The following is a 57,057-nucleotide window of genomic DNA, read 5'->3' as shown; positions in this document are numbered from 1 at the left end:
CCGAGCAGTTGAAGCAGGCTCCGATCACCAACAAGGGTGCCCGGGACTACCTGCGGATGCTGTTCGCCGGTGCCTCCAACGAGGTGCCGGACAAGCAGGGCCGGGTCACCATCCCGCCGATGCTGCGCGATTACGCAGGGCTTGATCGCGACTGTGTCGTCATCGGGGCGATGAACAGGGTGGAGATCTGGAACACGGAGAACTGGAACACGTACTCCGCGGCGCAGGAGCAGGCATTCGCCGACCTGTCCGAGGAGGTACTGCCCGGCATCTTCTGAGTTGTCCCGAGGTGGCACCGGTCGTCCGGTGAGATCACGGGTCCGACTTCCGACCTGGGTGTTGGCGCCACTTCCCCGGCGCCAAGGCGACAGGTACTTCCCCGGAAGGCGTACCCGCGATCTGACCGGACGAAAGTGGCTCTTCTCCCCGACGGAGGAGCGCCACGGTCAGCCGTCCCGGCAGATCCACTCCACCCGACGCCACCGCCCCGGCACACACAGCAGGACAGCAGTTCACAGAGAACCCGCGGGGGCAGGGTCGCTCCCGCGGCTATGGAAGGGTCGAGATGGACGACGGTGCAGAGCGTGGAGCGGAGGGACGTCATGTCCCGGTGATGCTCGATCGCGTCGTCGCGCTGCTCGCGCCGGCCCTCCAGCACCCCGGTGCCGTCCTCGTCGACGCCACCCTGGGACTCGGTGGACACTCCGAAGCCTTCCTGCAGCGGTTCCCCGGGATCCGCCTGGTCGGGCTCGACCGGGACCCCGAAGCGCTGCGGCTGACCGGCGAGCGGCTGGCACCGTACGCCGACCGCGCCACCCTGGTGCACGCCGTGTACGACGAACTGCCGCAGGTGCTGCACGACCTGGGCATCCCGGCGATCGACGGCATCCTGTTCGACCTGGGCGTCTCCTCGATGCAGCTGGACGAGACCGGCCGTGGCTTCGCCTACTCGCAGGACGCGCCGCTGGACATGCGGATGGACAGCACCGCGCCGACGACGGCCGCCGACATCCTGAACACCTACAGCTCGGCCGACCTGGCCCGGATCCTGTTCCAGTACGGCGAGGAGAAGTTCTCCCGCCGGATCGCGGACCGGATCGTCAAGGCCCGCGAGACCGAGCCGTTCAGCACCAGCGCCCGGCTGTCGGAGCTGGTGCGGGACGCGATCCCGCAGGCGGCCCGCCGGACCGGGGGACACCCGGCCAAGCGGACCTTCCAGGCGCTGCGGATCGAGGTGAACGGCGAGCTCGAGGTACTGCGCCGCGCCCTGCCCGCCGCGGTCGGATCGCTCGCGCGGCACGGCCGGATCGTGGTGATGAGCTACCAGTCGCTCGAGGACCGGATCGCCAAGCAGACGCTGGCGGCCGGCGCCAGGAGCGACGTACCGGACGACCTGCCGGTGATCCCGGCGGGGCACGAACCATTTCTCAAGCTGCTGACCCGCGGCGCCGAGAAGCCGACCGACGAAGAGGTCGCACAGAACCCACGGGCCGCCTCGGCCCGGGTGCGTGCGGCCGAGCGCGTACGCGAGAAGGGGTTGGTGGCCTGATGAGCACTGTGTTCAGCCCGTCGAAGGCACGGGTCACTCCCGCGCAGCCGGTGAAGAAAGCCGAACCGAAGCTCCGGGTCGTCTACGGAGCGCCGTTCCGCCCGCCGCGGATGCCGTTCGTCATCTTCGTGGTGTCGCTGCTCGCGGCCGGCCTGGTGGGCCTGTTGCTGCTCAACACGGAGCTGCAGCGCGGCACGTTCCAGGTGACCAGCCTCAGCTCGCAGGCCGACCAGCTGCGCGACCAGCAGGAGCTGCTGGAGCGGCAGGTCCGCACGCTGGAGTCGCCGCAGAACCTGGCGGACCGGGCCGTACGGATGGGCATGGTGCCGAACCCGAACCCGGTGTTCCTGCGGCTGTCCGACGGCCAGGTGCTCGGCCAGCCGGCCGAGGGCAAGGCGGGCACCGCGGCGACGATGTTCGGACCGGCACTGCCCGGTGCGACGCCCGTCGTACCGAAGCCGCCCGTCGCCACCAAGAAGCCGCCGGTGACGGCCAACAAGCCACCGGCCACTACGAACAAGCCGCCGGTGACCACCAAGAAGCCGCCGGTGACTGGGGCCAACACGACGACCGGGGGATGATCGGATGACGGAGCGACGGGGCAGCGAACCGCCACGCAAGCGTGGCGGCGACTCCGGCCGGGACGCCCCGCGCCGAACCAACCCGCCGCGCCGTCCGTCCGCTACGGACAGCACTCGCTCCGGTACTCCGCGCTCCGACGGCGACCCTCCCCGCAAGCGGCCCGCCGCTGAGAGCCGGCGAGCGGGACCGGGCGCCGATGGCCGCCGGGCAGCGCCCGGCGAGCAGCGTAAAACGGCTGGTGGACCGCGCAAGGCAACGGGAGAGCCTCGCAAGTCCGCAAGCCGTTCCGGGGAACCACGCAAGGCCACCGGCCGCAGTGGTGAGCCCCGCAAGACAGTCGGCCGTGATGGCGAGCCGGGCAAGCCCGTCAGGCGTAGCGGTGAGCCTCGCAAGGCTGTCAGCCGCACTAGTGATCCGGGCAAGCCCGCCGGCCGTAGTGGTGAGCCCCGCGAGGCCACTAGTCGCAGTGGTGCGCCGCGGAAGGCCGCTGGCCGCAGTGACGGCGCCCGCAAGGCTCCCGCTCGCAGTGGTGAGCCGCGGAAGGCCGCGAGCCGTAGTGGTGAAACACGCAAGGCGATCGGCGGCGCAGCTCGCAAAGCGGGGCTGCGGCGGCCGGCTGTTGCTGACCCGCGCGGGAGCGACGCGCCCCGGCGTACGGCGAAGAAGGCGGCTGCCGCCCGGCCGGTGAAGGCTGCCAGTGAGGCCCCACGCCGTAGTGGCGAGCCGCCGCGCAAGCGGCCTGCCGGCAGCGCGCCCCGCAAGCGGCCGCCGCAGAATCGGCGCCCTCCTCGCAAGCCGAGGGAGAAGAAGCCGCCGAAGACGCTGAAGCTCGGTCGTCCGGCGCTGCGGCTGAAACTGACCTTCGGGGTGATGGCCTTCGTGCTGTCGCTGTTCGCCGGCCGGCTGATCCTGCTGCAGGGCGTCGACCCGGACTCCTACGCGCTCGCCGCGACCAAGGAGAACAGCAGGCCGTTCGTGCTGCACGCGAGTCGCGGCGCGATCCTGGACCGCAACGGCGTACCGCTGTCGGTGTCGGAGGAGGCGCTGCTGATCACCGCCGACCCGACCCAGACCGCCCCGGTCGCGGCCCAGCTGGCCACCGTGCTGGCCACGCACATCCCGACCACGCCGTACGCGAAGTTCTACGCCGACCTGACCCTGAAGAAGCGCTACGTGAAACTGGCCCACCAGGTCAGCCCACAGGCCTGGAACGCCATCGAGGCCGAGATCAAGCTGAAGAACAAGGCGATCTCGGCGGCGAACAAGGGCAAGCCCAAGGACGCCCAGGCGCCGCGGCTGATCGGCCTGTTCACCGAGTCCGACCCGATCCGCAACCACCCGCTCGGCACCGTCGCCGCCAACGTGGTCGGCGTGATCGGCAAGGAGGGCAAGGGCCTGGCCGGGCTGGAGTACGCGCTGAACGACAAGCTGTCCGGTACGGACGGCAAGGCGATGTACGAGGTCGATGCCAAGGGCAACAAGATCCCGAACGCGGACCACACCGTCGAGGAGCCCAAGCCCGGGCTCGGCGTGCAGCTCACGCTGGACTCCGACCTGCAGTGGTTCGCCGAGCGGCGGATCGAGAAGGCGGTCAAGGAGTGGGAGGCCGAGTCCGGCTCGGTGGTCACTGTGGACGTCGAGACCAACGAGATCCTGGCGATGGCCAACTACCCGACCTACGACCCGAACAAGCCGCTGCCCAAGGGCGCGCTGGAGAACGGTCTGCTGAAGAACAACGCGCTGGAGGCGTCCTACGAGCCGGGCAGCGTGCAGAAGGTGGTCACGATGGCGGCGCTGGCCGACGCCGGGCTGATCTCGCTGGACACCAAGCTCAAGGTGCCCGGCAGCATCGAGGTCGACCGCCGGACCATCAAGGACGCCACCCCGCACGGGACGCTCCAGCTGACGATGGCCGGCGTGATCGCCAAGTCGTCCAACGTCGGCACCATCATGGCCGCGCAGCAGATGCGGATCCCGCAGTTCGTGAAGTACCTGCACGACTTCGGGTTCAGCGCGCCGACCGGCCTGAACTTCCCCGGGGAGACCCGGGGCCGGATGCCGGCCGGTGACGAGTGGCCCGAGCTGAGCCGCTCGAACGTCGCCTTCGGCCAGGGCATCGCCGTCAACGCCGTCCAGATGACCGCAGCGGTCAACGCGGTCGCCAACGGCGGCATCTACCTGCCGCCCAAGCTGGTCAAGAACTACATCGACGGCAACGGCAACAAGGTGCCCAGCGAGACCGCGCCGCCCCGCCGGGTGGTCAGCGAGAACGCCGCGAAGCAGGTCTCCACGATGATGGAGGCGGTCACCTCCGAGGGCGGTACGGCCCTGCAGGCGGCGATCCCGGGGTACCGGATCGCCGGCAAGACCGGGACCGCGCAGGAGGTCGACCCGGTCTGCAAGTGCTACGGCAAGCGCTGGGCGACCTCCTTCGCCGGCTTCGCTCCCGCGGAGAACCCGCGCTTCGTGACCTACGTCGTCCTGCAGGACCCGAAGAACGGGCGGGGTGGCGGTATGCAGGGCGGTCCGGTGTTCCGGGACGTGATGAGCTACGCGCTGCAGAAGTACGTCGTACCGCCGGCCGGCGGCAAGGCGCCCGTCGTCCCGATCAAGTGGTGACGGCCGGACCGTCGGCCGGGCTGCGATAGCGTGGGGCAAATGCGTTACTTTGCCCAGTTCCGGGCGGGACTGGCCGAACTGGTGCTCGATTCGCTGCGCCGCGATCTGACCAAGGTCACCGTGGTCAGCTCCGACGACAGCAGCCTGCTGTTCGACACCGGCAGCAGTCCGTCGAAGGTCGGGCAGCTCGGCTATCTGAAGAACGCGTTCAGCGTCCTCGGAACGGTGCCGCGGTCCTCGCTGCAGCGGGCGGCCGAGCAGTTCGCCGACCAGATCCTCTCCACCGCGGTGCTCCGTGGCCTCGGCCGGATGTCCGCCTTCCGCACGATGGTCAGCGTCGACGGGAAGCTGGTCGGGCTGCCGCGGCCGGTCAAGGACCGGTTCGAGTCGGCGATCGCCAGGGCGACCGGCGCGCGGGTGAGCCCGCGCGGGGGCGGTGCGGAGTTCTGGCTGATCGGCCGGCGCGACCTCAAGTCGATGTTGCTGTGTCAGCGGCTGACCGCGGGAGTGAAGGCGGGCGCCGCGGGCAGCCTCGGCGCAGACCTGGCCACCTTGCTGGTGAAGGCTTCCGCGCCACGGGCCGACGACGTCTTCCTCGACCCGTTCGCCGGCAGTGGTTCCATCGTCCGGGCCCGGATCGCGCTGCCGTTCGCGCGGGCGATCTACTCCGACCTCGACGTGGGAGAGCCGAATCTGCAGGTTCCGCCGGAGATCCGCCGCGACAAGCGGGTGAAGGTGCTGGCCGAGGACGCGCTGGTGCTGCCCTCCGTCCCGACCGGCTCGGTGAGCTCGATCGTCACCGACCCACCCTGGGGCGAGTACGACGAACTGGACACCGACTTCGCCACCTTCGCCGAACGCATGCTGGCCGGCTTCGACCGCGTGCTCGATCCACGCCGCGGCCGCGTCGTACTGCTGCTGTCGCGACGGGCGGCCGCGGTGACGGCCGGCCTGTGGCCCGGCGCGAACCTGCGGCTGACGCGATCCCACGACCTGCTGGTGAACGGCCACCCGGCCAGCGCCCAGATCGGCGGCCGCCCCGAGAGAGCGGGGTGACCGGCTCGTGTGCGCGGTAGCGGTCGAGCCGATGCGGTCAGACGCGCCCGAACAGGTAACCTCTGGGCCCGTGACCTTCCCAACTCCTGCGGGTGGTGCCGTTGCGGCGATCCGCCCTCAGCGAACCTCCCCGGTGGCTCTCGCCGACGTCGCCCGGACGGCCGGTGCCCCCCTGACAGACCTTCCCGGTACGACGGTGACGGGGATCTCGCTCGACTCCCGGTCGATCCACCCCGGTGACCTGTACGCCGCCCTGCCGGGCGCGCTGACCCACGGTGCTGCTTTCGCCGCGAACGCGCAGACGGCCGGCGCCGTCGCGGTACTGACCGACGCGGCAGGCGAGGAGCGGGCCCGCGCCACCGGCCTGCCGGTGCTCGTGGTCGACAAGCCGCGCGACGTGCTGGGCGCCGTCGCCAGCCGCATCTACGGCGAACCGACCAACGGCCTGCGCCTGCTGGGAATCACCGGCACCAACGGCAAGACGACGACGAGCTTCCTGCTGGACGCCGTCCTGCGTGAGCTCGGCCAGGCAGCACTGATCGGCACCATCGAGACCCGGATCGGCACCGAGGCGGTCAAGAGCGCCCGGACCACCCCGGAGGCGACCGACCTGCAGGCGTTGTTCGCGGTGATGCGCGAGCAGGGCGTCGACTGGTGCGCGATGGAGGTTTCCAGCCACGCGCTGGCGATGGGCCGGGTGGACGGCGCGCGGTTCGCGGTGGCCGGCTTCACCAACCTGACCCAGGACCACCTGGACTTCCACAAGACCTTCGAGGAGTACTTCGCCGCGAAGGCGTCGCTGTTCACCCCTGAGCGCTGCGACCTGGCCGTGGTGAACATCGACGACGAGTACGGCCGTCGTCTCGCCGCGCAGACCGTCGTACCGCTGGTCACCGTCTCGACCACCCGCGACGCCGACTGGACCGTCGGTGGGACGCACCAGTCGGAGCACGGCACCACGGTGATCGACATCCTGGGACCGGACGAGACCCTGACCGTCGAGATCGGGTTGCCCGGCGACTTCAACGTCGCCAACGCGCTGCTGGCGACCGTGATGCTGCGGCAGATCGGCGTACCGGCCGAGGCGATCGCGGCCGGCCTGCAGCACGCCGCGGTCCCCGGCCGGATGGAGACCTTCACCCGGGCCGACGGCCTGAGCGTGATCGTGGACTACGCGCACACGCCCGACGCGGTCGAGCTGGCCCTGCGCGCCGCGCGGACCGCCACGAAAGGCCGCCTGTACGCCGTCGTCGGCTGCGGCGGCGACCGCGATCCGGGCAAGCGGCCCGCGATGGGCGCCGCGGCGGCCCGGGCTGCCGACGTCGTGATCGTCACCGACGACAACCCGCGCAGCGAGGACCCGGCGGCGATCCGCGCCGCGGCGGTCGAGGGCGCGCGCGCCGCAGTACCGGCTGTTGATCTGCAGGAGGTCGGCGACCGTCGTCAGGCGATCGCCACCGCGATCGAGCTGGCCGGACCCGGCGACACCGTGGTGGTGCTGGGCAAGGGCCATGAGACCGGCCAGGACGTCGGCGGTGTGATCCACCCGTTCGACGACCGGCAGACCGTCCGCGAACTGATCGCGGCGACCCGAGAGGCAACCCTTTGATCCCCGTCAGTTGTGCTCAGCTCGCCGAAGCCGTCGGTGGTGAGCTGGCCGGTGCGGATCCGGCCGCGCTGGTCGAGGCCGGCGTCGAGATCGACTCCCGCAAGGTCGCCGCGGGCGGGCTGTTCGTCGCCTTCGCCGGTGAGAACGTGGACGGGCACGAGTACGTCCCGGCGGTGACCGCGGCCGGTGCGACGGTCTCGATCACCACCCGGCCGATCGACGGCTGCCCGTGCATCGTGGTCCCCGACGTCCAGGTCGCGATCGGTGAGCTGGCCCGGTACGTCGTCTCGCGGCTGCCGGACCTGACCGTGATCGGGCTGACCGGATCGCAGGGCAAGACCAGTACGAAGGACCTGATCGCCCAGCTGCTGGCGCCGTACGGGCCGACGGTCGCGCCGGTCGGCTCGTTCAACAACGAGATCGGTCACCCGCTGACGGCCCTGAAGGCCGATCTGACCACCCGCTTCCTGGTCGCCGAGATGGGCGCCCGGCACGTCGGCGACATCACCTACCTGTGCCGGATCACCCCGCCGAAGATCGGGCTGGTACTGAACGTCGGCCACTCGCACATCGGCGAGTTCGGCAGCCAGGACGCGATCGCCGTCGCCAAGGGCGAGCTGATCGAGGCCGTCCTGCCGGGCGGCACCGCCGTCCTGAACGCCGGGGACCAGCGGGTCGCCGCGATGGCGAGCCGGACCGAGCAGACCGTGGTCACCTGGGGCGAGACCTCCGACGTGGACGTCCGGGCGACCGGCGTCGAGCTCGACTCCCTCGGGCGGCCGGGCTTCACCCTGCACCTGGACGGCGAGGAGCACGTCGTACAGCTCCAGCTGGTCGGGGAGCACCAGGTGTCGAACGCGCTCGCCGCCGCGGCCGCCGTCCAGGCCGCCGGACTCACGCCGGCGCAGATCGCCGACGGCCTCAACACCGCGACGGCCGTCTCCAAGTGGCGGATGGAGGTGACCGAGCGCGCCGACGGCGTGACGGTCATCAACGACGCCTACAACGCCAACCCCGACTCGGTCCGGGCCGCCCTGAAGGCGCTGGTCGCGATCGGCCGCACCCGCGGTGCCCGGACCTGGGCGGTGCTGGGGGAGATGCGGGAGCTCGGCGACACCAGCACGGAGGAGCACGACGGGGTCGGGCGGCTGGTGGTCCGGCTGGACGTGCACCGGCTGATCGCGGTCGGCGAACCGGCCCGGCCGATCCACCTCGGCGCCTCGCTGGAAGGATCGTGGGGCAACGAGTCGGCGTACGTCGACGACATCGACGGAGCGCTGGAGCTGCTCCGCAAGGAACTGCGGCCCGGTGACGTGGTGCTGGTCAAGGCATCCCGCGCGGCCGGTCTGGAAAGACTGGCAGCGGCGCTGCTCGAGGAGGCTTCGCAGTGATCTCGATCCTGCTCGCGGGCGCCGTGTCGATGGCGCTCACGCTGCTCGGCACCCGGCTGGCGATCAACCTGCTGTCCAAGCGGGGCTACGGCCAGGAGATCCGCGACGACGGCCCGACCTCGCACCACACCAAGCGCGGTACGCCGACGATGGGCGGCACCGTCTTCATCATCGCCACCATCGTCGGGTACTTCGTGGCGAAGTTGTTCACCGGCAAGGCGCCGAGCCTGTCGGCGCTGCTGGTGCTGTTCCTGTTCGCCGGGATGGGCGCGGTCGGCTTCCTGGACGACTTCATCAAGATCTTCCGGCAGCGCAGTCTCGGCCTGCGCAGCAAGGCCAAGCTGGCCGGGCAGACGGTCGTCGCGGTCGCCTTCGCGATCCTGGCGCTGCAGTTCCCCGACGTCCGCGGCCAGACCCCGGCCTCACCGTTCATCTCCTTCATCCGGGACATCTCCTGGCTGCAGCTGGCGCCGGTGCTGGTGGTGATCTGGATCCTGCTGCTGATCGCGGGGATGTCGAACGGCGTCAACCTCGCCGACGGCCTGGACGGTCTGGCCACCGGCGCGTCGATGATGGTCTTCGGCGCCTACACGCTGATCTGCATCTGGCAGTCCAACCAGAGCTGCCTGACCGCGCCGGGGATCAAGTGTTACGAGGTCCGCGACCCGCTCGACCTGGCGGTGGTCGCGGCCGCGCTGACCGGTGCGCTGTTCGGCTTCCTGTGGTGGAACGCCTCGCCGGCCAAGATCTTCATGGGCGACACCGGCTCGCTGTCGCTCGGCGGCGCGGTGGCCGGCTTCGCGGTGATGACCCGGACCGAGCTGCTGGTACTGCTGCTCGGCGGCCTGTTCGTGATCATCACCGCCTCGGTCATCCTGCAGGTCGGCTGGTTCAAGATCACCAAGCGGACCGGCGGCGTCGGCAAGCGGATGTTCCGGATGGCGCCGCTGCAGCACCACTTCGAGATGCTCGGCTGGGAACAGGTGAACGTGGTGATCCGGTTCTGGATCATCTCCGGCCTCTGCGTCGCCACCGGGCTCGGCTTGTTCTACGCGGAATGGGTGGCACAGTGAGCCTCACGACACGGACCGACGACGGCTGGGCGACGACGCGGTTCGTCGTCCTGGGCTTCGGTACGGCTGGGTACGCCTGCGCCGACTCGCTGATCCAGGCCGGTGCCGACCACGTCACCGTGCTCGACGACCGCGACAGCGAGGCGCTGCGCGACAAGGCGCAGATCCTCGAGACGCTGGGCGCCACCATCAGGCTCGGCGCGGGCAGTACCGCGGAGTTGCCGGCCGAGGTCGAGGTGGTCGTCACGTCGCCGGGTATTCCGCCGCACGCGCCGCTGCTCGCGGCCGCCGTCGAGCGTGGCATCCCGGTCTGGAGTGAGATCGAGCTGGCCTGGCGGCTGCGCGATCCCGCCACGGCGGCGCCCTGGTTGTGCGTCACCGGTACCAACGGCAAGACCACCACGGTGCAGATGCTGACCTCGATCCTGACCGCTGCCGGGCACCGCGCGGTGGCGGCCGGCAACGTCGGCCTGCCGTTGCTGGAGGCCGTGATGGACCCCGAGCCGTACGACGTGATCGCGGTCGAGCTGTCCAGCTACCAACTGCACTTCACCGACTCGATGTCGGCGCACTCGGCCGCGGTCCTGAACCTCGCGCCCGACCACGTCGACTGGCACGGCTCGATGGACGCCTACGCCCTGGCGAAGGGCAAGATCTTCGAGAACTGCCAGATCGCCTGCGTCTACAACGTCGCCGACCCGGCCACCGAGCAACTGGTGGCCGACGCCGACGTGATCGAGGGCTGCCGGGCGATCGGCTTCACCCTCGGGATGCCGGCCATCTCGATGGTCGGGCTGGTCGACGAGCTGATCGTCGATCGCGCGTTCGTCGAGCAGCGGGCCGACTCCGCGCTGGAGATCGCGACGATCGCCGACGTCACGCCGCCGGCTCCGCACAACGTGGCCAACGCGCTCGCCGCCGCGGCGCTGGCCCGGGCGTTCGGCGTACCGGCGAGGGCGGTCCGGGACGGTCTGCGGGTCTTCCGGCCGGACGCGCACCGGATCGCGACCGTCGGTGAGGTCGCCGGAGTCAACTATGTCGACGACTCCAAGGCCACCAACCCGCACGCCGCCCAGGCCTCGCTGCTGGCCTACGAGCACGTCGTCTGGATCGCCGGCGGCCAGGCCAAGGGAGCGACCTTCGACGAGCTGGTCGAGGCGGCCAGGGACCGGCTGCGCGGTGTCGTGCTGCTCGGCCAGGACCGAGCCGTGATCGCCGAAGCACTTGCCCGACACGCGCCGGATGTCCCGGTGATCGTCGTGGAGGCAACGGACACTGGTGCCATGAAGACCGTGGTGGGGGAGGCGACGAAGCTGGCCCAGGTGGGGGACACCGTGCTGCTCGCGCCCGGCTGCGCTTCCTGGGACATGTTCGCCAACTATGGAGCCCGCGGAGACGCCTTCGCCGAAGCCGTACTGCGGCTGGGCGACAGCTGATCCGGAGGTGATCGCATGACGACGATCACGGATCAGCCCGCCGGGCAGCCTCAGGGCAAGCCCGGCAAGTCCAGCGGCGGCGCCAAGGCACCGGCTCCGGCCGAACGGCCGTGGCTGGCCGCGATCCGGGACGTCCTGGACCGGCCGCTGACGTCGTACCATCTGCTGCTCGGCGCGACCGGCCTGCTGCTCGTACTCGGGCTGCTGATGGTGCTGTCGGCGTCCAGCGTGCTGTCGCTGCGGGCGAACGGCAACAGCTTCACGATCTTCTACCGCCAGCTGATCTGGGTCGCGGTCGGTCTGCCGATGGCGTACGTCGCCTCCCGGATGACCCCGCGGCACTTCCGGATGCTGGCCTACATCGCGCTGCTGGGATCGGTCTTCCTGCTCGTCCTCACCTACGTGCCGGGACTCGGCGTCGGCGTGAAGGGCAACACGAACTGGCTGAAGCTCGGCGGCCCGCTGCAGATCCAGCCGAGCGAGTTCGCCAAGCTCGCGCTGGTGATGTGGTGCGCGGATCTCTACGCCCGCAAGCAGAAACTGCTGACCCAGTGGAAGCACCTGCTGATCCCGATGGTGCCGGTCTGCGGCCTGGTGATCGCGCTCGTCGTCGGGCAGCGCGACCTCGGGACGGCGCTGGTGCTGATGTCGGTGATGATCGGGATGATCTGGGTGGTCGGCGCGCCGACCCGGCTGTTCGCCGCCACGATCGTCACGGTCGGCGCGATCGCGGCGTACTTCGTCAGCACCGCGCAGCACCGGATGGACCGGCTGCTGAACTTCACCAACCCGCTGGCCGACCCCGACGGCGTCGGCTGGCAGGCCTATCACTCGTTCTACGCGCTCTCCACGGGTGGCTGGTGGGGCGTCGGGATCGGCAACAGCCGGCAGAAGTGGGGCAACCTGCCCGAGGCGCACACCGACTTCATCTTCTCGGTGATCGGTGAGGAGCTCGGCCTGATCGGGTCGCTCACCGTGCTGGCGCTGTTCCTGATGCTGGCCTACGTCGGGGTCCGGATCGCGACCCGCAACACCGACCCGTTCGTCCGCTACGCGTCGGCCGGAATCACCGTCTGGCTGATGGCCCAGACGATGGTCAACCTCGGTGCCGTGATCGGACTGCTACCCATCGTGGGTATCCCGCTCCCGCTTTTGTCGTACGGTGGGTCCGCACTGCTGCCGACGCTGATCGCGATCGGCATGCTGCTGTCCTTCGCGAAGGCCGAACCCGGCGCGCAGGCCGCCCTCAAGGAACTGCGGCGGCCCCGGTTCGGGTGGATGTCTTCGTGGCGCACACCTGGCCGTAGTGGCCGTGAGAACACGCGGGAGCGTTGAAAGCTGTGCCGAGCATCGTCCTGGCCGGTGGTGGTACCGCCGGCCATACTTCCCCCCTGATCGCTACCGCCGACGCCTTACGCCGGATCGACCCGACGATCGAGATCGTCGCCCTCGGAACGGAGCGCGGCCTCGAGGTCCGCGTCGTTCCGGAGGCCGGGTACCGGCTCGAACTGATCCCGCCGGTGCCGTTGCCGCGCAAGCCCACGCCGGCGCTGTTCGCCGTACCGGGCAAGATGCTCGGCTCGGTGAACGCCGCCCGCAAGGTGCTCGACGAGGTCAAGGCCGACGTCCTGGTCGGCTTCGGCGGCTACGTGTCGACCCCGGCGTACGTCGCCGCCTGGCGGCGCAAGACGCCGATCGTCGTGCACGAGGGCAACGCCGTACCGGGGATCGCGAACAAGTTCGCGGCCCGCTACTGCACCGAGCACGTGATCACCTCCTTCCCCGGCACCGAACTGCCGCACGGCCAGTACGTCGGGCTGCCGATCCGGCAGGCGATCTCGACCCTCGACCGGGCCGCGCTGCGGGCGGAGGCCCGCGAGTTCTTCGGGCTCGACCCGAACGCGCCGACGGTGTTCGTCACCGGTGGCTCGCAGGGCGCCCAGCAACTGAACGACGCGTTCGCCGGTGCCGCGGCGGACCTGCTCGCGGCCGGGGTCCAGGTGATCCACGCGATCGGCTCGAAGAACACCCTCGACGTCGCGCAGAGCGGGCCCTACCCGTACCGGGTGCTCAACTACATCGACCGGATGGACTACGCGTACGCCGCCGCCGACCTGGTCGTCTGCCGTTCGGGCGCGAACGCGGTCACCGAGGCGTCCGGAGTGGGCCTGCCTGCCGTCTACGTTCCGTTGCCGCACGGCAACGGTGAGCAGCGCCAGAACGCCAAGGCCGTCGTCGAGGCGGGCGGCGGTCTGCTGGTCGACAACGCCGAGGTGACTCCGGACTGGGTGCGCGCGACCGTGCCCCAACTTCTGCACGACCGTGAGCGTCTGACTGCCATGTCGATCGCGGCGCAAGGCCTGATCAAGCTCGACGCCGACGACCGGTTGGCGCGGATCGTCCTCGATGTGGTGAGGTCTTCCTCGTGATCGTCACCTCACCTGACAGCCATCTCCCCGCCGAGAAGCTCGGCCGGGTGCACTTCGTCGGTATCGGCGGCGCCGGGATGTCCGGTATCGCCCGGATCATGGCGGCCCGCGGGATCGAGGTCTCCGGTTCGGACGGCAAGGACGGCAAGGTGCTCGCCGCGCTGCGGGCCCTCGGCGCGACCTGCTGGGTCGGCCACGCCGCCGAGCACGTCGCCGAGGCCGACACCGTGGTGGTCTCCACCGCGATCCGGGAGAACAACCCCGAGGTCGTCGCCGCCCGGGCGGCCGGCATCCCGATCCTGCCGCGGGCCGCCGCGCTGGCCTCCGTCATGGTCGGCCGCCGCGGGATCGCCGTGGCCGGCACGCACGGCAAGACGACCACCACCTCGATGCTGACCGTCGCGCTGCAGCACTGCGGCGCCGATCCGTCGTACGCGATCGGTGGCAACCTGAACGAGTCCGGCTCGAACGCGCACGACGGCTCCGGTGAGCTGTTCGTCGCGGAGGCCGACGAGTCCGACAAGTCCTTCCTGACCTACAGCCCCGAGGTGTCGATCGTCACCTCGGTCGAGCCCGACCACCTGGACAACTACGGCGACGAGGCCAGCTACCGGCTCGCCTTCGAGCAGTTCTGCGACCGGGTCGTTCCGGGCGGCTTCATGGTCGTCTGTCACGACGACGCGGGCGCCCGCAAGCTGGTCGAGTTCGCGCGTGGACGCGGCATCGACGTCCGGACGTACGGCGAGTCGCCGGACGCCGACACCCAGGTCACCGAGATCGTCGCCGACGGCGCGAACCAGTCGTTCGTACCGGTCTTCCGTGGCCGCAAGCTGCCGATGGTGAAGCTGCAGCAGGCCGGCAAGCACAACGCGCTGAACGCGTCGGCGGCACTCACCGTGGGGCTCGGGCTGGGCTTCTCCGCGTCCGACCTGGCCGAAGGACTCGGGTCCTTCACCGGGACCGGCCGGCGGTTCGAGTTCAAGGGGCAGCAGGACGGCGTCCGGGTCTTCGACTCGTACGCGCACCACCCGACCGAGATCACCGTCGACCTGACCGCGGCCCGCACGGTGGCCGGCCAGGGCCGGGTGATCGCCTGTTTCCAGCCGCACCTGTTCAGCCGGACCCGGATCTTCGCGGCCGAGTTCTCCGAAGCGCTCGCGCTGGCCGACGAGGTCGTGGTGATGGACGTGTTCGCGGCCCGCGAGGACCCCGAGCCCGGCGTCACCGGCGCGCTGATCGCCAACCATGTGCCGCTGAAGCCCGACCAGGTCAGGTTCGAGCCGTCCTGGTCCGCCGTACCGCAGGTGCTCGCCGACCTGGCCCGGCCGGGTGACCTGGTGGTCACCGCCGGTGCCGGTGACGTGACGCTGATCGGGCCTGAAGTGCTCGGCCTGCTGGCCGAGCGGTCAGCGTTCGCGGCGGCGGCCGCGGAGTGAACCGGAGCGATCCGGTGGTGAGCGGGGGATGAGCCAGAGCACCGACCTCGCCCGGGCACAGGAGCGGTTCGCGCGCCGGCAGCGGTTGGTGCGCTGGCGCGGCTGGCTGCCCTGGGCGGTCGGCGGCCTGATCGTCCTGCTCGGCGGCTTCATCGCCTGGCTGTTCTACTCCTCGTCCGTGCTCGCGGTCTCCGGTGTACAGGTGGCCGGTGCCGATACGGTGCCTACGGCAACGATCACCCAGGTGGCGGCCGCGCCGCTCGGGACGCCGCTGGCCAAGGTGGACCTGGCCGCGATCGCCGAACGGGTACGGACCATCCAGTCCGTCGCGGACGCCCAGGTGACCAGGGAGTGGCCCGACCAGCTGAGGATCGTGGTGACCGAGCGGGTGCCGGTGGTGCTGGTCACCGACGGCAGCAACTTCGAGCTGGTCGACGCGACCGGAGTGGCCTTCAAGACCGTGCCGGCCAAGCCGGACGATCTGCCCGAGGCACTGGTGGTCGGACCCCGGCGAGACGTCACGATCCGGTCGGTGGTGACGGTTTCGGCAGCACTGCCGGCCAACCTGCGGTCCCAGGTCGAGTCGATCTCGGCGGCCTCGCCGGACTCGATCACCCTCAACCTGGGGTCGAAGGTGAAGGTGGTCTGGGGCAGCGACGATGACAGTGAGCGGAAGGCCGCGGTACTCAGCGTGCTGATGAAACGCGATGCCCAGGTGTACGACGTCTCGGCGCCCGATCTCCCTGTCACCAAAGGGGAAAAGAAGTGATCGTGGCCACAGTGCGCCTCGCCGGGGCACACATCCGCCGACCGGCGGCGAGGCGCGTGGACATTGCCGGATCGACTCCCGTAGCGTTCGAGGGAATCTAGGCTTGACAAATCTCTAACCATCTACTTGAAGTTCAGGCTATTCGGCAACACGGACCGGCGCCGGACAACGGGGATCGGTGTACGGAACGGTCCGAGGCAGCGCAGCTCGGACGGCCAACTGGCCATAACGGGAACAGAACGAGGCGAGAGGCGCGGACGTGGCGGCACCGCAGAACTATTTGGCACTCATCAAGGTCGTCGGTATCGGCGGAGGCGGCGTCAACGCCGTCAACCGGATGATCGAGCACGGTCTGAAGGGCGTTGAGTTCATCGCCATCAACACCGACGCGCAGGCGTTGCTGATGAGCGACGCGGACGTCAAGCTCGACATCGGCCGGGAGGAGACCCGCGGCCTCGGAGCCGGCGCGAACCCGGCGATCGGGCAGAAGGCCGCGGAGGACCACGCGGAGGAGATCGAGGAGGCGCTCAAGGGCGCCGACATGGTCTTCGTCACCGCGGGTGAGGGTGGTGGCACCGGCACCGGTGGCGCGCCCGTCGTGGCCCGGATCGCCCGCTCGCTGGGCGCGCTGACCATCGGTGTGGTGACCCGGCCGTTCTCGTTCGAGGGCAAGCGCCGCGCGACGCAGGCGGAGGACGGCATCGCCGCGCTCCGTGAAGAAGTCGACACCCTGATAGTGATTCCGAATGACCGCCTCCTGACCATCTCCGACCGCGCCGTGTCCGTCCTGGACGCCTTCAAGCAGGCCGACCAGGTGCTGCTGCAGGGTGTCTCGGGCATCACCGACCTGATCACCACCCCCGGCCTGATCAACGTGGACTTCGCCGACGTCAAGGCGGTGATGTCCAACGCGGGCTCGGCCCTGATGGGGATCGGCTCGTCCCGCGGCGAGGACCGCGCGGTGGCGGCGGCCGAGGCGGCCATCTCGTCTCCGTTGCTGGAGGCAAGCATCGAGGGTGCGCACGGCGTCCTGCTCTCGATCGCGGGTGGCTCCGACCTGGGACTGTTCGAGATCAACGAGGCGGCCCAGCTGGTCTCGGAGTCCGCGCACACCGACGCCAACATCATCTTCGGTGCCGTGATCGACGACGCGCTCGGTGACGAGGTCCGGGTGACCGTGATCGCGGCCGGCTTCGACGGCGGGATGCCGAAGCGGCGCGAGCAGGCGATGAACCAGGCACGCCCGCAGAACAAGCTGCCCGCGGCCGGCGGCGACGTCGCGACCCAGGGCATCCCGCGGGCGAATCAGGCGGAGGCTCACAGCCAGGCACAGCAGCCGGCCAACCAGCCCCCGCCGTACGGCACGGCCCCGGCGAACACCGCGAGCCAGGCGCCCGTGCAGGCGTCTGCTCCGATGCAGCCGGCCGAGCCCGCGCAGCAGCACCAGGCTCCGGTGAGCCACGGCCAGGTCGGCCAGAACCCGGCCGGTCACAACGCTGGTGGTCAGAACCAGGCCGGTCAGAACCCCGGCGGGCAGAGCCAGTCCGGTCAGCCGTCCACCGGTGGATCGCCGAACTATCAGCCGCCGGCCGGCGTACCGGCCGATGACACGGTGCCGGTGCCCCACACGGACCAGAACCGCGGCACCACTCACTCGGCTCGCCCGCAGGCCGGCGAGCCGGTCCGTACCGCTCAGCCGAACGGGCAGCCGGCCAACCAGCCGCCGGTGCCGCACGCGCCGACCCCGACGCCGTCCGCGCCGGCCCAGCACAGCTGGCCGACCACGGGCCCGTCGAACACCCCGGCCTCGCAGCCTGCTCCGCAGCGTCAGCCGCGGAAGCCGGACAACGACGAGGACGACCTGGACATCCCGGACTTCCTGAAGTAGTTCCACCTGACTTGGCGAGCCCTCTTACAGTGGGCTTGAACACCAAACGGCGGCCTCGGACACAGTATTTCCTGTCCAGGGCCGCCGTTTGGTGTTCAAGGTAGCCGCTTCTGCGCGGGCGGCGGGGCCTGGCGGATAGCCTTGCGGTGTGTTCGGTTACGACGAGGTTCTCGACGGTGTCCGCTTCGCCTTCACCGACCGGTTCGGGGGAGCCAGCCGGCCGCCGTACGGCGAACTGAATCTGGGCAGCGCGCAGGGGGACGAGGCGGACGCGATCGCCGAGAACTTCCGCCGGCTGGGCAGTGAGTTCGGCGTCGGTGCCGACGGGGTGGTCCGGGTCAGTCAGGTGCACGGGAACGACGTGCATGTGGTGGCGCCGGGCGACGAGTTGCCGGTGCGGCCGATGCCGCGAGCCGACGCGCTGGTGACCACCCGCACCGACATCGCCTTGTGCGTCCGGGCCGCCGACTGTCTTCCGGTGTTGCTGTCCGACCAGGTCAACGGGGTGATCGGCGCCGCCCACTCCGGACGCAAGGGCCTGTACGTCGGCGTCGTCCCGGCCACGGTCGAGGCGATGCGCGCCCTCGGCGCCGAGCACATCACCGCAGTACTCGGGCCGTATGCCTGTGGCAACTGTTACGAGGTGCCCGACGAGATGCGCGCCGAGGTCGCCGAGCGGGTCCCGGCGTCGTACGCCGAAACGAGCTGGGGCACTCCTTCCATCGACGTGGCCGCCGGGGTCGCCGCTCAGCTCGCCGAGCTGGACTGCACTGTGATCAGGGCCACGGCGTGCACGATCGAGTCGGAGAACCTGTACTCGTACCGGCGGGAAGGTGCCGTCAGCGGACGGCTGGCCGGACTCGTCAGGCTCGCCGCGTGACCGCCACCCGTGAGCAGGAGCTCGGCGACAACCTCGAGGCCGTGCGGGAGCGGATCGAGGCAGCCTGTGTGGCGGCCGGGAGACCCGCGGACGCGGTGACCCTGGTCGGGATCACCAAAACCTTCCCGATCAGCGATGTACGGGCGCTGGTGGCCCTCGGCGTACGGGACCTGGGGGAGAACCGGGAGCAGGAACTCAAGGTCAAGGCTCCCAACTGTCTGGACGCGACCTGGCATTTCGTCGGGCAGTTGCAGTCGAACAAGGCACGTTCGGTGGTTCGCAACGCTTCGGTCCTGCACTCGGTCGACCGGTCCTCCCTGGTCAAGGCGCTCTCGCGTGCCGCCGTCGAGGAGGGCCGGGTACTGCGCTGCCTCCTGCAGGTCAGCCTGGCGGAGTACGGGCCGGCGGGTGCGGCCACCGGCATGAGCCGTGGTGGTGTCCCGCCGGCCGACGTGCCGGAACTGGCTGCCGCAGTTGCTGCCGCGGACGGGCTGGAACTCGGCGGGGTGATGGCCGTCGCGCCACTGGGATCGGACGCCGACGAGGCTTTCGGGGGGCTGGAAACCGTAGCTTCGCGACTACGCTCCGAACATCCGGGCGCCGACTGGATTTCGGCCGGGATGAGCGGCGACCTGGAGGCCGCGATCCGGTACGGGGCGACACACGTTCGGCTCGGGCGCGCATTACTCGGTACGCGTACTCCTCTGGGCTAGTGTCGACATCAAGAATCGACCGAAGGGCTGGAGGGCCATGAGCGGCGCGTTGCGCAAGATGGGTGTGTACCTCGGCTTGGTCGAGGACGGCGAGCGGTACAACGCGCGCTACGACGACGATTATGACGACGGCTACGACGAGTACGAGGACGAGGCCGTCGACGGGGAGTCCGACGAGACCGAGCAGGTGCTGCCGGAACGTCGCGACGAGCAGGTCGGCACGGTCAGCAAGTTCCCAGAACGACGTGGCGTGACAGCTTCAGCCCCGGAGGTTACCGAGTTGGCCCGCATCACCACCGTGCACCCGCGCAGCTACAACGAAGCGCGCGTGATCGGTGAGCACTTCCGTGACGGTACGCCCGTCATCATGAACCTGACCGAGATGGACCACGCGGACGCCAAGCGGCTGGTGGACTTCGCCGCCGGGCTGATCTTCTGCTGCCGCGGCTCGATCGAGCGGATCACCACCAAGGTGTTCCTGGTCTGCCCGCCGAACGTGACGCTGGCCGCGGAGGAGAAGGAAAAGATCGCCGCGGACGGGTTCTACAACCAGAGCTGAGGACTCGGCTTCGGCCGTCTTCTACACTCGTGTCTGACATGGATGCTCTCGTGCTCGTCCTCGGTGTTCTCAGTTGGGTACTGCTCGCCTTCTTCCTGATGCTGGTGGCGCGGTTCGTACTCAGTCTGATCGTCATGTTCGCGCCGCAATGGCACCCGAAAGGGCCGCTGCTGTTGCTGTTCGAGGTGGTCTACTCGGTGACCGATCCGTTCCTGCGGCCACTGCGGCGGATCCTGCCGCCGATCGGCGCGGGCGGTATCCGGATCGACCTGTCGATGCTGATGCTGTTCGTGCTCGTCTCACTGGCGATGTCGATCAACTCGACCGCGATCAGGTCGCTGTGAGATCGGCCGCACGGAGCATGAGGGCCCGGCCATCTGGGTAGGGAACCGACCGGACACCGCAGAGTTCTCAGACACTTATCGCCCGCCCGGATTCCGCCAGAACACAACGAAGCGATAACGTGATCTACTGAGTCGCCGAGGTCAAGGCCACGACGACTCCGCCAAGACACAGACAAACGAGGTGAAAGATGCCGCTGACGCCGGATGACGTCCGCTCGAAGCAGTTCACGCCCGTCCGATTGCGGGAGGGCTACGACGTCACTGAGGTCGACTCCTTCCTCGACGAGGTCGAAGCTGAGCTGGAGCGACTTCTCGCCGAGAACGAGGAGCTGCGGGCCAAGCTTGCCGCGGCCCAGCGCGCCGGCAGTGGGCAGGACCGCCCGGTGGTCGACCAGACCGCCGCCCTGCCGCCTGTCGTGCAGCAGCCCAAGCCGGCCCCAGTGGTCGTCGAAAAGCCCGAAGAAAAGCCACCGCCTGTCGTCGCACCGCCTGTAGCGGCCGCGGGGGCTGCTGCGGCAGCAGGAACTGTCGGCGACGCCTCCAGCTCCGCTGTCCGGCTGCTGGAGATGGCCACCAAGCACTCCGACGACCTGGTCCAGGAGGCGAAGGACACCGCCGACAAGATCATCGGCGAGGCCCGCGCCAAGGCCGAGCGGTTGGAGAACGAGGCTCGCGGCAAGGCCGACCGGATGACCGGTGAGGCCCGCGCCCGCGCCGAGAAGCTCGACGGCGAGATCGCCGAGCGCCGGGCCCAGATGCTCGGCACGCTGGAGAAGCAGAAGGGTCAGCTCGAGCGCACCATCGACGACCTGCACGCTTACGAGCGTGAGTACCGTAGCCGCCTGAAGACGTACTTCACCGAGCAGCTCAAGGCGCTCGGCAACGGCGACGACACGCTCAGCCCGCGCAACGGCTTCCGTCCGGAAGCTCGCGCCCAGGCACACGGTCACGGCGTCTGAGCAGTACCTGGTTCCAAGCTTCGGTTCGTCTTGGCTTGACTAGGGGCGGTGCTAATCCGGCAGCACCGCCTCTTTGTCATGTCCGGACTTTTCTGACTGACCGTCGCCATCGCGTAACTGAGGGTCCCCACGACCGGCCGCCGGATTCACGGCCTGGTCAGTGGGGCCTTTTGCGTTCTACCGCCGGAACGGCCGCAGTCTCAGCAGCGAGACGATTTCGCCGTCACGCCTTGGTGAGCCAGTAGGTGAGGCCCAGGTCGTCGTCGGTGCCGGTGGTCAGCTCGTCGGTGACCGGAGGCGCCGACTGGGTCAGCGTGGTGGCCAGGACCTCCCGGCTGATCTCGTCGGAGTGCTTGCCCAGGGCATCGGACAGTTCGGTGCCGGTGCTGGTCAGCCAGACGCTGATCCGGTCCGAGACCTCGAGCCCGGCGTTCTTGCGTGCCTCCTGAAGAGTGCGCACCACCTCGCGAGCCAGACCGGCCTGCTTCAGCTCCGGCGTGATCTCGAGGTCGAGCGCGACGGTCTCGCCCTGCTCGTTGACCACGGACCAGCCTTCGCGCGGCCGCTCCGACAGCAGTACCTCGTCGGCGCTGACCTCGACGTCCGCGCCGTCGACCACCACGGTCGCCGTACCGGAAGCCTTCAGCGCTGCGGCCAGCGCGGCGGCGTCGGCCGCGGCGATCGCTGCCGCGACCACCGGGGTCTGCTTGGCGAACCGCTTGCCGAGCTCGCGGAAGTTGCCCTTCGCGGAGTAGTCGATCAGGTCCTTGCCGGCTGACGACAGCGGCGCGACCGCGCCGACGTTGAGCTCTTCGGCGATCTCGCGGAGCAGTTCGTCGTCCAGATCGGCGATCGCCGCCGATCCGACCAGCGCCCGTCCGAGCGGCTGCCGGGTGCGGACCTTCGCCTCGGCCCGCGCCGACCGGCCGAGCTCGACGACCCGCCGCGCCATCGACACGTGCGTCGCTAGGCGGTCGTCGATCACGGTCTCGTCGTACTGCGGGAAGGCGGCCAGGTGCACCGACTCGGGGAGTCCTGGCGTGACCGGCCGGAACACGTCCTGCCAGACCCGCTCGGTCACGAACGGCGTGAGCGGCGCCATCAGCCGGGTCAGTACGTCGAGCGTCTCGTGCAGCGTCGCGAGCGCGCCGGCGTCGCCCGCCCAGAAGCGGCGGCGCGAGCGCCGTACGTACCAGTTGGACAGGACGTCGACGAACTGGCCGATCAGCACGCCGAGCTTCTGCGTGTCGTACGCCGCGTAGGCCTCGTCCGTGTCGCGCACCAGCCGGTGCGTCTCGCTGACCAGCCAGCGGTCGAGCACCGAACGCTCGGCGACCGGGGGAGCCTCGGCGCTCGGCGACCAGTCGGCCAGCCGCGCGTAGAGCGCGTGGAAGGAGACCGTGTTCCAGTAGGTGAGCAGCACCTTGCGGACGATCTCGTTCAGCACGTTCGGCCCGATGCCGCGCGCCTTCCACGGCGAGCCGGAGCAGGCCATGAACCAGCGGACCGCGTCGGCGCTGTGGTTGTCCATCAGCGAGATCGGCTCGAGGATGTTGCCCAGGTGCTTGGACATCTTCCGGCCGTCCTCGGCCAGGATGTGCCCGAGGCAGACCACGTTGCGGTACGACGACTCGTCGAACACCAGGGTGCCGATCGCCATCAGCGTGTAGAACCAGCCACGGGTCTGGTCGATCGCCTCGGAGATGAAGTCGGCCGGGTAGGACTTCCTGAACTTCTCCTCCGATCCCTCCGCCCACGGATAGCCCCACTGCGCGAACGGCATCGCGCCGGAGTCGTACCAGGCGTCGATCACCTCGGCGACCCGGGTGGACTGCTCGCCACAGGTCGGGCAGGCGAAGGTGATGTCGTCGACGAACGGCCGGTGCGGGTCGGTGGCGCTCAGGTCCCGGCCGGCCAGCTCACCGAGCTCGGCCAGCGAGCCCACGCAGACCTGGTGGTCGTCGGCGCACCGCCAGATCGGCAGCGGCGTACCCCAGAAGCGGGAACGGGACACGGCCCAGTCGATGTTGTTGCGCAGCCAGTCGCCGTACCGGCCCCACTTGACCGAGTCGGGGAACCAGTTGGTCTTCTCGTTCTCGCGCAGCAGCGCGTCCTTCACCTGGGTGGTGCGGATGTACCAGGACGGCAGCGCGTAGTACATGACCGGGGTGTGGCAGCGCCAGCAGTGCGGGTACGGGTGCTCGTACGGCACGTGCCTGAACAGCACGCCGCGGTCGCGCAGGTCGTTGACCAGGTCCTCGTCGGCCTTCTTGAAGAACTGCCCACCGACCAGCGGTACGTCGGCCTGGAAGGTGCCGTCGGCCTCGACCGGGTTGACCACCGGCAGTCCGTAGGCGCGGCAGACGATGAGGTCGTCGGCGCCGAACGCGGGGGACTGGTGCACCAGGCCGGTGCCGTCCTCGGTGGTGACGTAGTCGGCCAGTACTACGTAGTGCGCCGGCTCGGGGAACTCGACCAGCTCGAACGGGCGCTGGTAGTTCCAGCGCTCCAGGTCGCGGCCGACGTACCGGTCGGTGACGGTCCAGCCCTCGCCCAGCGCGCTGAGCAGCGGCTCGGCCACGACCAGGGACTCGGTGCCGTCGGTGGCCACCACGTAGTCGACGCCGGGGTTCACGGCGACCGCGGTGTTGGAGACCAGGGTCCAGGGGGTCGTCGTCCAGACCAGCAGCGACGCCTTGCCGGCGAGCGGGCCCGACGTGAGCGGGAAGCGGACATAGACCGACGGGTCGACCACCGTCTCGTAGCCCTGCGCGAGTTCGTGGTCGGACAGGCCGGTGCCACAGCGCGGGCAGTACGGCGTGATGCGGTAGTCCTCGACCAGCTGACCCTTGTCGTGGATCTGCTTGAGCGACCACCAGACGGACTGCACGTACTCCGGGTCCATCGTCCGGTAGGGGTGGTCCATGTCCACCCAGTAGCCCATCCGGGTGGTCAGGTCGGCGAAGGCGTCGACGTGCCGCAGTACCGACTCGCGGCACTTGGCGTTGAACTCCGCGATCCCGAACGCCTCGATGTCCTTCTTGCCGTTGAAGCCGAGCTCCTTCTCGACGGCGACCTCGACCGGCAGGCCGTGGCAGTCCCAGCCGGCCTTGCGCTCGACCGAGAATCCCTTCATCGTCCGGTACCGCGGGAAGACGTCCTTGAAGACCCGGGCCTCGATGTGGTGCGTGCCGGGCATCCCGTTCGCGGTCGGCGGGCCCTCGAAGAAGGTCCACGGCTCACCGCCGGCGGTCTGCTCGAGACTGCGCGCGAAGGTGTCCTGGTCGTCCCAGTGCGCGAGCACGTCGCGCTCGATCGCGGGCAGATCGACCTGGGCCGGAAGCTGCTTCCACGGGGTGCTTGGGGTGTCCGCCATTGTTCCTTCGTCCTTCGTCGAGCGTCGTACGTGCTGGACGAAGGGACGAGGCGCCGGCGTCGTCGCCGGGCTCCGCGGTACCACCCTCCTTGGCGACCCGGATCGGGTCACCCACTTCGTTGTGCTCCGCTGCCGGGTCTAGTGAGTCCGCGAGGACCGTTCTTCCGGCGGCTCCGGGGTGATCGCCCCATCACTGCCTTGCGGTGTGCGCGGCCAGTGTACGACTTCGTTCCATCCGGCTACGAATCGTTAATGGGTGGCCGCCGGGGGAACCATTCCGAAGAATGTCCGAAATACGGCTGTGACGCGCGGAACATCGAGCGTGCTTGAAGAAGCGACTACCGTATGTCCACGGTCTGCGCGTCGGGCTGGCGCGTGTCCGCTGCGTGTCCTACTGTCTTGCGACCGGTCCGCTTCAGTCTCCGACGAAGGCAGGGGGTAGTCGACGATGGCTACATCGGCTCCGAAGAAGTCCGCCCCCAGACGTCCCACCGCGGCCGAGAAGAGTGCCGCGGAATCCGCCGAACCGGCCGCGAACACCACAGCGGCCCAACCGCCTTCCACGAAGAAGGCCCCTGCCAAGCAGACTCCGACGAAGAGGGTGGCCATGAAGACGAACGAGAACCGTACCCCGGCGACGGCGCCGGCCAAGGCGCCCACGAAGAAGACCGGGAACCTGACGGTCAAGGACGGCGAGACCCCGTGGACCGCGGCCGAGATGGCCGAGCTCCGGACCGAGCTCGAGGCCGACGCGGTGCACCTGAAGGAAGAGATCCGCGACGCCGAGCAGGAGATCGTCGGTCTGCTCCGCGACGGTGGCGACGGGGCGGGCAACGACCAGGCCGACGTCGGCTCCACCACGCTGGAGCGCGACCACGAGATGTCGCTGGCCCGGAACGCGAGCGACATGCTCGATCAGATCGAGCGAGCCCTGTCGCGGATCGACGACGGCACCTACGGTGTCTGTGAGAGCTGTGGCAAGGCGATCGGCAAGGGTCGGTTGCAGGCGTTCCCGCGTGCGACACTGTGCGTGTCATGCAAAGAACGCGAAGAACGCCGCTGAGCGACTCAGACTCGTCCCACCTGCCAGGGGACGACCAGGCACCGCCGAAGACCGAACCGGCCGACCTCGAGTCGGCCGGTTCCTCGTCGTCCCCGGACAACCCGACCCAGCCGCCCACCGGCGCAGCCGGCAGTTCGAGCCTGCCGAGTGGTGACGAGTCCTCTGACGACTCCGCCGTTGATGCGCCGCCTGTCGGCGCGGGGGGTGGGCGGCGCTGGCTGGCCGTGCTGTTCGGTGTGGTCGGATTGCTCGTGCTCGGACTCGACCAGCTGACCAAGGTGCTGGCTCTGAAGCACCTGACGCCGGGGGAGCCGGTGGACGTGATCGGCAGTCTGCTCAAGTTCAACCTGATCCGGAACCCGGGGGCCGCCTTCAGTTTGGGAGCGGACTTCACGCCGGTGATCAGCGTGATCCAGATCGCGGTGGCGCTCGGCGTGATCTGGTTGTCGCGCAAGCTCGGGTCGGTCGGCTGGGCGGTGGCGTTCGGGTTGCTGTTCGGCGGTGCGGTCGGCAACATCACCGACCGGATCTTCCGCGCCCCGTCGCCGTTCCACGGTCATGTGGTCGACTTCCTGCAGACGCCGCACTGGGCGATCTTCAACGTCGCCGACATGGCGGTCACCTCGGCGGCGATCCTGCTGGTGATCCAGACCCTGCGCGGGATCAAGCTCGACGGTACCAAGGACATCGGAAGACAACCTGCCTCCAGCGGGGCCGGAGAGGCTGAGAAGTGAGCGGCGACGCACGCACGGTGATGGTTCCCGACGGACTCGCCGGAGAACGGCTGGACGCGGCGCTGTCCCGGCTGTTCGGGGTCTCCCGGACCAAGGCGGTCGAGATGATCGAGTCGGGGCTGGTCCAGATGGACGGCTCGACCGCGATCAAGTCCACCCGGGTCACCGCCGGGGTGATGCTCGACGTCGAGCTGCCGGCGCCGCCCGGCGAGATCGCGGTGGTCCCGGAGACGGTCGACAACCTGCGGATCGTGCACGACGACGACGAGATCATCGTGGTCGACAAGCCGGTCGGCGTCGCGGCGCACCCGTCCCCGGGCTGGACCGGCCCGACCGTGATCGGTCACCTCGCCGGAGCCGGTTTCGCCATCTCCACCAGCGGTGCCGCCGAGCGCAAGGGCATCGTGCACCGCCTCGACGTCGGCACCTCCGGCCTGATGGTGGTCGCCAAGACGGAGTACAGCTACACCGCGCTGAAGCGTGCCTTCAAGGAGCGCACGGTGACGAAGATCTACCACGCCCTGGTGCAGGGTCACCCCGACCCGTTCACCGGCACCGTGGACGCCCCGATCGACCGGCACCCGCACCACGACTACAAGTTCGGCGTCGTCGCGGGCGGCAAGCCGAGCGTCACGCACTACGAGACGCTCGAGGCGTTCCGCTTCGTCACCCTCCTGGAGATCACCCTGGAGACCGGCCGGACCCACCAGATCCGCGTCCACATGGCCGCGATCGGTCACCCGTGCGCCGGCGACCTGACGTACGGCGCCGACCCGGTCCTGGCCGAGCGGCTCCAGCTCAAACGTCAGTGGCTGCACGCGATGCGCCTCGGCTTCGCGCACCCCGGCACCGGCGAGTACGTCGAGTACACGTCGCAGTACCCCGAAGACCTCGACCACGCCCTGAACGAACTCTCCGCCGACCAGTAGAAGCCATACCTCCGAGCCCCGGAGGTACGGCCGATTGGTGTCCTACTGGTGTGGTCTTCGACCGGATACCGGGCGGTGGACCAGGCCCTCGGTGAGCCGGTTCGAAGACTGTCGGCGGACCCGATTAGGCTGGCGCAGTTCCACTCACTCACGCCTCTGGGAGGTCTGCGAAGACATGGCGTCCAGCGACAGTTTCGTGCATCTACACGTGCACACCGAGTACTCGATGCTGGACGGCGCCGCGCGGATCGACGAGTTGTTCAAAACGGCCCAGGAGATGGGTCAGCCGGCCATCGCGACCACCGACCACGGGTTCGTCTTCGGGGCGTACGAGTTCTGGAAGACCGCGAAGAAGTACGACGTCAAGCCGATCATCGGCGTCGAGGCGTACCTGACTCCGCACACCCACCGGACCGAGCGCAAGCGGGTCAAGTGGGGCGACGCGAACTCCGGCCGCGACGACGTCTCCGGCAGCGGCGCGTACACGCACATGACGCTGCTGGCGAAGAACACCTCCGGCATGCACAACCTGTTCAAGATGTCGTCGCTGGCCAGTATCGAGGGCTACTACTTCAAGCCCCGGATGGACCGCGAGCTGCTGCAGACCTACGGCAAGGGCCTGATCGCGACCACCGGCTGCCCGTCCGGCGAGGTCCAGACCCGGCTGCGGCTGGGGCAGTACAAGGAGGCCATCGCCGCGGCCGCCGAGTTCCGCGACATCTTCGGCAAGGAGAACTACTACTGCGAGCTGATGGACCACGGGCTCGGCATCGAGCGCAACATCCAGGGCGACCTGCTGAAACTGGCCAAGGAGCTCGGGCTGCCGCTGGTGGCGACCAACGACCTGCACTACACCAAGCCCGAGGACGCGGTCGCGCACGCGGCGCTGCTGTGTGTGCAGTCCGGCTCGACGCTGTCCGACCCGAACCGGTTCAAGTTCGACGCGAACGAGTTCTACGTCAAGACCGCCGCCGAGATGCGCGAGATCTGGAAGGACTACCCCGAGGCCTGTGACAACACGCTGCTGATCGCCGAGCAGTGCGACGTCTCCTTCACCGAGGGGGAGGGCCGGTTCATGCCGCGCTTCCCCTGCCCGGACGGGCACAACGAGGAGTCCTGGTTCGTCGCCGAGGTGGAGACCGGCCTGCACAAGCGCTATCCCGAGGGCGTCCCGGCCCACGTGCGCAAGCAGGCGGAGTACGAGATCGAGGTGATCACCTCGAAGGGGTACGCCGGCTACTTCCTGGTCGTCGCCGACTTCATCAACTGGGCCAAGGAGAACGGCATCCGGGTCGGCCCGGGCCGTGGTTCCGGTGCCGGTTCGATGTGCGCGTACGCGATGCGGATCACCGACCTCGACCCGCTGCAGCACGGCCTGATCTTCGAGCGCTTCCTCAACCCCGAACGTATGTCGATGCCCGACTTCGACATCGACTTCGACGACCGCCGCCGGCCCGAGGTGATCCGCTACGTCACCGAGAAGTACGGCGACGACCGGGTCGCGATGATCGTCACCTACGGCACGATCAAGGCCAAGCAGGCGATCAAGGACGCCGGCCGGGTGCTCGACTACCCGTTCGCGATGGGCGACCGGATCACCAAGGCGATGCCGCCCGCGGTGATGGGCAAGGACGTGCCGCTGTCCGGCATCTTCGACCCGCAGCACAAGCGGTACTCCGAGGCCGGCGAGTTCCGCCAGCTGTACGAGGCCGACCAGGACGTCCGCAAGATCGTCGACACCGCCCGCGGTCTGGAGAACCTGAAGCGCCAGTGGGGCGTGCACGCGGCCGGCGTGATCATGTCCAGCGAGCCGCTGATCGACCTGATCCCGATCATGCGCCGCGACCAGGACGGCCAGATCATCACCCAGTTCGACTACCCGAGCTGCGAGACGCTCGGCCTGGTCAAGATGGACTTCCTGGGCCTGCGCAACCTGACGATCATGGACGACGCGGTCAAGAACGTGGAGGCCAGCCGCGGTATCTCGCTGGACCTGGACGCGCTCGGCCGCAGCCTCGACGACAAGGCCACCTTCGAGCTGCTCGGCCGGGGCGACACGCTCGGCGTCTTCCAGTTCGACGGCGGCCCGATGCGGGCGCTGCTGCGGCTGATGAAGCCGGACAACTTCGAGGACATCTCGGCCGTGGGCGCGCTCTACCGCCCCGGTCCGATGGGCGCGAACAGCCACACCAACTACGCGCTGCGCAAGAACAAGCAGCAGGAGATCAGCTACCCGCACGACGAGCTGGCGGTGGCGCTGGAGCCGATCCTCGGGACGACGTACGGGCTGATCGTCTACCAGGAGCAGGTGATGGCGATCGCCCAGCAGCTCGGCGGCTACACGCTGGGCAAGGCGGACCTGCTCCGCCGGGCGATGGGCAAGAAGAAGCGCGAGGTGCTCGACGCGGAGTACGTCGGCTTCTCCGAGGGAATGAAGGCCAACGGCTTCTCGGCGGCGTCGATCAAGGCGCTGTGGGACGTCCTGGTCCCGTTCTCCGACTACGCGTTCAACAAGGCGCACTCGGCGGCGTACGGGCTGGTCTCGTACTGGACCGCCTACCTGAAGGCGAACTTCCCCGCGGAGTACATGGCGGCTGTGCTGACGTCCGTGAAGGACGACAAGGACAAGATGGCCATCTACCTGAACGAGTGCCGCCGGATGGGCATCAAGGTGCTGCCGCCGGACGTGAACGAGTCCGACTCGAACTTCACCCCGGTCGGTACCGACATCCGCTTCGGCCTGTCCGGCATCCGCAACGTCGGCGTCAACGTGGTGGCCGAGATCGTCGCCGCGCGCGAGTCCGAGGGCCGGTTCACCGACTTCGTCGACTTCATCGACAAGGTGTCGCTGCCGGTCTGCAACAAGCGGGTGATCGAGTCGCTGGCCAAGGCCGGCTCGTTCGACTCGATGGGACACGCCCGGCGCGCCGTGGTCGCGGTGCACGAGCAGGCCGTCGACGAGGCGATCGACCTCAAGCGGAACGAGGCGCACGGCCAGTTCGACCTGTTCAGCATGGGCGATGACGACACCGAGGCCGACGGCAACAGCCGGCTGACCGTGCGGGTGCCCGAGATCGAGGACTGGGACAAGGCCACCAAGCTCGCGCACGAGCGCGACATGCTCGGTCTGTACGTCTCCGACCACCCGCTGTTCGGGGTCGAGCACGTGCTCACCAACGGCACCGACTGCACGATCGGTCAGTTGCTCGCCGACGAGGACCGCCCCGACGGCACCCAGGTGACGATCGGCGGCCTGGTCACCGCGGTCCAGCGCAAGGTGAACAAGCGCGGTGACATCTACGCGATCGTCACGATCGAGGACCTCGAGGGTTCGATCGAGGTGATGATGTTCTCCTCGGCGTACCAGCTGGCGGCGCACCTGCTGACCAACGACGCGATCATCTTGATGAAGGGCCGGCTGCGGCGGCGCGACGACCGGGTCGAGCTGAGCGGCTCCGATGTCAGCGTGCCCGACCTGACCCAGGGGCCGAGCGGTCCGGTGGTGATCACGATGCCGGTCAACCGGTGTACGCCGCCGCTGGTCGACCAGCTCCGGGACGTGCTGCAGGCGCACCCCGGCATGACCGAGGTGCAGTTGCGGCTGCAGGCGCGGCAGAAGACGACCGTGATGCGGATCGGCGACCGGTTCCGGGTCACCCCGACCTCGTCGCTGATGGCGGACCTGAAGGCGTTGCTGGGCCCGTCGTGCCTGGCGAGCTGACCGGACCTGCAACACTTGCCGGGTGAGTCAGCCAGGGAACGACCAGCACAACCCGCTCGATCGGCCGGCGCCTTACGGCCAGGCGTACGGCCGGCCCGCGTTCGGGCAGCAGCCGTTCGGCCGGGCGGTAGTGGTGCAGGAGCCCAAGCTGCCGTGGAGCCGCGCGATCGCCGTGACGATCGCGCTGTTCCTGGTGGCCGGGGCGATCGCGGGCTGGGCCTGGCAGCAGTTCGCGCCGCTCGCGCAGTACACGGTGGACGAGAACGGCGGGGCGCTGGGCGAAGAGCAGATGACGAAGGTCTTCGGGCCGGACGGCAGCTTCACCGCGATCGGGTTCCTGACCGCGGCGGTGCTGGGTGCCGGGCTGTTCTGGTGGTTGCGCAACTACGGTCCGTGGGCGGTCGGCATCGTGGTGCTCGGTTCGGCCCTCGGTGGCGGGATCGCCTGGGGGGTCGGGATGCTGCTCGGGCACGACCCGTTGCAGCCGCGGCTGCAGGCAGCCAAGCCGGGGGACCTGATCGACGCGCCGCTGGAGCTGCACACCTGGACTCCACTGGCCGCCTGGCTGGTCGGCGCCGCACTCGCGGCCGCGATCATCGCCGCCACCACCTGGCGCGCGGATCCCGTTGCAACCGGATCGGTATCTGCCGCGTCAGAATCGTCGCCGCAGGTGCACTAGCCTGTTTCGGCCCGGTGGTGAGGCCGCCGGCGACGCGAGGGGGGCATATGTCCGACCACAACAATCCGCCGGCAGGTGGGCACCACCCGGGTGCCGCAGGCGGACCACAGGGCCCGTACGGCGGTCCGCAGCAGAACAACCCGTACTCCGGTCCGCAGGGCCAGCAGCCGGGTCAGCCTGGCTACGGCCAGCCGCAGCCGGGTCAGCCTGGCTATGGCGGTCCCGCGCAGGGTCAGCCGAACTATGGCGGCCAGCAGGGGCAGCCGGGTTACGGCGGCCAGGCCCCGCAGTACGGACAGCAGCCGGGCTATGCCGGCCAGCAGGCCCCGCAGTACGGGCCGGGTGGGCAGCAGTGGCCCCAGCAGCAGCACGGTGGCGGGGGACAGCCGCCGTACGGCGCACCCGAGACCATGCAGTGGCAGCCGGAGCGGAAGAAGCGCGGCAAGCTGATCCCACTGGTCGCCGTGCTCGCAGTACTGGCCGTGGTGGCCGGTGGCGGCATCTTCGCGTACGCACGCCTCACTGGCGGCGGTCAGCCCGCCGCGGTCCTGCCGGGCAACTCCGTCGCCTACGCGCGCATCGACCTGAACCCCTCGGCCGGCCAGAAGGTGGCCGCCGTCCGGTTCCTGATGAAGTTCCCGTCGGCCAAGGAGAAGATCGGGCTGACCAGCGACAACGACGACCTGCGGCAGAAGCTGTTCGACCTGATCAAGAAGGACGCCGGCGAGGACCTGGCCGCCGTCGACTTCGAGAAGGACGTCAAGCCGTGGCTGGGCGACCGGGCCGGCGTCGCCGCGATCCCCGGCCAGGACGGCAAGGAGCCGGACCCGGTCGTCGCGATCGAGGTGAAGAACGAGGACCAGGCCAATGCCGGGCTGGACAAGCTGTTCGCCAACGAAGACAAGAAGCCGGGCCGGGTCTTCACCGACGGCTACGTGCTGCTGTCCGAGGACCAGGCGACCGTCGACGCGGCCGTTGCCAACAGCAAGGAAACCCCGCTGTCGGAGAACGCCACCTTCAAGTCCGACATGGACGCGCTCGGCGAGCAGGGCTTCGTCTCCTTCTGGGCCGACATGAAGGGCCTCGCGGCGCTGGCCCCGCGCAAGCTCGCCGGGGACAATCCGTTGCCGCAGGGGAGTGCGGCCGCGGCGCTGCGGTTCGACGCGCAGTACGTCGAGCTGAAGGGCATCGCCCGCGGCGACCAGTCGATCAAGGTCAACTCGGCGAACGCCGGTGACCAGCTCGCCAAGCTGCCCGACAGCACCGCCGGGGCGTTCGCGCTGTCCGACGGCGCGAACCTGGTCGACACGATCTGGAAGCAGCTGGAGAAGTCCGGCGCGGGCATCGACCTGCCCAAGCTGACCAAGGGCTTCACCGACGAGTACGGCCTGGTGCTGCCGGACGACCTGAAGCCGCTGCTCGGCAAGAACCTGTCGATCGCGATCGACAAGGACAGCAGCGAGACGCCGAAGATCGCGGCCAAGATCGAGACCGACCCGGGCAAGGCCGAAGAGGTGGTGAACAAGGTGACCAACCTGCTCCGCACCCGCTCCTCGGTCGACATCGCGCTCAAGCAGGCGAAGGACGACAAGAATTTCGTCATCGCCACCGAGCAGGCCTACGCCGACCAGGTGCTCAAGGGCGGCAACCTGGGTCAGACGGAGATCTTCAAGAAGGCGGTCCCCGACACCTCCGGCGCCGTCATGGTCGGCTACGTCGACTTCCAGGCGGTCAGCTCACTGTCGAGGCGCACCAGCTCCGACAAGGACTTCGCCGCCCTCAGCTCGGCCGGCCTCAGCAGCCGCATCACCGGCGACGGCCAGGCCGAGTTCACCCTGCGAGTCGTCGCGAAGTAGCTCCGGTCAGCAAGAGCCCGGGCAGCCGAAACCAGGCCGCCCGGGCTTTTCCGTCTCCAGAAAGCAGCACGATGAGCGGCCACCGCCCGCGCCCGATCACGCCGTACGGCGTAGAACTGGTGAACACCTGGCCCACCAAGCTCTACGGCCTGGCCGTCGAGGGCGAACCCGCCGGCGAGTTGCTCGATGCCGCCAGAGCCGTTGCTGCTGCCACGCTTCCGCGTACCGGCACTTCCGGCGAGCGGGCGGCGTTCGTCATCGCTCATCAGGCGCGGCCTGCCTGCTTCGTCTTGGTCTACTGGTGGAGCAGCGCCGTCGATCTGTCATTGGCCTACTTCCGGTCGCCGCTGGACCAACCCACTGCGCTCACGCCCATGCCGCGGTACTCCGTCGGCTGTGTCTGGGAGCTGGCCGTTGTCGAGCACGAGCGCCGGGCCTGGGTTCGGCATGTGCTGGCCCAGGCGCCGGATGTCGCCGGGTATCTAGCGGACCACGCGGTAGCGGAGGTTGGTGGTTCGGCCGACCTGGGTGTTGGAGATGGGGTCGAGGACGACGGGCGGGAGGCTGCTGGGAAAGAGCGGGATGCCCTGGCCGAGCAGGACGGGGGAGATGTGGACGAAGATCTCGTCGAGTAGGCCGGCTTCGACGCACTGGGCGGCGATGGTGCCGCCGAGGATCAGCACGTCCTTGCCGTCGGCTGCGTCGAGAGCGGTCCCGACGATCGGCCGGATGTCACCGCTGACGAAGGTGTACGCCGGGTCCGTCTCGTCGGTGGGCGGGTTGTGGGTCAGGACGAAGATCGCGCCGCTGAAGGCACCGCCGTACAGCTTGCTGCCTGCCTTGCGGCCGACGTCGTAGCCGTTCCGCCCGGCCAGCGCGGCGCCTGACGTCCCGGCCACCGCCAGTCCCTCGACCGGCGGCTCGTCGGGTGGCAGCTGCGTCATCCAGCTCATCGAGTGCTCCGGCCCGGCAATGCACCCGTCGAGCGACATGGTCACGTGGTACAGCACCTTCGCCATCGGTCAACCTCCTGTCGCCGGGGCCTCTCCCCAGCCTGTGCACATCAAGACGAGCCGGCGCCCGAAAACTCATCGCCGCGGTTTGTCGAAGTTCCGGAGCCGGCTTCTACCAAGAGGTGTAGGCACCCTCGAGAAGGAGCAGAGATGAAGCACATCACCGCCGTCCGGACCGTCACGATTCCCGTCACCGACCAGGATCGCGCGCTCGAGTTCTACCGGCGCGAGCTGGGTTTCGAGACGCTGATGGACGCACCGCTGCCGCAACTGGGAGGACGCTGGCTGGTCGTCGGAATCCCCGGCACCAGCACCTCGATCGCGCTCCTCGCGGCGACCGAGACGGGCGTCGACACCGGCATCCGGCTGGCCACCGCCGATGCCGCCCAAGCGCACACCGCGCTCAACGAGCAGGGCGTGGCGACGAGCGAACTCATCGCCTGGCCGGGCGTCCCGCCGATGTTCACCTTCACCGACTGCGACGGCAACCGGCTCTACCTGGTGCAGGAATAATGGAGCGCCTGATGAGCTATCGCGAAGACCCTCGTGTCGACGAGTACATCGACGAACTGCCCGAGTGGCAACAGCAGATCTGCCGCCGCGTGCGCGATCTCGCGCACGCGGCCGACCCCGAACTGGATGAGACGATCAAGCGCACCGTCCAGCCGTACTTCGTCCTGCAGGGCAACGTCTGCGCGCTGCTGGCCGCCAGGACGCACGTCAACGTCTTCCTGTACGACGGCGCGATCGTGCCCGATCCGGACGGCATCATCACCGCCGGCCACCACAACAAGACCGCGCGGACCGTCTCGTTCCGGGAAGGCGAGCCGATCAACGAGCCGGCGCTGCTGGCGATGTTCCGCCAGATCATCGCCAACAACCGGGCCGGCGGCTGGCGCAAGCTCAAGAACGCGGCGCCGAGCTGACTCAGCTCTTCGCCGTCTCGCACCTGACGTAGAGCAGCCCGGCCGCCTCCTTCCAGACCGGCTTGTCGCCGATCGGCTCGGCCATCCGCACGATCGGCAGGCCGGCGCCCACCAAAGTGTTGACGTACGTCGACAGGGTCCGGTGGTAGGAGACGCGCGGCAGGATCTCCCAGCGGGTGGCGCTGTCGTGCGGCCCTTCCTCGAAGTACCTGCCGGCGATCCGCCGGTAGGTGCCTTCGACGTGGTCGACCAGCTCGCCGTGAGCCGGCGACTTGTAGCAGGGATGGGTGATCGCGGCGACGAACCACCCACCTGGCTCGAGGATCCGCGCGATCGATCGCAGGGTCGGCTCGAGCGCCGGGATGTCCATCAGAGCCATGTAGCAGACCGCGCCGTCGAACGAGCGGTCGGCGAGCGGGCGCAGATCCTGGGCGTCGCCGTGGACGTACTCGATACCGCGCGACCTCCGCTGCTCGAGCTCACGGGCATGGGCGAGCAGGGACTCGGAGGCGTCGATGCCGACCACCTCGGCACCGAGGTCAGCCAGGCGACGCGCGTCACGGCCCTGCCCGCACGCGACCGCCGCAACTCGCTTGCCGCGTGGATCGCCCACGAGTTCGTCGAAAGTCGGGTCGCCGAGACCGGCGCCGTCGGGGTCGATCGTCGCATGGTAGGCGTCGGCCAGTTCGTCGTACGGACTCTTGAGGATCATGTGCCGTTCAACGGAGGCGACCCAGCGCGAGGTTCCGCGTCTGCTACCAGCCACCACCCGCCGTCCTCGCACACGAAGCTCACCCGCGGGTCGGCTTCCAGTTGTTCTCGCGCGATGCTTTGAACAGCTGGATCCAGCTCGACCGTGAGGGTCGGCGTATCGTCCATCCGGAGATCATCCGGTGACGCGGCCGCGGACCAGGTCCGACACACGGGCCGGGGCAGGTGCCAAGTGGAGGTTCTGGTGGGATCGCTGGTGTTTCGTTCAGGTGGACCGGCTGATGCCGAGGGGATCGCCGCGTTGCATGCGGACAACTGGCGCCGGCACTACCGGGGTGCCTTCTCGGACTCGTTCCTTGATGGCGACCTCGACACCGAGCGTCGCGCGGTCTGGTCGGAGCGGCTCGCCGCGCCGGCCGGTACGGTCACCATCATCGCCGAGGACGGTGATCGGTTGGCCGCTTTCGTTCACGTGATGCTCGATCATGATCCGGTCTGGGGCAGCCTGGTCGACAACCTGCACGTTCAGCACGGCCGGCACCGCACCGGGATCGGCAGCAAGATCCTGGCCCGCGCGGCGGAAGCCGTTACGGAGCAGGCGATCGGCGACGCGATCTACCTGTGGGTGCTCCAGCAGAACACGGCCGGCCAGCACTTCTACCGCGCGGTCGGCGCCACCGAAGGGGAGACGGCAGCAGTTCCACCGCCGGGCGGCGACCACACTCGCCTCAACGGATCTCCGAAGTGCCTGCGGATGACGTGGCGCGATGCCTCGCAACTGAGCAGAGCTGTTGACGCTGCTCCACCAACGGATTGAGATCCGGTCGGGCTACTCGGCGGCGAGCGCCTCCAGAACCCCCTCGCCGTACTTCGCGAGCTTGTTCTCGCCGACGCCGCTGATCCGGCCGAGCTCGGCCAGACTGGTCGGCACCTCGGTCGCGATCTGCCGCAGGGTCGCGTCGTGGAAGATCACGTACGCCGGGACGCCGGTCTCCTTGGCGACCGCGCCTCGCCAGGCGCGCAGCCGCTCGAACACCGGCGCGGCCTCCGGAGCGAGGTCGACCACGGCCTTCTTCTTGCCACCGCCGCTGGACCGCGAGGACCGCGCCGCGCGCTCCGGCTCGCGCCGCATCATCACGTCCCGCCGGCGTCCGAGCACCTCGGCACTGTCCTCGGTGAGCACCAGCGTGCCGTAGTCGCCCTCCACCGTGAGCAGGCGTTGGGCCAGCAGTTGCCGGACCACGCCGCGCCATTCGGTGTCCTTGAGGTCGGTGCCGATCCCGAACACGCTCAGCTCCTCGTGCCGGAACTGGGTGACCTTCGGGGTGACCTTGCCGAGCAGGATGTCGATCACCTGGCCGGCGCCGAACTTCTGGTTCCGCTCGTGCTGCAGCCGGTAGACCGTGGAGAGCAGCATCTGCGCCGGGATCGTGCCGTCCCACGACTCCGGTGGGGTCAGGCAGGTGTCGCAGTTGCCACACGGCTCGCCCTTCTGCCCGAAGTACGCGAGCAGCTGCTCGCGGCGGCACTGCACGGTCTCGCACAGCGCGAGCATCGCGTCGAGGTGGGTGCCGAGCCGCCGGCGATGCGCCGCGTCGCCCTCGGAGGTGTCGATCATCTTGCGTTGCTGGACGACGTCCTGCAGCCCGTAGGCCAGCCAGGCCGTCGACGGCAGCCCGTCCCGGCCGGCGCGCCCGGTCTCCTGGTAGTAGCCCTCGACCGACTTCGGCAGGTCGAGATGCGCGACGAACCGCACGTCGGGTTTGTCGATCCCCATCCCGAAGGCGATCGTCGCGACCACCACCAGGCCGTCCTCGCGGAGGAAGCGCGACTGGTTCCTCGCCCGGACCCGGCTGTCCAGGCCGGCGTGGTACGGGACGGCCTCGATCCCGTTCTGGGTCAGGAAGGTGGCGGTCTTCTCGACGCTGTTGCGGGACAGGCAGTAGACGATGCCGGCGTCACCGGCGTGCTCGGTGCGCAGCAGGTCGAGCAGTTGCCGCTGCGGGCTGTCCTTGGAGACGATCCGGTACTGGATGTTGGGCCGGTCGAAGCTGGCGACGAAGTGCTTGGCGGAGCCGAGGTTCAGCCGGGTGGCGATCTCGGCGTGCGTCGCTTCGGTCGCGGTGGCGGTCAGCGCGATCCGCGGTACGTCGGGCCAGCGCTCGTGCAGCTCGGAGAGCATCAGGTAGTCGGGACGGAAGTCGTGGCCCCACTGGGACACACAGTGCGCCTCGTCGATCGCGAACAGCGCGATCTTGCCCTGGTCGAGCAGCCGTGTCGTGGCCTCCACCCGGAGCCGCTCGGGCGCCAGGTAGAGCAGATCGAGCTCGCCGGACAGGAACGCCTGCTCGACCTCGCGCCGCTGCTCGTGGTCCTGGGTCGAGTTGAGGAAGCCGGCCCGAACGCCGAGCGCGGTCAACGCGTCGACCTGGTCCTGCATCAACGCGATCAGCGGCGAGATGACCACCCCGACGCCCGCCCGGACCAGGGCCGGGATCTGGTAGCACAGCGACTTGCCGCCGCCGGTCGGCATCAGCACCAGGGCGTCGCCACCGGCCACGACCGTCTCGATGATGTCCTGTTGCTCACCCCGGAACGAGTCGTACCCGAACACCCGGTGCAGGACCTGCAAGGCCTCGCTCGAGGTGTCATCCAGCGGCTGGGTCGTCTGCGTCACCCGGCGATTCTACGGAGATCGCGCAGTCACTGTCGGCCCCCTGTGGACAACGCGCCCCGATAGGTGCCGAGGCTCCAGACATTGCCTTCGGGATCAGCCACGCTGAAGCCCCGCGACCCGTAGTCCTCCTCCCGCATCTCCCGTACTACGGCCGCCCCGGCCGCCATCACCTGCGGCCAGATCGCGTCCGGATCGTCGCAGACCAGGTAGACCGAGGCGGTCAGCGCGGCGAGCTTGTCGAACTCGTTCGGCTCGGTGTGGCGATCGATCGAGCTGACCATCACGCCGCCGCCGGCCGGCCAGGCCAGCTCGGCGTGCGCGATCGACCCTTCGGCCACCCCGGGATACGAGGCGACCAGGGTGAACCCCAGCCCTTCGGTGAGGAACTTCAGCGCGGCTTGACCGTCGCGGTAGACCAGCGTCGGCCAGACCCCGATCACGGTGTCGTTCGTCGTCGTGTTCATACCCCCGATCCTGCGACCGCGGTCCGCCTGTCGTCTTGGACGAATGGGAGCTCTTCGGTCATCCACTGCCGGGGCGAGCAGCCCGCGATCGCGTGCCACTCGCGGGTGAGATGCGCCTGATCGGCGTACCCGAGGTCGGCCGCGAGATCCGCCAGCCTGGTCCGCGGCCTGGCCTTCAGTTGCGCCACGGCCCGCTCGAACCGGAGTACTCGCGCGGCGACCTTCGGCGTCAACCCGTACTCCGCGCGGAACCGCTCGGTCAGATGCCGCCGGCTCCAGCCGACCTCCCGCGCCAGCTCCTGTACGCCGACGCCGCCGGCCGTCTCGCGCAACCGCCGCCAGGCCCAGCTGAGCTCGGCGCGGGGCGCACCGATCGGCTCGTCACGCCACGCTTCGAGCAACAATCGCTCCACCAGGTCGAAGCGCTCGTGCCAGTGCGGCGTGGCCCTCAGTCGCTCGCCGACCTCCTGCGCCGAGACGCCCAGCAGCGTGTCCACGTCCAGCATCAGCGACGCGAGCTCCCCGGACGGTTGCCCTAGCAGCGCTCGCGACCCCTCCGGCGTGAGCGCCAGCTGGATCCCCGCGGAGTTGGCGGAGTCGCCGATCCGGACGGCGGTCGAGTGCAGTCCACTGACCACCGTCTGGAACTTCTCCACGGGGGAGTCCGGCCAGGCGATGCCCAACGGCTCGTCCAGGCTGATGACGATCGTCAGGTACTGCGAGGGCAGACCACGATGCAGCCCGAGCGGCTCGCCGTAGTACGCGTAACCGGTGAGGTCGCCCAGACAGCGCCGCAGGGCAGGATGCGGCCTGCGCACGTGGTGCTCGAAGCCCTCCATCTCCTCAGGCTAGATCCACCCTCGGACAAAAGCTCGCGAGCGGCACCGCATCCGCCATCCGGGACCGGCGTTTCGGCATCTGGACCGGAAGTGGCACCATGCCAGTAGTCGTCAAGTCGAGGTTTTGGAGAGATCGTCGTGCCCGAACTGAGGTCCCGTACCGTCACCAACGGCCGCAACATGGCGGGCGCCCGCGCCCTCATGATGGCCTCCGGCGTCGCCCGAGAGGACTTCGGCAAGCCGATCATCGCGGTCGCCAACAGCTTCACCGAGTTCGTCCCCGGGCACACCCACCTGCAGCCGGTCGGCCGGATCGTGTCCGAGGCGATCCACGCGGCCGGCGGGATCCCGCGGGAGTTCAACACGATCGCCGTGGACGACGGGATCGCGATGGGCCACGGCGGGATGCTCTACAGCCTGCCCTCGCGTGACCTGATCGCGGACTCGGTCGAGTACATGGTGGAGGCGCACTGCGCCGACGCGCTGATCTGCATCTCCAACTGCGACAAGATCACCCCGGGCATGCTGATGGCCGCGCTCCGGCTGAACATCCCGACCGTCTTCGTCTCCGGCGGCCCGATGGAGGCCGGCCGGGCCACGCTGGTCGACGGCACCGTGCGCAAGCTGGACCTGATCGACGCGATGTCGGAGGCGGTCAACGAGAACGTCTCCGACGAGGACATCCTGCGGATCGAGGAGAACGCCTGCCCGACCTGCGGGTCGTGCTCGGGCATGTTCACCGCGAACTCGATGAACTGCCTGGCCGAGGCGATCGGCCTCGCGCTGCCCGGCAACGGCTCGGTGCTGGCGACCCACACCGCCCGCAAGGCGCTCTACCAGAACGCCGGCCGGACGGTGGTCGAGATCACCAAGCGGTACTACGAAACCGACGACGGGACCGTCCTGCCGCGCACGGTCGCCTCCCGGGCGGCCTTCGAGAACGCGATGGCGCTCGACATCGCGATGGGCGGCTCGACGAACACGATCCTGCACCTGCTGGCCGCCGCCCAGGAGGCCGAGGTCGACTTCGATCTGGACGACATCAACGCCGTCTCGCGCAAGGTGCCCTGCCTGGCGAAGGTCGCGCCGAACGTCGCTCCCGGCGGCACGTACTACATGGAGGACGTGCACCGCGCCGGTGGCATCCCGGCGATCCTGGGGGAGCTGTACCGCGCGGGCCTGCTGAACGAGGACATCCACACCGTGCACAGCCCGTCCATCGACGACTGGCTGAAGACCTGGGACGTGCGCAGCGGCTCGCCGTCGCCCGAGGCCGTCGAGCTGTGGCACGCGGCGCCCGGGTGCAAGCGGTCGGCGACGGCGTTCTCGCAGTCCGAGCGGTGGGAGACGCTGGACACCGACGCGGCCGGCGGGTGCATCCGCGACCTCGAGCACGCGTACTCCGCCGACGGTGGACTGGCGGTGCTGAAGGGCAACCTGGCGCTCGACGGCTGCGTGGTCAAGACCGCCGGCGTCGACGAGTCGATCTGGACCTTCGAGGGCCCGGCCGTCGTCTGCGAGTCGCAGGACGAGGCGGTCGAGAAGATCCTCGCCAAGGCGATCAAGCCCGGCGACGTGGTGGTGATCCGGTACGAGGGCCCCAAGGGCGGTCCCGGCATGCAGGAGATGCTCTACCCGACGTCGTTCCTGAAGGGCCGCGGCCTGGGCAAGGTCTGCGCGCTGGTCACCGACGGCCGCTTCTCCGGCGGTACGTCGGGCCTGTCCATCGGTCACGCTTCCCCCGAGGCGGCGTCGGGCGGCACCATCGCCCTGGTCGAGGACGGCGACCTGATCCGGATCGACATCCCCAACCGCTCGATCGAGCTGCTGGTCTCCGACGACGTCCTCTCCGCCCGCCGCGAAGCGCTCGGCGGCGTCTACGCCCCCAAGTCCCGCGACCGCAAGGTCTCCGCCGCCCTCCGCGCCTACGCCGCGATGGCCACCAGCGCCGACAAGGGCGCAGTACGAGACGTCACCAAGCTCGGCTGAGCAGGTCAGAGCAGGTCGGCCTCGAGGTCGAAGGCGAGGGTGATGGCTTCGGCGAGGGCTGCTTCCTGGTCGGGCAGCAGGTAGCCGATCAGGCGGCCGAGCTGAAGTTTGGGGATGGTCTGGACGTTGTCGCAGCTGATCGCGCTGGGATGGTCCAGGCCGTTCCGGACGCCGACCAGTACTTCGGTCGACAGACCGCGGATGGTGCTGGTGATCGGGGCCACCGTGACGTTGGTGAGGCGGGGACGGATCAGTTCCCGGGTCAGCACGACCACCGGGCGCGGCTTGTCCAGCCGCGCGATGTGCAACGGGCGCATCAGTCGAGATCGGTCAGCACAGTTCCACCGGCGGTGACCGCCAGTCCGTCGAGGTCGTCCGGATCTTCTCGAGCCGCCAGGCTGTGCGCCTCGAGAATGGCCGCGTCGCGCTCGGCCAGCTCCCGCCGCCGCTCCCGCTCCATCGCGCGCGCGACCACCGACGCCCGGCTGGACGCCTTGTTGTCATCCACCAGCCGGTCCATGAACTCCACCAGTTCGTCCGGCAACCGCACCGTGATCTGCTTACTCATACCAAAACCATACCGCGCTGGGATGCACTTCTCTACCGGACGCGGTCGTAGATCATCGCCAGCTCGCCGGACTTACCGGTCTCCTGGTGGGTGACCGCCCACTGGGTGGTCGGCAGACCGGCGGTGAACAGCCGCTCGCCGCCACCGGTGATCACCGGCGTGATCATCAGATAGAGCCGATCGAGCAGGTCTGCCGCGAGCAGCGCCTTGATGACGCTCGCGCTGCTGTTGACGAGGATCTCGCCCTTGCCGGAGGTCTTGAGCTCGGTGATGACGTCGGCGGCCGGCGCGTTCACCAGGCGGGTGCGTTCCCAGGGCGCGTCGGTCAAGGTGGTCGAGAAAACCACCTTCTCGGTCGCGACCAGCCACTTGGCGTAGCCGCGATCACGCGGGTCGGCGTTCTCGTCGTCGGCCACGGACGGCCAGTAGCTCAGGAAGCCTTCGGCATTGAGCCGCCCGAGGACGGCGGTGGTCGCGTTCTTGTACAGGCGGGTCATGTGGTCGCGAGCAACGTCGGTGGTCGCGAACGGGATGATCGCGCTCAGGTCGCCGGGGCCGCCGGGGCCGTTGTAGTGGCCGTCGAGGGAGAGGTTCAGGTTCGCGGTCACGAGGCGATCGGTCATTGCATGCTCCTTGGCGTGGGATCGGCGGCGAGGGTCGCCACCAGCTTGTCGAGGCTCTGGCCGAAGCCGAGCTCGATTCCTGCGATGAAGTCGGCGGAGTCGATGGTGCTGCCGGTGATCCGGTAGGTGACGTCGAGCGCCGTACCGGAGGCGGTGGGTCGAAGGTCCAGTTCGACGTGTGCGGTGAAGGCGAAGCTGCCGTCGGGGAGCAGCGGGGAGTTGTCGTAGGCAAGGTGCTCACCGACCTGTACGCCGGTGACCACGCCTTCGGAGCGCCCCGCGATCTGGTCGGACCCGTCGGCGTCCTCGGCGTCGCGGTACTCGAGCACGACCCGCCCACCCGGCTCCGCCTCGAAGAGGAGCTCGGAGACACGGAGGTCGGCCGGCGTCCACCACTGACCGAGCAGTTCTGCCTCGGTCAGATGGCGCCAGACCAGCTCGGGACTCCCGCTGAGCGACCGATGGAACTCGAACCTCCGGCCATCGGCCCACCCCTCGTCCTCGGCCGCGAGCCGCTCGCCCTCGACGGTCGCCCCATGTCGCTCGTACGCCGCCTGCGCGCCATCCGGCCGCTCGACGGCACCTGCCAGTTGCTCCAGCGCCGCCGCCAACTCCCGCAACGGCCCCGGCTCCAGCGAGTAGATCCGCCGTTGCCCGGTGCGCTGAGAACTGACCACTCCGGCCCGCTCCAGTGTCTGCAGATGCTTGGTCGTCTGCGGCTGCCGAGCCTCCGCCAACTGAGCCAGCACTCCAACCGGCCGGGGCCGCTCGGCCAGCAGGCGGACCAGCCGCCACCGGACCGGATCAGCCAGCGCCACCATCAGTGCTTCCATGACTCGAACTATTCACTATGAAGAATATTCGTGTCAAGGAATGATTTGGGATCAGTACGGGTCGTGCTCGTCGGGGACGAGGGACCAGGCGAGTTGGCGCCACGGGGAGTCGGCAGAGACCGGGGTGGGTTCCCAGGTCGAGGCGACCTCGAGCAGGGTGCGGACGACGGGGGAGAGGTCAGCGGCGAGGGCGTCGGTGAAGGCGCGGGAGACGACGGTGATGATCTGGCCGACATCGGAGTACATGTCGAGGCCGTGTTGCCAGATCTCGAAGTGCGCGGCGGTCCACTCGCCGTTCAGGTCGAGGTAGCTGTGCAAGGCATAACAGACCTGACCGAGCCAGTACTGGTCGGTGCCGGTCGGCTCCCAGCCCTCCCGGAGAGCGGACTGGACCTGGAGGCGTGCCGCGGTCAGTTCGGGTGGTTCCGCGGCCATCTCAGTTGGGGCACATGTCCGACCACGGGATGTCGACCGCCGGCAGCGAGGGCAGTGCCTTCATCGCGGCGAGTTCCGTGTCGAGCAACCCGACCAGCTGGGCGAGCCGGGTGGTGGTGTCCAGTGCTTCCAGCAGCTTCTGCCGGTCCGGCGTGACCAGCGTCATCGCGGCAGACATCAGGTAGGACAGGATGCCGGGATCGTCCGGCAGCGAGCCGATGTGCAGTCCGGGCTGCGAGATCTCCGTGACCGCGGCGGCGTACCGGCGGAAGCGGGCGACCGCGACCGTCGCCGTACCGAGCGGATCGTCCCCGGGCTCCTCGTCCAGCCACTCGACGTCGGCGACCAGGTAGTCGCCGCCGCTGTCGAGCTCGGCCACCTTGAACCGGCGGTTGCCGGTCAGCGTGATCTCGACCGGTCCGTCGTCGTCGGCGTCGAGCGAGATCTCCGAGATGGTCGCCGCGCAGCCCGTGCCGTACAGCGAACGGAACACCCGGTCGCCGAGCTCGTAGCCGTCCCGGACCGCGACGGCGCCGCACGCCATCTCGCCGCCGTTCTCCACCAGATCGCGGATCACCGACCGCCCCTGCACGTCGGTGACGGGGATCGGGAGCACCAGCCCAGGAAAGATCACTGTGTCGACAGTGAGAAGAGGCAGGCGGGAGTCCATGCCGCTGAGCCTAGGGCATCGACCACGATCGAAAGGTGCAGCGTTCCGGCGGCGCCGAGGGCAGCTGGTGCGGAGTACGGACAGGGCGCGAGGGCCGGGGGAGGCGACCACTAGACTGGGCCCATGATTCGCCGCGTCGACCTGCGGGGCCGAGTGGCAGCCGGAGAGGTTCTCGACCTCCAAGCCCTGGTCCCCCGAGCCGTATTCGACGTCGAGGCTGCCCTCGACGTCGTCCGACCGATCTGCCTGGACGTCCGTCATCGCGGCCTCGAGGCGATCAGGGAGTACGGCGAGAAGTTCGACCATGTCCGGGTGGAGGACGTCCGGGTCCCGGCCGAGGCGCTCAAGACCGCGCTCGAAGAGCTGGATCCCACGGTGCGCGCGGCGCTCGAGGAGTCGATCCGGCGGGTCCGCGAGGTCAGCCTGGACGAGCGCGGCAGTGACGTCGAGTCGGAGCCCGCACCCGGTGGCCGGGTGACGCAGCGGCTCGTGCCGGTGCAGCGGGTCGGGCTCTACGTTCCGGGTGGTCGTGCGCCGCTGGCTTCCAGCGTGCTGATGAACGTCGTACCGGCTCAGGTGGCCGGGGTCACCTCGCTGGCGCTGGCGTCGCCGCCGCAGAAGGAGTTCGGTGGTCTGCCGCACCCGACCGTGCTCGCCGTCTGCGCGATGCTCGGGATCGACGAGGTCTACGCGATGGGTGGGTCGCAGGCGATCGCCGGCTTCGCGTACGGCTTCGAGGGCTGCCGCAAGGTCAACCTGATCACCGGTCCCGGCAACATCTATGTCGTCGCGGCCAAGCGGTTCGTGCAGAGCGAGGTCGGGATCGACTCCGAGGCGGGGCCGACCGAGATCGCCGTACTGGCCGACGACTCCGCCGATGCGGCCCACGTGGCCGCCGACCTGATCAGCCAGGCCGAGCACGACCCGATGGCCGCGAGCCTGCTGGTCACGCCGAGCGAGACGCTGGCCGCGGCGGTCGAGGCCGAGCTCGCGGTCCAGGTGCCGAAGACCAAGCACCACGAACGGGTCGTCGAGGCGCTCGGCGGGCAGCAGTCCGCCGTCGTCCTGGTCGACGATCTGGAGCAGGGCACCGCTGTCGTCGATGCGTATGCGGCCGAGCACCTGGAGATCCAGACCGTCGACGCCGAGGAACGCTCGCTGCTGATCGGCAACGCCGGCGCGATCTTCGTCGGTGCCTGGTCGCCGGTGTCCTTGGGTGACTACTGCGCCGGGTCGAACCACGTCCTCCCGACCGCGGGCTGCGCGTGCCACTCGTCCGGCCTGTCCGTGCGCAGCTTCCTGAAGGCGATGCACGTCGTGAACTACTCCCGCGAGGCGCTGCGGGAGGTCGCCGGACACGTCGTCGCGCTGGCCAACGCCGAGGATCTGCCGGCCCACGGCGCTGCCGTGTCCGCGCGTTTCCCGGGTGAGAACTGATGGGCCGGTTCGACGGGCTGCCGATCCGCGACGAGCTGAAGAGTTTCGAGCCGTACGGCGCACCGCAGCTCGACGTCCCCGTCCTGCTGAACGTCAACGAGAACCCGTACCCGCCGAGCGAGGCGACCGTCGCGGACATCACCGCGGCGGTGGCCGACGCGGCGCGCGGCCTCAACCGGTACCCCGATCGCGAGTTCATGGCGCTGCGGGCAGACCTCGCGGCGTACCTCGGCCGCGAGTCGGGTGCTCAGCTGACGGCCGGCCAGATCTGGGCGGCCAACGGCTCCAACGAGGTCATGCTGCATCTGCTGCAGGCCTTCGGTGGGCCAGGCCGTACGGCGCTGTCGTTCGCGCCGACGTACTCGATGTACCCGGAGTACGCCCGCAACACGAACACCGCCTGGGTCACCGGTCGCCGCTCCGAGGACTTCACCCTCGACCAGAGCAAGGCCCTGGCAGCGATCTCGCGGCACCGGCCCTCCGTCGTACTGCTCGCCTCACCCAACAACCCGACCGGTACGGCGCTGCCGATCCAGCTGGTCGAGGCAGTCGCCGCCAGGACCGCCGCGATCGGTGCCGTCCTCGTGGTGGACGAGGCTTACGCGGAGTTCCGTCGTACCGGGACGCCGAGCGCGGCGTCGCTGCTGCCGTCGTACTCGAACCTGGCGGTGGCCCGGACGACGTCGAAGGCGTTCGCGCTGGCCGGCGCCCGCGTCGGTTACCTTGCCGCGAGCAAGCAACTGATAGATGCCCTGCGCATCGTCCGGTTGCCTTATCACCTGTCGGCGGTGACCCAGGCGGTCGCGCGGGCGGCGCTGCGGCACTCCGACGAACTGCTCGGCCGGGTCGAGCAGCTGCGGGCCGAGCGGGACGAGACGGTGGTGTGGCTGCGGGCCCAAGGGCTTCGCGCGGTGGACTCGGACGCGAACTTCGTTCTTTTCGGCACGTTCGCCGATCGGCACGCGGTCTGGCAGTCGCTGCTGGACGACGGCGTACTGATCCGGGAGACCGGACCGAACGGCTGGCTGCGGGTCTCGATCGGCACCGGCGCCGAGATGGCCGCGTTCCGCGCCTCGCTGGAGAAGGTGCTCAAGACTGATCTGGGAAGGTCGCTATGACACGTACGGCCCGCATCGACCGGGAGACCAGCGAGTCCAAGGTGCTGGTCGAGCTCGATCTCGACGGCACCGGCCGCGCCGACATCTCCACCGGCGTCGGCTTCTACGACCACATGCTCAACGCGCTGGCCAAGCACGCGCTGCTGGACCTGCACGTCAACACCGTCGGCGACCTCGAGATCGACGCGCACCACACGGTCGAGGACACCGCGATCGGCATCGGCCAGGCGCTGCGCGAGGCCCTCGGTGACAAGAAGGGCATCCGCCGCTTCGGCGACGCGACCGTGCCACTGGACGAGGCGCTGGTGCACTGCACCGTCGACCTGTCCGGCCGCCCGTATTGCGTCCACACCGGCGAGCCCGACGGGCAGGTCTACGCGGTCATCGGTGGCGACTACGCCGGTTCGCTGACCCAGCACGTGTTCGAGACCCTGGCCTTCAACGCCGCGATCTGCATCCACATCCGGGTGCTGTCCGGGCGCGACCCGCACCACATCGTCGAGGCGCAGTTCAAGGCCTTCGCGCGGGCGCTGCGGGACGCCGCCGAGCACGATCCGCGGCAGCCGGGCATCCCCTCCACCAAGGGCGCCCTGTGACCAAGAAGGTCGTCCTGCTCGACTACGGCTCCGGGAACATCCGCTCCGGCGAGCGCGCGTTGCAGCGCGTCGGCGCCGACGTCACCGTCACCGCGGACTTCGACGAAGCGCTGAACGCCGACGGCCTGCTGGTCCCTGGCGTCGGCGCCTTCGACGCCTGCATGAGAGGGCTGAAGGCCGTTCGCGGCGACGAGCTCGTCGACCGCCGGCTGACCGGTAGCCGGCCGGTGCTGGGCATCTGTGTCGGCATGCAGATCTTGTTTGCCAAAGGCATCGAACACGGCACCGAGACCGACGGCTGCGACCAGTGGCCCGGCACCGTCGAGCGGCTCCGGCCGGCCGGCGACGAGCCGGTGCCGCACATGGGCTGGAACACCGTCTCGGTCGACGGCCCGACCAGGCTGTTCGAGGGCGTCGACAAGGAACGCTTCTACTTCGTCCACTCCTACGGCGTCCGCGAGTGGCACCTCACCGACACCCGCGCGTCGGTGACGCCGACGGTCACCTGGACGGAGTACGGCGGGGACCGGTTCGTCGCCGCGGTCGAGAACGGTCCGCTGACCGCCACTCAGTTCCACCCGGAGAAGTCCGGCGACGCGGGCGCCGAGCTGCTGGCGAACTGGATCAGGTCGCTCTGAGGTGCCCTACTTCGTCCACGGCGAGGACAAGCCCGGCGTCCTGCCCGGGCTGATGGAGCAGGCCGAGGCGCACTGGTCGTACATGGACCGGTTCGCCGACCGGCTCGTACTGCGCGGTCCGACACTGACCGACGACGCGGAGGAACACGCGGGCAGCGTGCACGTCCTGGACGTCGAGGACCGCGAAACGGCGGAGCGGTTCGCGTACGAGGAGCCGTTCTGGGCGGCCGGTTTCTACCACCCGCTGACGATCGTGCGGGCCGTCGTACTGGTCGATGAAACGGCCGGCGTACCGAAGAGCCTGGTGACCGCTGAGTGGGCACCGACCGACATCGGGGACCTGCAAGGCGCGGACGACCGGGTGAGCTTCCTGGTGATGCTCGTCGACGACGACGGCACCCGGTCCGTCGGCGTCGTCGCGGCCGTCGACGCACTGCCGGCGGTGGCCTCGGCGATCGTTCAGCCGGTCGCCGACGGACTGCGCGGTGAGCCCACGATCCTCACTGCGCGTCGCTGGCAGCGTGGCGGCCGATCACAGAGCGATTCCTGACGCTCGTTCTCTTGCCGTTGGGCAGTCGTTTACCGTACGTTCACTGGCGACCACTGCTTGTGCTGACAAGGAGACCGCTCGTGAGTGTAGAAAGCCCTCTGTCCAGACGTCAGTTCGTCGCTCGTGCCGCCGCGGCAGGTGTTGCGGTCAGCGTGGTGGGGTCGGTCGAAGCCCTCTACACCGCCGAGCCGGCGCTCGGTACCTCCGGACCGAAGGTCGGTTACGGCCCGCTCGTTCCCGACCCCGCCGGGATGCTCGACCTGCCGCGCGGCTTCAAGTACAAGGTCGTCTCGCGCGAAGGCGCCGTCCGGCCGGACGGACTGAAGATCCCGTCCCGCTTCGACGGGATGGGCACCTTCCCCGACCGCCACGGCGGCAACCGGCTGGTCCGCAACCACGAGTGCAGCCCGACCGCGACGATCAAGGTGGTGGCCCCACCTGAGCGGACCTACGACCCCGCGGCCGGCGGAGGCACCAGCACGATCGTGGTGGACCGGCACAACGACAAGACCGCCGAGAGGATCAGCCTCGGTGGATCGGCGATCAACTGCTCCGGCGGGATCACCCCGTGGCGCACCTGGCTGACCTGTGAGGAGACCGAACTCAAGGCCGGCGAGGGCGGCTACACCAAGGACCACGGCTTCATCTTCGAGGTCGACCCGTACGACGACCGCCACAACAACCACCCCTTCCCGCTGAAGGAGATGGGCCGGTTCCAGCACGAGGCGGTCGCGATCGATCCCGCCACGGGCGTCGTCTACGAGACCGAGGACGCCTTCGTCGCCCCGCTCGGCGGCTTCTACCGGTTCCTGCCGAACCGCCCCCGCGGCGGCTGGGGCAGCCTCCGGGCCGGCGGCGAACTGCAGGCCATGCACATCGCCGGCCTGCCGGACCTCTCCGTCGTCCAGGAGCCCGGCACCGTCTTCCGCAACGTGCAGTGGGTCAAGGTGCCCGACCCGCTGGCGAAGACCGAGTCGGTCCGTGCCCAGGACTACTCCAAGCCCATCACCGGCGGCTACAAGCTCGAAGGCTGCTGGTGGGGCGCACTCGACCGCTGCGTGTACTTCGTCTCGTCGTTCGCCCGCACCGAGCTCGGCCCGAAGGTCGACCACGACGGCCAGGTCTGGCGCTACGACCCGCGCAAGCGCACCCTCCGCCTCGAGGTGATCTTCACCCGCCCGAAGCCCGGCTCGGACGACCCCGAGTTCGATGCCCCCGACAACATCACGATGTCCCCGTACGGCGGCCTGATGATGTGCGAGGACGGCCTCGGCGAACAACACATCCTCGGCACCACCGAGGACGGCGAGGTCTTCAAGTTCGCCCGCAACCGCGTCAACAACGGCACCCCCGAAGAGCCCGAGTACGGCGAACTGGCCGGCGCCGGCTTCTCCGCCGACGGCCGCACGATGTTCTTCAACGTCTACACCCCCGGCATCACCTACGCCATCACCGGCCCCTGGCGCCGCCGCCGCTGATCCGCTCCACGCCGATCTCGATCCCGCCCGCCCCCGCAGGCCGGCCGTGCCCACCGCCCCGAGGCACGGCCGGCACCGCGGTTCAGATGCCGGTCAGGTGTTGAAACTTACAGGTCGGACGTACACCCAGGCGCCGTTCTCGCGCAGGAAGCGGCTGTCCTCCTGCTGGTGACCAGCCGCGCCGTCGGCGATGTAGCCGGCCCGGAACTCGACCGTCCCCTCGGTGTGGAAGGCGCTGCCGCCGGTGGTGCTGAGGATCTCCAGTCCGGTCCACTCGATGTCGTCCTCGAGGTCCAGTTCGCGGGGCCGCGTCGTGGCGGACCAGGTGCGGAGGAGATACGCCGCATCGCGGACCACGAACGCGGAGTACCGCGAGCGCATGAGTTGCTCAGCGGTGCTTGCCGCAGTACGGCCCTGGTGCAGGCTGCCGCAGCAGTCAGCGTAGGCGGCGTCGAGCCCACAGGGGCAGGGAAGTTTGGCCATCCCCAGATTCTGCCCTGACGCCCGAAACGAGCAGGTACTGACCGGCCGCATAGGTGGACATCGTCAGCACCCCGCGGCCCGGGAAGTCGCGTCCGGCCAGCCGCAGCGCGATCAACGCGTCGGAGACGAGGAAGAGCAGCCCGCCGGCGCCACTGCGCGGACTGTGCCACCGCGACGCGATGGCGGTTGCCGTCAGCAACAACGCGTACGCCGCCACCGGCACTCGCTGCGCTCCGAGGTCCCGGGAGAGCACGGCGATCAGCGCCGCCCACAACGCCCCGTACGCCGCCAGCACCCGCCACGACCGCTCATGCGGCCTGGACAGAAACACCGCGAGGTAGCAAGCATGCGCCGCAGCGAACGCCGCCATCCCCGCCAACTGCAGCTCGGTCTCCAGCAACAGATCCCCGGCCGCCGAAGCCAGCAACGCGGCCTGGATCAGGGGAGGAGCTTCCTGGCTCCGGCTCCACGACAACAGCAAGGGCATCAACGTCACCTTGCTCGCCTGCTTGAGCACTCCGGCATCCACGGCGACTGCGCCGACCTGCACCACCACCGCACACCAGTAGGCCACCAACCGCCGCCGCTCGCCCACCAGCTTCTTCAGGCTCATGCGCCGAGTGTGCAGACCGAAGCTGAACAGAAAAGGCCCGGGCACGGGCGTTTGGGGGAACGTCCGTGCCCGGGGCTCAGCCGTTGGACTGGGGGGTCCGGCCGAGCAGGGAGGTCAGGCTTCGTCGATGACTATCGCGGCCTCCATCTCCAGCACTCGGCGGTAGTCGTCGTCCAGGGTCTGGGCGTCGCTGTGGATCAGGATCACCCAGGCCAGGCAGGTGAACAGGTCGACCGTCTCGGGGACGACGGCGTCCTCTTCGTGCAGGATCTTCATCCAGTGGAAGGACTTCAGCTGCTCGATCCCGTCGAAGACCTCCCGGTTGCGGAAGTAGCCGTCCCGGACCGCTGAGATGAAGACACCCCGGAGGTGCTGGACCAGGTCGAAGCTGTCCCGGAACTCACCGCGCACCCGGTGCGCGACCGTCCGCTTGATGTGGTTGTCGCCGGTGGCCAGTTCGCTGACCATCTGGTGACCGCCACCCGACGGCCGGGCGGCAACCTCGATCAGCCGCGGCCCGTCCGGCGTCATCATCACTTCGGCGTGCCCGCAGCCGATCCGGATACCGACCGCGTCCAGCACCTGCTGGGTGTACGGCCACAGCGCCAGTACCTCGGGATCGTCGGCCGCGAGGAAGTCGATCCGGTGGTAGATGCCGATCTTGTCGCCGCGGCTGATCTTGGTGTACCGGCAGACGTCGACGAGCGCGTGCTTGCCGTCGACGGAGTAGCTGTCGACCAGGTACTCCGTACCTTCGGCGTACTCCTGGATCAGCACCGCGTCGTTGACCAGGCCCATCTTGTTGGTCCGCCCGAGCACCCGGTCGAACCGTTCGCGCCAGTCACCGTCCTCGAAGACGACGTAGACCTCGTCGCCGGCGGCGCTCTTCGGCGGCTTGATCACCAGCCGCCGTCCGATCAGGTCGTTCTCCTTCAGCCATTTCTCGGCCTCGGCCGGGTCGGACGTCAGGAACTGCCGCAACCGCGGTACTCCGGCCGCGGCCAGCGCCTGCGCCATCTGCCACTTGTCCCGCCGCGCCGACGCCAGCTCCGGCACGTTGCCGGTCCCGGGCAGCAGGATCTCGGTCAGCGCATCCGCCAGCTCGACCCCGCTCTCGGCACCCGGCACCAGGTACTCCGGCTCGTACTGCCGCAGCTCCTCGGCCAGTTCCGCGACGCTGCCGGTGAGGTAGTGGATGTGCTCGAACTCCTCCGGATGCCAGCTACCGGTGAACGCCGGCGGCGGCTCCGTCCCACTCAGTACGGCGACCGGGATCTTCCCGGCCTCCTTGAACGCGGCGGGATATTCCTGCCCGGTGGACAACGGGTCCACGATGATCGCGTATTTCGACATGACAAAACTCCCTACGAGCTCTCACTCGGCAACGGCTCGCTGGCCGGGGTGGTGTCCACGACAGGTTCCTCGACCGGCTCCGACGCCGCCGCGTTCGACATACCGAAGTACGCGCACACGACGCCGACCGCACCGGCCACTCCGCACCACAACCAGACCTGGGTGCCGGAGCTGTTCCAGATCCAGACCCCGAGGAACGGGCCGAGCGCCGAGCCCAGTCCGAACATCGCGTGCGCGGAGCCGACGTACCGGCCGAGCAGTTGCGGTTTCGCCGCCATTCCCGGGTAGGCGAACATGGTCGGTCCGGCAATGATCTCGGCCAGTGTCCACAGCAGCGTGCCGATCACGAAGATCGCGATCCCGCCCGGCAGGGCGTAGAACGCGAGCCCGCCACCGAGCAGGACGAAACCGGCGATCGCGACCAGCCGGGCCGGCCAGTGCTGCACCACCTTGGTCACCAGCAACTCGCAGGTGATCACGATGAACCCGTTCAGGGCGACGACCGCGCTGAACCACCAGGTGGACAGCCCGTCCGACTTCATGTGCAGCGGCAGCACGGCCAGGTACTGCATGTAGATGGCGGCGTTGATGAACATGCACACCAGGAACAGCACGTACTTGTAGTCCCGCAGTACGGCGAGGTACCCGCCGGCGTCCGGCTCGGCCGCGGCCGGCTCCGCACCGTCCACCGAGGTGGAGTCGGTGGCGGACTTGCGCTTCGGCAGCGCGACGATCGCCACGGCGGCGTACGCCAGCGCGGCCACCGCCTCACCGATGAACAGCAGGTTCCACGAGATCGCCAGCAGCGCCGCACCGATCAGCGGTGCCGCCGTCGTTCCGAGGTTCATCGCCAGCCGGTAGACGGCGAAGATCATCACCTGGCGGTTCTTCGGCGTCAGCTCGGTGAGCAGCGCCGCCGAGGCGGGCCGGTAGAACTGCCCGACCGCGCCGGCCAGCGCCACCGTCACGAGGACGGCGGTGTAGCTCGGCACATAGGCGATGCCTAGCACGAACACGGCCATGCCGAACATGCTGATCATCACCGCGGCCCGCGGCCCGATCTTGTCCGACAGCGATCCGCCGATGATCAGGCCGATCACCGTACCGCCGCCGTAGACACCGAGCGCCGTACCGGCCTGGACGTCGCTGAAGCCCTTCGAGGTGGTCAGGAAGAGCACCAGGAAGACCTGCAGGAACCAGCCGAGCTTGTTGACGAAGACGCCGACCAGCAGCGCCTTCACCGGGACCGGAGCCTCCCGGATGGTCGCCCAGATGCCGGTGCTCTCGTCGGTCGGTGTGGCTGTCATGATGCCGGCTCCTTTGGTTCGGTCACCACGTGACCCGACCAGCGCAACGCCTTCTCGGCGGCGTCCAGTCCGGCACGGCACTCGTCCAGCGTCGGAGCCACGGCGGTCGCATAGGCGATCCGGCCCCACAGGGTGCCTTCCGGCGGCGGGCTGGTCGTCTGCCCGGGCGCCATCAGCAGGACGAGCTTGTCGATGGTGGCGGGCAGGTCGGTCTCGTCCCACTCGACACCGTCTAAAACGGTGTTGTTCTCGTCGACGTAGAAGAACCGCACGCCACCGGCCACGGTCCGGTCCGGCACCAGTTCCGGCGTCCGGCCGCAGGCCACCGCGGCGGCGGCCAGGCCCGGGTCCGCACCGGTGGCCTGCAGGCCGAGGTACGGGATCATGTCGCCGCCGATCCGGGCGTTGATCTCGATCACCTTGGGGCCGTCGGCCGTCATCATGATCTCAGTGTGGGTGACACCGTCGGTGAAGGCGATCGCCGCGTGCGCGTCGACCAGCACCTGCATCAGCTGCTCGTCGACCAGCAACGGGTCGTGCGCGTCGACGAAGTGCCCGACCTCCTCGGCGTACGGCGGGTAGCCGATCTCCTTGCGGGCCAGGCAGAACGGCGTCACCTGACCGTGGAAGACGGCCGCGTCGATGCTGATCTCGTAGCCGTCGGCAAACTCCTCGACCAGCACGTTGACGTCGTAGTGCGGCGCCTCCGGCACGGTGGTGTCGTGGGCGAAGGCCCAGTTCTCCCTGAGCTCCTCGGCCGAGTTCACCTTCACCACGCCGAGGCTGGCGGCCAGCGCGCGCGGCTTCAGGATCACCGGGTAGCCGAGCTTGTCGGCGGTGACGAGCGCCTCGTCCACGGTGTCGACCAGGATCGACTGCGGTTGCGGCACGCCCTTCTCGGCCAGCGCGGTCCGGGTCAGGTGCTTGTCCCGGCAGCGGTTGATCATCGCCACGTCGCCGCCCGGCAGGCCGAGCGCCTCGGCGACGTGCGCCGTCTGCAGGATCCGCGCCTCGTCCCAGCAGAGCACGCCGTCGATCGGCTGCTCGGCGTGCAGCTTCTTCGCCGCCTCGACCAGGGCGTCGGCCTCGAGCGTGCTCTCCAGCACGGTCCAGCCTTCGATGTAGTCCTTCTCCCACGACGGTTCCGCGTGCAGGAACATGTGGATCCGGTACTGCGGCGCGATCGAGCTCAGGATGTACTCACGGAACAGCCGCATCCCGGTCGCCACCACCAGCAGGTGCGGCCGCTCGACCTCTTCGACGATCAGCTCGGGAACGATCGACTCGGGCGTCTCGGACATCTCAAACCTCCCTGACCGGAGCAGGGATCTGCTCGATGTAAGTGACGCCGGAGCTGCCGTCGCTGCGGCGGAAGTGGTCCGCGATCCGCAGCCGGCCGCGTTCGTCGTACTCCGGAATGCTGTGGCACTCGCCGCTGACCAGGTCACCGGTTGCCGTCAGCAAGCAGTACGCCGCGTCGAACGACCCGTCGTCCTGGACGTGCCCGACGAGTCGCCCGCTGCGCAGCGAGCCACCCGCGTAGAACTCCGCCCAGACCAGGTCGCCGTCGCGGTGGTACTGCCCGTACGGCACCTCGGCGCCGGGCTCGTCGGCGACGAGCTGGAACCAGGCCCCGTCCACGTCGGGCGTGAGCGGCTCCGGTACCGCGGCGCTCACCACTGCACCGCGCAGAGCTCGTCGGAGATCGGGTAGATCTCGCGGTCGAACATCGAGTTCAGCACCATCGCGGCCCGGACCGGCAGCTGGGTCAGGCCGGCGTTGGTCAGGCCGTGGCTGTAGCGGCTGGCGTTGAACGAGTAGATCTTGTGCCCGTTCATGCCCTTCCAGCGCACCGAGTAGTCCGGCTCGACCAGCATCTCGCCGTCGTCGTCGTAGTCGATCCGGTCCCGCAGGTCGTCGTCGAACGGTGCCTGCACGTGCTCGCGGCCGGCCGCCACCACGATGTGCCGGACGTCGTGCTCCTCCGGCGTCTCCGGCGTCGTGCAACGCAACCGGAGCAGGCCGTCGGTCAGTTCCTCGGACGACGTGACGTCCCGGCCCGGCAGCAGCGTGACCGGGAACCGGC

Annotated in this window: 53 protein-coding genes and 1 pseudogene (2 of these 54 only partly in view); 35 read left to right on the top strand and 19 right to left on the bottom strand. The window is 69.2% G+C overall.

Features of this window, described 5'->3' with window-relative positions:
- The 19 genes and pseudogenes from mraZ to OX958_RS21575 form a co-directional block, all read left to right on the top strand.
- Positions 1–278, top strand: partial view of a division/cell wall cluster transcriptional repressor MraZ gene (gene mraZ, locus OX958_RS21665; RefSeq protein ID WP_164602800.1) — the 3' portion only. Its footprint begins 154 nt before the window's first position; 278 of the gene's 432 nt are visible here — the last part of the coding sequence; the start codon falls outside the window, past its left edge; the stop codon is at positions 276–278.
- Between the two features lie 287 nt (positions 279–565).
- Positions 566–1,549, top strand: coding sequence for a 16S rRNA (cytosine(1402)-N(4))-methyltransferase RsmH (gene rsmH / locus OX958_RS21660; RefSeq protein ID WP_270130952.1), 984 nt, complete (start codon positions 566–568; stop codon positions 1,547–1,549).
- Positions 1,549–2,130 carry a hypothetical protein gene (locus OX958_RS21655; RefSeq protein WP_270130950.1) on the top strand — a complete coding sequence of 194 codons (582 nt, stop codon included), beginning with the start codon at positions 1,549–1,551 and terminating at the stop codon, positions 2,128–2,130. The genes rsmH and OX958_RS21655 overlap by 1 nt, the downstream gene beginning before the upstream one ends.
- A gap of 685 nt (positions 2,131–2,815) precedes the next feature.
- Positions 2,816–4,750 (top strand): peptidoglycan D,D-transpeptidase FtsI family protein, encoded by a 1,935-nt coding sequence (locus OX958_RS21650; RefSeq protein ID WP_270130949.1) that lies wholly within the window; start codon positions 2,816–2,818, stop codon positions 4,748–4,750.
- A 39-nt stretch (positions 4,751–4,789) separates the two neighbouring features.
- The gene (locus tag OX958_RS21645) at positions 4,790–5,806 is read left to right on the top strand and encodes a hypothetical protein (RefSeq protein ID WP_270130948.1); all 1,017 of its coding nucleotides are present in this window, start codon (positions 4,790–4,792) and stop codon (positions 5,804–5,806) included.
- A gap of 70 nt (positions 5,807–5,876) precedes the next feature.
- On the top strand, positions 5,877–7,415 hold the full coding sequence (locus OX958_RS21640; RefSeq protein ID WP_270130946.1) for a UDP-N-acetylmuramoyl-L-alanyl-D-glutamate--2,6-diaminopimelate ligase: 1,539 nt from the start codon (positions 5,877–5,879) through the stop codon (positions 7,413–7,415).
- Entirely contained in the window at positions 7,412–8,806 is a 1,395-nt protein-coding gene (locus OX958_RS21635) for a UDP-N-acetylmuramoyl-tripeptide--D-alanyl-D-alanine ligase (RefSeq protein ID WP_270130944.1), read from the top strand. Before OX958_RS21640 ends, OX958_RS21635 begins: the two co-directional genes overlap by 4 nt.
- Entirely contained in the window at positions 8,803–9,879 is a 1,077-nt protein-coding gene (gene mraY, locus OX958_RS21630) for a phospho-N-acetylmuramoyl-pentapeptide-transferase (protein ID WP_270130942.1), read from the top strand. Before OX958_RS21635 ends, mraY begins: the two co-directional genes overlap by 4 nt.
- Positions 9,876–11,315 carry a UDP-N-acetylmuramoyl-L-alanine--D-glutamate ligase gene (murD, locus tag OX958_RS21625; protein WP_270130940.1) on the top strand — a complete coding sequence of 480 codons (1,440 nt, stop codon included), beginning with the start codon at positions 9,876–9,878 and terminating at the stop codon, positions 11,313–11,315. The genes mraY and murD overlap by 4 nt, the downstream gene beginning before the upstream one ends.
- Positions 11,316–11,330: 15 nt before the next feature.
- The gene (gene ftsW / locus OX958_RS21620; protein WP_270130939.1) at positions 11,331–12,650 is read left to right on the top strand and encodes a putative lipid II flippase FtsW; all 1,320 of its coding nucleotides are present in this window, start codon (positions 11,331–11,333) and stop codon (positions 12,648–12,650) included.
- 5 nt (positions 12,651–12,655) lie between these two features.
- Positions 12,656–13,744: an undecaprenyldiphospho-muramoylpentapeptide beta-N-acetylglucosaminyltransferase gene (murG, locus tag OX958_RS21615; protein WP_270130938.1), complete on the top strand. Its 1,089-nt coding sequence runs from the start codon at positions 12,656–12,658 to the stop codon at positions 13,742–13,744.
- On the top strand, positions 13,741–15,180 hold the full coding sequence (gene murC, locus OX958_RS21610; RefSeq protein WP_270130936.1) for a UDP-N-acetylmuramate--L-alanine ligase: 1,440 nt from the start codon (positions 13,741–13,743) through the stop codon (positions 15,178–15,180). Before murG ends, murC begins: the two co-directional genes overlap by 4 nt.
- A gap of 28 nt (positions 15,181–15,208) precedes the next feature.
- Entirely contained in the window at positions 15,209–15,949 is a 741-nt protein-coding gene (locus OX958_RS21605; RefSeq protein WP_270130934.1) for a cell division protein FtsQ/DivIB, read from the top strand.
- A gap of 259 nt (positions 15,950–16,208) precedes the next feature.
- Positions 16,209–17,204: pseudogene (gene ftsZ / locus OX958_RS21600) on the top strand (cell division protein FtsZ); the annotation flags it as partial.
- Positions 17,205–17,985: 781 nt separating this feature from the next.
- Positions 17,986–18,717 (top strand): peptidoglycan editing factor PgeF, encoded by a 732-nt coding sequence (gene pgeF / locus OX958_RS21595; RefSeq protein ID WP_270130933.1) that lies wholly within the window; start codon positions 17,986–17,988, stop codon positions 18,715–18,717.
- A complete protein-coding gene (locus tag OX958_RS21590; protein WP_270130931.1) occupies positions 18,714–19,430 on the top strand; it encodes a YggS family pyridoxal phosphate-dependent enzyme in 717 nt (238 codons plus the stop codon). Before pgeF ends, OX958_RS21590 begins: the two co-directional genes overlap by 4 nt.
- A 37-nt stretch (positions 19,431–19,467) precedes the next feature.
- Complete coding sequence (locus OX958_RS21585; RefSeq protein WP_270130929.1) at positions 19,468–19,989, top strand: cell division protein SepF; 522 nt, start codon at positions 19,468–19,470, stop codon at positions 19,987–19,989.
- A gap of 38 nt (positions 19,990–20,027) precedes the next feature.
- On the top strand, positions 20,028–20,333 hold the full coding sequence (locus tag OX958_RS21580; RefSeq protein WP_270130927.1) for a YggT family protein: 306 nt from the start codon (positions 20,028–20,030) through the stop codon (positions 20,331–20,333).
- Positions 20,334–20,521: 188 nt separating this feature from the next.
- Positions 20,522–21,292, top strand: a complete 771-nt coding sequence (locus OX958_RS21575; protein ID WP_270130925.1) for a DivIVA domain-containing protein — start codon at positions 20,522–20,524, stop codon at positions 21,290–21,292.
- Positions 21,293–21,515: 223 nt separating this feature from the next.
- Here OX958_RS21575 and ileS read toward each other — a convergent pair whose 3' ends face one another.
- Positions 21,516–24,668, bottom strand: a complete 3,153-nt coding sequence (gene ileS, locus OX958_RS21570) for an isoleucine--tRNA ligase (RefSeq protein ID WP_270130924.1) — start codon at positions 24,666–24,668, stop codon at positions 21,516–21,518.
- Positions 24,669–25,275: 607 nt separating this feature from the next.
- Here ileS and OX958_RS21565 point away from each other — a divergent pair.
- From OX958_RS21565 to OX958_RS21540, 6 genes are all read left to right on the top strand, one after another.
- Entirely contained in the window at positions 25,276–25,731 is a 456-nt protein-coding gene (locus tag OX958_RS21565; protein ID WP_270130922.1) for a TraR/DksA family transcriptional regulator, read from the top strand.
- Complete coding sequence (gene lspA, locus OX958_RS21560; protein ID WP_270130920.1) at positions 25,704–26,465, top strand: signal peptidase II; 762 nt, start codon at positions 25,704–25,706, stop codon at positions 26,463–26,465. Before OX958_RS21565 ends, lspA begins: the two co-directional genes overlap by 28 nt.
- A gap of 20 nt (positions 26,466–26,485) precedes the next feature.
- Positions 26,486–27,394 (top strand): RluA family pseudouridine synthase, encoded by a 909-nt coding sequence (locus tag OX958_RS21555; RefSeq protein ID WP_270139116.1) that lies wholly within the window; start codon positions 26,486–26,488, stop codon positions 27,392–27,394.
- Between the two features lie 175 nt (positions 27,395–27,569).
- Complete coding sequence (dnaE, locus tag OX958_RS21550) at positions 27,570–31,115, top strand: DNA polymerase III subunit alpha (protein ID WP_270130918.1); 3,546 nt, start codon at positions 27,570–27,572, stop codon at positions 31,113–31,115.
- Positions 31,116–31,137: 22 nt separating this feature from the next.
- Positions 31,138–31,794 carry a hypothetical protein gene (locus OX958_RS21545; RefSeq protein WP_270130917.1) on the top strand — a complete coding sequence of 219 codons (657 nt, stop codon included), beginning with the start codon at positions 31,138–31,140 and terminating at the stop codon, positions 31,792–31,794.
- A gap of 47 nt (positions 31,795–31,841) precedes the next feature.
- A complete protein-coding gene (locus OX958_RS21540; protein ID WP_270130915.1) occupies positions 31,842–33,650 on the top strand; it encodes a DUF3352 domain-containing protein in 1,809 nt (602 codons plus the stop codon).
- A gap of 482 nt (positions 33,651–34,132) precedes the next feature.
- Here OX958_RS21540 and OX958_RS21535 read toward each other — a convergent pair whose 3' ends face one another.
- Positions 34,133–34,669: a dihydrofolate reductase family protein gene (locus tag OX958_RS21535; protein WP_270130913.1), complete on the bottom strand. Its 537-nt coding sequence runs from the start codon at positions 34,667–34,669 to the stop codon at positions 34,133–34,135.
- Positions 34,670–34,813: 144 nt separating this feature from the next.
- Between OX958_RS21535 and OX958_RS21530 the strand changes: the two genes are divergently transcribed.
- Complete coding sequence (locus OX958_RS21530; RefSeq protein WP_270130911.1) at positions 34,814–35,176, top strand: VOC family protein; 363 nt, start codon at positions 34,814–34,816, stop codon at positions 35,174–35,176.
- 11 nt (positions 35,177–35,187) lie between these two features.
- The gene (locus OX958_RS21525; protein ID WP_270130909.1) at positions 35,188–35,589 is read left to right on the top strand and encodes a DUF1801 domain-containing protein; all 402 of its coding nucleotides are present in this window, start codon (positions 35,188–35,190) and stop codon (positions 35,587–35,589) included.
- 1 nt (position 35,590) lies between these two features.
- Here OX958_RS21525 and OX958_RS21520 read toward each other — a convergent pair whose 3' ends face one another.
- The gene (locus OX958_RS21520; RefSeq protein ID WP_270130907.1) at positions 35,591–36,301 is read right to left on the bottom strand and encodes a class I SAM-dependent methyltransferase; all 711 of its coding nucleotides are present in this window, start codon (positions 36,299–36,301) and stop codon (positions 35,591–35,593) included.
- 231 nt (positions 36,302–36,532) lie between these two features.
- Between OX958_RS21520 and OX958_RS21515 the strand changes: the two genes are divergently transcribed.
- Complete coding sequence (locus OX958_RS21515; protein WP_270130905.1) at positions 36,533–37,117, top strand: GNAT family N-acetyltransferase; 585 nt, start codon at positions 36,533–36,535, stop codon at positions 37,115–37,117.
- A 12-nt stretch (positions 37,118–37,129) separates the two neighbouring features.
- On the opposite strand, the gene recQ is transcribed toward OX958_RS21515, so the two are convergent.
- The 3 genes from recQ to OX958_RS21500 are packed head-to-tail and all read right to left on the bottom strand — an operon-like array spanning position 37,130 to position 40,280.
- Positions 37,130–38,977, bottom strand: a complete 1,848-nt coding sequence (gene recQ / locus OX958_RS21510) for a DNA helicase RecQ (RefSeq protein ID WP_270130903.1) — start codon at positions 38,975–38,977, stop codon at positions 37,130–37,132.
- Positions 38,978–39,003: 26 nt separating this feature from the next.
- On the bottom strand, positions 39,004–39,441 hold the full coding sequence (locus OX958_RS21505) for a VOC family protein (protein WP_270130901.1): 438 nt from the start codon (positions 39,439–39,441) through the stop codon (positions 39,004–39,006).
- A complete protein-coding gene (locus OX958_RS21500; protein ID WP_270130899.1) occupies positions 39,438–40,280 on the bottom strand; it encodes a helix-turn-helix domain-containing protein in 843 nt (280 codons plus the stop codon). Before OX958_RS21500 ends, OX958_RS21505 begins: the two co-directional genes overlap by 4 nt.
- Positions 40,281–40,418: 138 nt before the next feature.
- Here OX958_RS21500 and ilvD point away from each other — a divergent pair, with 138 nt between their 5' ends.
- Positions 40,419–42,269, top strand: coding sequence for a dihydroxy-acid dehydratase (ilvD, locus tag OX958_RS21495; RefSeq protein WP_270130897.1), 1,851 nt, complete (start codon positions 40,419–40,421; stop codon positions 42,267–42,269).
- A 5-nt stretch (positions 42,270–42,274) separates the two neighbouring features.
- On the opposite strand, the gene OX958_RS21490 is transcribed toward ilvD, so the two are convergent.
- The 6 genes from OX958_RS21490 to OX958_RS21465 are packed head-to-tail and all read right to left on the bottom strand — an operon-like array spanning position 42,275 to position 45,398.
- Positions 42,275–42,586, bottom strand: coding sequence for a type II toxin-antitoxin system PemK/MazF family toxin (locus tag OX958_RS21490; protein ID WP_270130895.1), 312 nt, complete (start codon positions 42,584–42,586; stop codon positions 42,275–42,277).
- Positions 42,586–42,837 carry a ribbon-helix-helix domain-containing protein gene (locus OX958_RS21485; RefSeq protein ID WP_270130893.1) on the bottom strand — a complete coding sequence of 84 codons (252 nt, stop codon included), beginning with the start codon at positions 42,835–42,837 and terminating at the stop codon, positions 42,586–42,588. Before OX958_RS21485 ends, OX958_RS21490 begins: the two co-directional genes overlap by 1 nt.
- Before the next feature lie 32 nt (positions 42,838–42,869).
- On the bottom strand, positions 42,870–43,460 hold the full coding sequence (locus tag OX958_RS21480; protein ID WP_270130891.1) for a dihydrofolate reductase family protein: 591 nt from the start codon (positions 43,458–43,460) through the stop codon (positions 42,870–42,872).
- Complete coding sequence (locus OX958_RS21475) at positions 43,457–44,293, bottom strand: metalloregulator ArsR/SmtB family transcription factor (protein WP_270130890.1); 837 nt, start codon at positions 44,291–44,293, stop codon at positions 43,457–43,459. Before OX958_RS21475 ends, OX958_RS21480 begins: the two co-directional genes overlap by 4 nt.
- A 51-nt stretch (positions 44,294–44,344) precedes the next feature.
- Positions 44,345–44,728, bottom strand: coding sequence for a hypothetical protein (locus tag OX958_RS21470; protein WP_270130889.1), 384 nt, complete (start codon positions 44,726–44,728; stop codon positions 44,345–44,347).
- A 1-nt stretch (position 44,729) separates the two neighbouring features.
- The gene (locus OX958_RS21465) at positions 44,730–45,398 is read right to left on the bottom strand and encodes an LON peptidase substrate-binding domain-containing protein (protein WP_270130888.1); all 669 of its coding nucleotides are present in this window, start codon (positions 45,396–45,398) and stop codon (positions 44,730–44,732) included.
- Positions 45,399–45,521: 123 nt separating this feature from the next.
- Here OX958_RS21465 and hisD point away from each other — a divergent pair, with 123 nt between their 5' ends.
- From hisD to OX958_RS21435, 6 genes are all read left to right on the top strand, one after another.
- On the top strand, positions 45,522–46,835 hold the full coding sequence (gene hisD, locus OX958_RS21460; RefSeq protein ID WP_270130887.1) for a histidinol dehydrogenase: 1,314 nt from the start codon (positions 45,522–45,524) through the stop codon (positions 46,833–46,835).
- Positions 46,835–47,953: a histidinol-phosphate transaminase gene (locus tag OX958_RS21455; RefSeq protein WP_270130886.1), complete on the top strand. Its 1,119-nt coding sequence runs from the start codon at positions 46,835–46,837 to the stop codon at positions 47,951–47,953. Before hisD ends, OX958_RS21455 begins: the two co-directional genes overlap by 1 nt.
- Positions 47,950–48,549, top strand: coding sequence for an imidazoleglycerol-phosphate dehydratase HisB (hisB, locus tag OX958_RS21450; protein WP_270130885.1), 600 nt, complete (start codon positions 47,950–47,952; stop codon positions 48,547–48,549). The genes OX958_RS21455 and hisB overlap by 4 nt, the downstream gene beginning before the upstream one ends.
- Complete coding sequence (gene hisH / locus OX958_RS21445) at positions 48,546–49,187, top strand: imidazole glycerol phosphate synthase subunit HisH (protein WP_270130884.1); 642 nt, start codon at positions 48,546–48,548, stop codon at positions 49,185–49,187. The genes hisB and hisH overlap by 4 nt, the downstream gene beginning before the upstream one ends.
- A 1-nt stretch (position 49,188) precedes the next feature.
- Positions 49,189–49,737, top strand: coding sequence for a YciI family protein (locus tag OX958_RS21440; RefSeq protein WP_270130883.1), 549 nt, complete (start codon positions 49,189–49,191; stop codon positions 49,735–49,737).
- A gap of 80 nt (positions 49,738–49,817) precedes the next feature.
- Positions 49,818–51,215 (top strand): alkaline phosphatase PhoX, encoded by a 1,398-nt coding sequence (locus tag OX958_RS21435; RefSeq protein WP_270130882.1) that lies wholly within the window; start codon positions 49,818–49,820, stop codon positions 51,213–51,215.
- A gap of 93 nt (positions 51,216–51,308) precedes the next feature.
- On the opposite strand, the gene OX958_RS21430 is transcribed toward OX958_RS21435, so the two are convergent.
- From OX958_RS21430 to OX958_RS21400, 7 genes are all read right to left on the bottom strand, one after another.
- Positions 51,309–51,698, bottom strand: coding sequence for a YchJ family protein (locus OX958_RS21430; protein WP_270130881.1), 390 nt, complete (start codon positions 51,696–51,698; stop codon positions 51,309–51,311).
- Entirely contained in the window at positions 51,652–52,311 is a 660-nt protein-coding gene (locus tag OX958_RS21425; protein WP_270130880.1) for a lysoplasmalogenase, read from the bottom strand. Before OX958_RS21425 ends, OX958_RS21430 begins: the two co-directional genes overlap by 47 nt.
- 114 nt (positions 52,312–52,425) lie before the next feature.
- On the bottom strand, positions 52,426–53,664 hold the full coding sequence (locus tag OX958_RS21420; RefSeq protein ID WP_270130879.1) for an ATP-grasp domain-containing protein: 1,239 nt from the start codon (positions 53,662–53,664) through the stop codon (positions 52,426–52,428).
- Positions 53,665–53,675: 11 nt separating this feature from the next.
- A complete protein-coding gene (locus OX958_RS21415) occupies positions 53,676–54,971 on the bottom strand; it encodes an MFS transporter (RefSeq protein WP_270130878.1) in 1,296 nt (431 codons plus the stop codon).
- Entirely contained in the window at positions 54,968–56,272 is a 1,305-nt protein-coding gene (locus OX958_RS21410; RefSeq protein WP_270130876.1) for an ATP-grasp domain-containing protein, read from the bottom strand. Before OX958_RS21410 ends, OX958_RS21415 begins: the two co-directional genes overlap by 4 nt.
- A gap of 1 nt (position 56,273) precedes the next feature.
- Positions 56,274–56,648: a hypothetical protein gene (locus OX958_RS21405; RefSeq protein ID WP_270130875.1), complete on the bottom strand. Its 375-nt coding sequence runs from the start codon at positions 56,646–56,648 to the stop codon at positions 56,274–56,276.
- Positions 56,645–57,057 carry the end of an FAD-dependent oxidoreductase gene (locus tag OX958_RS21400; RefSeq protein ID WP_270130873.1) on the bottom strand. Its footprint extends 1,969 nt past the window's final position, so only the last 413 of its 2,382 coding nucleotides appear in the window; its start codon lies off the right edge, out of view — the gene reads right to left on this strand; the stop codon is at positions 56,645–56,647. The genes OX958_RS21405 and OX958_RS21400 overlap by 4 nt, the downstream gene beginning before the upstream one ends.

The sequence above is a fragment of the Kribbella sp. CA-293567 genome, from assembly GCF_027627575.1.
GTDB lineage: Bacteria > Actinomycetota > Actinomycetes > Propionibacteriales > Kribbellaceae > Kribbella.
This window is presented reverse-complemented; position numbering and strand designations above follow the sequence as displayed.

What these genes read in the sequence shown, in the direction of transcription:
- rsmH (WP_270130952.1), top strand. Translation starts at nt 566, where the DNA reads ATGGACGACGGTGCAGAGCGTGGAGCGGAGGGACGTCATGTCCCGGTG.
- OX958_RS21655 (WP_270130950.1), top strand. Translation starts at nt 1,549, where the DNA reads ATGAGCACTGTGTTCAGCCCGTCGAAGGCACGGGTCACTCCCGCGCAG.
- OX958_RS21645 (WP_270130948.1), top strand. Translation starts at nt 4,790, where the DNA reads ATGCGTTACTTTGCCCAGTTCCGGGCGGGACTGGCCGAACTGGTGCTC.
- ftsW (WP_270130939.1), top strand. Translation starts at nt 11,331, where the DNA reads ATGACGACGATCACGGATCAGCCCGCCGGGCAGCCTCAGGGCAAGCCC.
- OX958_RS21605 (WP_270130934.1), top strand. Translation starts at nt 15,209, where the DNA reads ATGAGCCAGAGCACCGACCTCGCCCGGGCACAGGAGCGGTTCGCGCGC.
- OX958_RS21585 (WP_270130929.1), top strand. Translation starts at nt 19,468, where the DNA reads ATGAGCGGCGCGTTGCGCAAGATGGGTGTGTACCTCGGCTTGGTCGAG.
- OX958_RS21580 (WP_270130927.1), top strand. Translation starts at nt 20,028, where the DNA reads ATGGATGCTCTCGTGCTCGTCCTCGGTGTTCTCAGTTGGGTACTGCTC.
- OX958_RS21575 (WP_270130925.1), top strand. Translation starts at nt 20,522, where the DNA reads ATGCCGCTGACGCCGGATGACGTCCGCTCGAAGCAGTTCACGCCCGTC.
- ileS (WP_270130924.1), bottom strand. Translation starts at nt 24,668, where the DNA reads ATGGCGGACACCCCAAGCACCCCGTGGAAGCAGCTTCCGGCCCAGGTC.
- OX958_RS21565 (WP_270130922.1), top strand. Translation starts at nt 25,276, where the DNA reads ATGAAGACGAACGAGAACCGTACCCCGGCGACGGCGCCGGCCAAGGCG.
- lspA (WP_270130920.1), top strand. Translation starts at nt 25,704, where the DNA reads ATGCAAAGAACGCGAAGAACGCCGCTGAGCGACTCAGACTCGTCCCAC.
- OX958_RS21555 (WP_270139116.1), top strand. Translation starts at nt 26,486, where the DNA reads ATGGTTCCCGACGGACTCGCCGGAGAACGGCTGGACGCGGCGCTGTCC.
- dnaE (WP_270130918.1), top strand. Translation starts at nt 27,570, where the DNA reads ATGGCGTCCAGCGACAGTTTCGTGCATCTACACGTGCACACCGAGTAC.
- OX958_RS21540 (WP_270130915.1), top strand. Translation starts at nt 31,842, where the DNA reads ATGTCCGACCACAACAATCCGCCGGCAGGTGGGCACCACCCGGGTGCC.
- OX958_RS21535 (WP_270130913.1), bottom strand. Translation starts at nt 34,669, where the DNA reads ATGGCGAAGGTGCTGTACCACGTGACCATGTCGCTCGACGGGTGCATT.
- OX958_RS21530 (WP_270130911.1), top strand. Translation starts at nt 34,814, where the DNA reads ATGAAGCACATCACCGCCGTCCGGACCGTCACGATTCCCGTCACCGAC.
- OX958_RS21525 (WP_270130909.1), top strand. Translation starts at nt 35,188, where the DNA reads ATGAGCTATCGCGAAGACCCTCGTGTCGACGAGTACATCGACGAACTG.
- OX958_RS21520 (WP_270130907.1), bottom strand. Translation starts at nt 36,301, where the DNA reads ATGATCCTCAAGAGTCCGTACGACGAACTGGCCGACGCCTACCATGCG.
- OX958_RS21505 (WP_270130901.1), bottom strand. Translation starts at nt 39,441, where the DNA reads ATGAACACGACGACGAACGACACCGTGATCGGGGTCTGGCCGACGCTG.
- OX958_RS21500 (WP_270130899.1), bottom strand. Translation starts at nt 40,280, where the DNA reads ATGGAGGGCTTCGAGCACCACGTGCGCAGGCCGCATCCTGCCCTGCGG.
- OX958_RS21490 (WP_270130895.1), bottom strand. Translation starts at nt 42,586, where the DNA reads ATGCGCCCGTTGCACATCGCGCGGCTGGACAAGCCGCGCCCGGTGGTC.
- OX958_RS21485 (WP_270130893.1), bottom strand. Translation starts at nt 42,837, where the DNA reads ATGAGTAAGCAGATCACGGTGCGGTTGCCGGACGAACTGGTGGAGTTC.
- OX958_RS21480 (WP_270130891.1), bottom strand. Translation starts at nt 43,460, where the DNA reads ATGACCGATCGCCTCGTGACCGCGAACCTGAACCTCTCCCTCGACGGC.
- OX958_RS21475 (WP_270130890.1), bottom strand. Translation starts at nt 44,293, where the DNA reads ATGGAAGCACTGATGGTGGCGCTGGCTGATCCGGTCCGGTGGCGGCTG.
- OX958_RS21470 (WP_270130889.1), bottom strand. Translation starts at nt 44,728, where the DNA reads ATGGCCGCGGAACCACCCGAACTGACCGCGGCACGCCTCCAGGTCCAG.
- OX958_RS21465 (WP_270130888.1), bottom strand. Translation starts at nt 45,398, where the DNA reads ATGGACTCCCGCCTGCCTCTTCTCACTGTCGACACAGTGATCTTTCCT.
- hisD (WP_270130887.1), top strand. Translation starts at nt 45,522, where the DNA reads ATGATTCGCCGCGTCGACCTGCGGGGCCGAGTGGCAGCCGGAGAGGTT.
- OX958_RS21455 (WP_270130886.1), top strand. Translation starts at nt 46,835, where the DNA reads ATGGGCCGGTTCGACGGGCTGCCGATCCGCGACGAGCTGAAGAGTTTC.
- hisB (WP_270130885.1), top strand. Translation starts at nt 47,950, where the DNA reads ATGACACGTACGGCCCGCATCGACCGGGAGACCAGCGAGTCCAAGGTG.
- OX958_RS21430 (WP_270130881.1), bottom strand. Translation starts at nt 51,698, where the DNA reads ATGGCCAAACTTCCCTGCCCCTGTGGGCTCGACGCCGCCTACGCTGAC.
- OX958_RS21425 (WP_270130880.1), bottom strand. Translation starts at nt 52,311, where the DNA reads ATGAGCCTGAAGAAGCTGGTGGGCGAGCGGCGGCGGTTGGTGGCCTAC.
- OX958_RS21420 (WP_270130879.1), bottom strand. Translation starts at nt 53,664, where the DNA reads ATGTCGAAATACGCGATCATCGTGGACCCGTTGTCCACCGGGCAGGAA.
- OX958_RS21415 (WP_270130878.1), bottom strand. Translation starts at nt 54,971, where the DNA reads ATGACAGCCACACCGACCGACGAGAGCACCGGCATCTGGGCGACCATC.
- OX958_RS21410 (WP_270130876.1), bottom strand. Translation starts at nt 56,272, where the DNA reads ATGTCCGAGACGCCCGAGTCGATCGTTCCCGAGCTGATCGTCGAAGAG.